The sequence below is a fragment of the Kitasatospora sp. NPDC054939 genome, from assembly GCF_053610105.1.
In genome coordinates this window covers 57672-112626 of sequence record NZ_JBSGXP010000004.1, presented here as the reverse complement: position 1 = coordinate 112626, position 54955 = coordinate 57672, and the positions used below count along the sequence as shown (strand labels likewise).

53 protein-coding genes and 1 pseudogene (2 of these 54 only partly in view) are annotated in these 54955 nt (G+C 73.8%); 26 read left to right on the top strand and 28 right to left on the bottom strand.

The annotated features are described in order from the left end of the window. Nucleotides 1-824: the 5' portion of a hypothetical protein gene (locus tag ACWGB8_RS02720; protein WP_452209538.1), read on the bottom strand. It extends 184 nt beyond the left edge of the window; the window shows 824 of its 1008 coding nt (coding positions 1-824); the start codon lies at nucleotides 822-824; the stop codon falls past the left edge of the window. 425 nt (nucleotides 825-1249) lie between these two features. Between ACWGB8_RS02720 and ACWGB8_RS02715 the strand changes: the two genes are divergently transcribed. Together ACWGB8_RS02715 and ACWGB8_RS02710 are read left to right on the top strand one after the other, a co-directional pair. Continuing rightward, the gene (locus ACWGB8_RS02715; RefSeq protein WP_452209536.1) at nucleotides 1250-3643 is read left to right on the top strand and encodes a collagenase; all 2394 of its coding nucleotides are present in this window, start codon (nucleotides 1250-1252) and stop codon (nucleotides 3641-3643) included. A gap of 178 nt (nucleotides 3644-3821) precedes the next feature. Then, nucleotides 3822-6149, top strand: coding sequence for a collagenase (locus tag ACWGB8_RS02710; RefSeq protein ID WP_452209534.1), 2328 nt, complete (start codon nucleotides 3822-3824; stop codon nucleotides 6147-6149). Nucleotides 6150-6229: 80 nt separating this feature from the next. Here ACWGB8_RS02710 and ACWGB8_RS02705 read toward each other — a convergent pair whose 3' ends face one another. Genes ACWGB8_RS02705 through ACWGB8_RS02695 form a run of 3 tightly spaced genes read right to left on the bottom strand, consistent with a single transcriptional unit; the run spans nucleotide 6230 to nucleotide 7157 of the window. Beyond that, the gene (locus ACWGB8_RS02705) at nucleotides 6230-6532 is read right to left on the bottom strand and encodes a hypothetical protein (RefSeq protein ID WP_452209533.1); all 303 of its coding nucleotides are present in this window, start codon (nucleotides 6530-6532) and stop codon (nucleotides 6230-6232) included. Beyond that, nucleotides 6529-6735, bottom strand: a complete 207-nt coding sequence (locus ACWGB8_RS02700; RefSeq protein ID WP_452209532.1) for a hypothetical protein — start codon at nucleotides 6733-6735, stop codon at nucleotides 6529-6531. The genes ACWGB8_RS02705 and ACWGB8_RS02700 overlap by 4 nt, the downstream gene beginning before the upstream one ends. Before the next feature lie 20 nt (nucleotides 6736-6755). After that, nucleotides 6756-7157, bottom strand: coding sequence for a hypothetical protein (locus tag ACWGB8_RS02695; RefSeq protein ID WP_452209530.1), 402 nt, complete (start codon nucleotides 7155-7157; stop codon nucleotides 6756-6758). Between the two features lie 125 nt (nucleotides 7158-7282). On the opposite strand from ACWGB8_RS02695, the gene ACWGB8_RS02690 reads away from it, so the two are divergent. From ACWGB8_RS02690 to ACWGB8_RS02665, 6 genes and pseudogenes are all read left to right on the top strand, one after another. Next, a complete protein-coding gene (locus ACWGB8_RS02690; RefSeq protein WP_452209528.1) occupies nucleotides 7283-8125 on the top strand; it encodes a helix-turn-helix domain-containing protein in 843 nt (280 codons plus the stop codon). Then, complete coding sequence (locus ACWGB8_RS02685) at nucleotides 8115-8321, top strand: DUF397 domain-containing protein (protein WP_452209527.1); 207 nt, start codon at nucleotides 8115-8117, stop codon at nucleotides 8319-8321. The genes ACWGB8_RS02690 and ACWGB8_RS02685 overlap by 11 nt, the downstream gene beginning before the upstream one ends. 37 nt (nucleotides 8322-8358) lie before the next feature. Continuing rightward, nucleotides 8359-8442 (top strand): annotated as a pseudogene (locus ACWGB8_RS02680) (DUF397 domain-containing protein); the annotation flags it as partial. Nucleotides 8443-8601: 159 nt separating this feature from the next. Further along, a complete protein-coding gene (locus tag ACWGB8_RS02675) occupies nucleotides 8602-8808 on the top strand; it encodes a DUF397 domain-containing protein (RefSeq protein WP_452209569.1) in 207 nt (68 codons plus the stop codon). Between the two features lie 32 nt (nucleotides 8809-8840). Next, nucleotides 8841-9050, top strand: coding sequence for a DUF397 domain-containing protein (locus tag ACWGB8_RS02670; protein WP_452209525.1), 210 nt, complete (start codon nucleotides 8841-8843; stop codon nucleotides 9048-9050). A gap of 22 nt (nucleotides 9051-9072) precedes the next feature. Beyond that, on the top strand, nucleotides 9073-9282 hold the full coding sequence (locus ACWGB8_RS02665; protein ID WP_452209523.1) for a DUF397 domain-containing protein: 210 nt from the start codon (nucleotides 9073-9075) through the stop codon (nucleotides 9280-9282). Between the two features lie 26 nt (nucleotides 9283-9308). Here the strand turns inward: ACWGB8_RS02665 and ACWGB8_RS02660 are convergent, their stop codons facing one another. After that, nucleotides 9309-9512, bottom strand: coding sequence for a hypothetical protein (locus ACWGB8_RS02660; protein ID WP_452209521.1), 204 nt, complete (start codon nucleotides 9510-9512; stop codon nucleotides 9309-9311). A gap of 116 nt (nucleotides 9513-9628) precedes the next feature. Between ACWGB8_RS02660 and ACWGB8_RS02655 the strand changes: the two genes are divergently transcribed. Continuing rightward, on the top strand, nucleotides 9629-10393 hold the full coding sequence (locus tag ACWGB8_RS02655) for a maleylpyruvate isomerase family mycothiol-dependent enzyme (protein WP_452209519.1): 765 nt from the start codon (nucleotides 9629-9631) through the stop codon (nucleotides 10391-10393). Here ACWGB8_RS02655 and ACWGB8_RS02650 read toward each other — a convergent pair. Continuing rightward, on the bottom strand, nucleotides 10337-10669 hold the full coding sequence (locus ACWGB8_RS02650) for a hypothetical protein (RefSeq protein ID WP_452209518.1): 333 nt from the start codon (nucleotides 10667-10669) through the stop codon (nucleotides 10337-10339). The two genes, ACWGB8_RS02655 and ACWGB8_RS02650, sit on opposite strands and share 57 nt — an antisense overlap. 39 nt (nucleotides 10670-10708) lie before the next feature. Between ACWGB8_RS02650 and ACWGB8_RS02645 the strand changes: the two genes are divergently transcribed. Both ACWGB8_RS02645 and ACWGB8_RS02640 read left to right on the top strand, forming a co-directional pair. Beyond that, nucleotides 10709-11260: a DUF6245 family protein gene (locus ACWGB8_RS02645; RefSeq protein WP_452209516.1), complete on the top strand. Its 552-nt coding sequence runs from the start codon at nucleotides 10709-10711 to the stop codon at nucleotides 11258-11260. Nucleotides 11261-11443: 183 nt separating this feature from the next. Next, nucleotides 11444-12274, top strand: coding sequence for an isocitrate lyase/PEP mutase family protein (locus tag ACWGB8_RS02640; RefSeq protein WP_452209515.1), 831 nt, complete (start codon nucleotides 11444-11446; stop codon nucleotides 12272-12274). 44 nt (nucleotides 12275-12318) lie between these two features. Here ACWGB8_RS02640 and ACWGB8_RS02635 read toward each other — a convergent pair whose 3' ends face one another. Then, a complete protein-coding gene (locus tag ACWGB8_RS02635; protein ID WP_452209513.1) occupies nucleotides 12319-12525 on the bottom strand; it encodes a hypothetical protein in 207 nt (68 codons plus the stop codon). Nucleotides 12526-12738: 213 nt separating this feature from the next. Here ACWGB8_RS02635 and ACWGB8_RS02630 point away from each other — a divergent pair, with 213 nt between their 5' ends. Continuing rightward, nucleotides 12739-14247, top strand: coding sequence for a DUF4246 domain-containing protein (locus ACWGB8_RS02630; RefSeq protein WP_452209511.1), 1509 nt, complete (start codon nucleotides 12739-12741; stop codon nucleotides 14245-14247). A 259-nt stretch (nucleotides 14248-14506) separates the two neighbouring features. On the opposite strand, the gene ACWGB8_RS02625 is transcribed toward ACWGB8_RS02630, so the two are convergent. Beyond that, the gene (locus ACWGB8_RS02625) at nucleotides 14507-15220 is read right to left on the bottom strand and encodes a winged helix-turn-helix transcriptional regulator (protein WP_452209509.1); all 714 of its coding nucleotides are present in this window, start codon (nucleotides 15218-15220) and stop codon (nucleotides 14507-14509) included. Nucleotides 15221-15307: 87 nt separating this feature from the next. Here ACWGB8_RS02625 and ACWGB8_RS02620 point away from each other — a divergent pair, with 87 nt between their 5' ends. Further along, nucleotides 15308-16213, top strand: coding sequence for an alpha/beta fold hydrolase (locus ACWGB8_RS02620; RefSeq protein ID WP_452209507.1), 906 nt, complete (start codon nucleotides 15308-15310; stop codon nucleotides 16211-16213). A 116-nt stretch (nucleotides 16214-16329) separates the two neighbouring features. Here ACWGB8_RS02620 and ACWGB8_RS02615 read toward each other — a convergent pair whose 3' ends face one another. Then, nucleotides 16330-17172, bottom strand: a complete 843-nt coding sequence (locus ACWGB8_RS02615) for an alpha/beta fold hydrolase (protein ID WP_452209505.1) — start codon at nucleotides 17170-17172, stop codon at nucleotides 16330-16332. Between the two features lie 69 nt (nucleotides 17173-17241). Between ACWGB8_RS02615 and ACWGB8_RS02610 the strand changes: the two genes are divergently transcribed. After that, nucleotides 17242-17733, top strand: a complete 492-nt coding sequence (locus ACWGB8_RS02610) for a MarR family winged helix-turn-helix transcriptional regulator (protein ID WP_452209504.1) — start codon at nucleotides 17242-17244, stop codon at nucleotides 17731-17733. A gap of 74 nt (nucleotides 17734-17807) precedes the next feature. Here ACWGB8_RS02610 and ACWGB8_RS02605 read toward each other — a convergent pair whose 3' ends face one another. After that, on the bottom strand, nucleotides 17808-18209 hold the full coding sequence (locus tag ACWGB8_RS02605) for a hypothetical protein (protein WP_452209502.1): 402 nt from the start codon (nucleotides 18207-18209) through the stop codon (nucleotides 17808-17810). A 146-nt stretch (nucleotides 18210-18355) separates the two neighbouring features. On the opposite strand from ACWGB8_RS02605, the gene ACWGB8_RS02600 reads away from it, so the two are divergent. Beyond that, on the top strand, nucleotides 18356-18676 hold the full coding sequence (locus tag ACWGB8_RS02600; protein WP_452209500.1) for a hypothetical protein: 321 nt from the start codon (nucleotides 18356-18358) through the stop codon (nucleotides 18674-18676). Nucleotides 18677-18700: 24 nt separating this feature from the next. Here the strand turns inward: ACWGB8_RS02600 and ACWGB8_RS02595 are convergent, their stop codons facing one another. Together ACWGB8_RS02595 and ACWGB8_RS02590 are read right to left on the bottom strand one after the other, a co-directional pair. After that, complete coding sequence (locus ACWGB8_RS02595) at nucleotides 18701-19924, bottom strand: styrene monooxygenase/indole monooxygenase family protein (RefSeq protein WP_452209498.1); 1224 nt, start codon at nucleotides 19922-19924, stop codon at nucleotides 18701-18703. A gap of 179 nt (nucleotides 19925-20103) precedes the next feature. Continuing rightward, the gene (locus ACWGB8_RS02590; RefSeq protein ID WP_452209496.1) at nucleotides 20104-22161 is read right to left on the bottom strand and encodes a phosphocholine-specific phospholipase C; all 2058 of its coding nucleotides are present in this window, start codon (nucleotides 22159-22161) and stop codon (nucleotides 20104-20106) included. Nucleotides 22162-22596: 435 nt separating this feature from the next. On the opposite strand from ACWGB8_RS02590, the gene ACWGB8_RS02585 reads away from it, so the two are divergent. The 3 genes from ACWGB8_RS02585 to ACWGB8_RS02575 all read left to right on the top strand — a co-directional run bounded on the left by ACWGB8_RS02585 (nucleotide 22597) and on the right by ACWGB8_RS02575 (nucleotide 26561). Continuing rightward, nucleotides 22597-24513: an FHA domain-containing protein gene (locus ACWGB8_RS02585; RefSeq protein WP_452209494.1), complete on the top strand. Its 1917-nt coding sequence runs from the start codon at nucleotides 22597-22599 to the stop codon at nucleotides 24511-24513. 399 nt (nucleotides 24514-24912) lie between these two features. Then, a complete protein-coding gene (locus tag ACWGB8_RS02580; protein WP_452209492.1) occupies nucleotides 24913-25383 on the top strand; it encodes a hypothetical protein in 471 nt (156 codons plus the stop codon). Between the two features lie 8 nt (nucleotides 25384-25391). Then, on the top strand, nucleotides 25392-26561 hold the full coding sequence (locus ACWGB8_RS02575) for an MAB_1171c family putative transporter (protein ID WP_452209491.1): 1170 nt from the start codon (nucleotides 25392-25394) through the stop codon (nucleotides 26559-26561). Between the two features lie 22 nt (nucleotides 26562-26583). Here the strand turns inward: ACWGB8_RS02575 and ACWGB8_RS02570 are convergent, their stop codons facing one another. Both ACWGB8_RS02570 and ACWGB8_RS02565 read right to left on the bottom strand, forming a co-directional pair. Then, entirely contained in the window at nucleotides 26584-27048 is a 465-nt protein-coding gene (locus tag ACWGB8_RS02570) for a helix-turn-helix domain-containing protein (RefSeq protein WP_452209489.1), read from the bottom strand. 82 nt (nucleotides 27049-27130) lie between these two features. Continuing rightward, nucleotides 27131-28540: an MATE family efflux transporter gene (locus ACWGB8_RS02565; protein ID WP_452209487.1), complete on the bottom strand. Its 1410-nt coding sequence runs from the start codon at nucleotides 28538-28540 to the stop codon at nucleotides 27131-27133. Between the two features lie 147 nt (nucleotides 28541-28687). Here ACWGB8_RS02565 and ACWGB8_RS02560 point away from each other — a divergent pair, with 147 nt between their 5' ends. After that, complete coding sequence (locus ACWGB8_RS02560) at nucleotides 28688-29254, top strand: PadR family transcriptional regulator (protein WP_452209485.1); 567 nt, start codon at nucleotides 28688-28690, stop codon at nucleotides 29252-29254. Between the two features lie 68 nt (nucleotides 29255-29322). On the opposite strand, the gene ACWGB8_RS02555 is transcribed toward ACWGB8_RS02560, so the two are convergent. From ACWGB8_RS02555 to ACWGB8_RS02520, 8 genes are all read right to left on the bottom strand, one after another. Beyond that, nucleotides 29323-30753: an amino acid permease gene (locus tag ACWGB8_RS02555; protein ID WP_452209483.1), complete on the bottom strand. Its 1431-nt coding sequence runs from the start codon at nucleotides 30751-30753 to the stop codon at nucleotides 29323-29325. Between the two features lie 46 nt (nucleotides 30754-30799). Next, nucleotides 30800-32101 carry an ATP-grasp domain-containing protein gene (locus ACWGB8_RS02550; protein ID WP_452209481.1) on the bottom strand — a complete coding sequence of 434 codons (1302 nt, stop codon included), beginning with the start codon at nucleotides 32099-32101 and terminating at the stop codon, nucleotides 30800-30802. A gap of 21 nt (nucleotides 32102-32122) precedes the next feature. Then, on the bottom strand, nucleotides 32123-33121 hold the full coding sequence (locus ACWGB8_RS02545) for a hypothetical protein (RefSeq protein ID WP_452209479.1): 999 nt from the start codon (nucleotides 33119-33121) through the stop codon (nucleotides 32123-32125). An 88-nt stretch (nucleotides 33122-33209) separates the two neighbouring features. Continuing rightward, nucleotides 33210-33512: a hypothetical protein gene (locus ACWGB8_RS02540; RefSeq protein WP_452209477.1), complete on the bottom strand. Its 303-nt coding sequence runs from the start codon at nucleotides 33510-33512 to the stop codon at nucleotides 33210-33212. After that, nucleotides 33509-35245, bottom strand: coding sequence for a carbamoyltransferase family protein (locus tag ACWGB8_RS02535; protein ID WP_452209475.1), 1737 nt, complete (start codon nucleotides 35243-35245; stop codon nucleotides 33509-33511). The genes ACWGB8_RS02540 and ACWGB8_RS02535 overlap by 4 nt, the downstream gene beginning before the upstream one ends. Before the next feature lie 65 nt (nucleotides 35246-35310). Further along, a complete protein-coding gene (locus ACWGB8_RS02530) occupies nucleotides 35311-36051 on the bottom strand; it encodes an SDR family NAD(P)-dependent oxidoreductase (protein WP_452209474.1) in 741 nt (246 codons plus the stop codon). After that, the gene (locus tag ACWGB8_RS02525; protein WP_452209472.1) at nucleotides 36048-37469 is read right to left on the bottom strand and encodes an aldehyde dehydrogenase family protein; all 1422 of its coding nucleotides are present in this window, start codon (nucleotides 37467-37469) and stop codon (nucleotides 36048-36050) included. Before ACWGB8_RS02525 ends, ACWGB8_RS02530 begins: the two co-directional genes overlap by 4 nt. 19 nt (nucleotides 37470-37488) lie before the next feature. Continuing rightward, on the bottom strand, nucleotides 37489-38154 hold the full coding sequence (locus ACWGB8_RS02520; protein WP_452209567.1) for a cyclase family protein: 666 nt from the start codon (nucleotides 38152-38154) through the stop codon (nucleotides 37489-37491). A 270-nt stretch (nucleotides 38155-38424) separates the two neighbouring features. On the opposite strand from ACWGB8_RS02520, the gene aroF reads away from it, so the two are divergent. The 3 genes from aroF to ACWGB8_RS02505 are packed head-to-tail and all read left to right on the top strand — an operon-like array spanning nucleotide 38425 to nucleotide 42119. Next, on the top strand, nucleotides 38425-39468 hold the full coding sequence (gene aroF / locus ACWGB8_RS02515; protein ID WP_452209470.1) for a 3-deoxy-7-phosphoheptulonate synthase: 1044 nt from the start codon (nucleotides 38425-38427) through the stop codon (nucleotides 39466-39468). Nucleotides 39469-39483: 15 nt separating this feature from the next. Next, nucleotides 39484-40578: a phenazine biosynthesis protein gene (locus ACWGB8_RS02510; protein WP_452209468.1), complete on the top strand. Its 1095-nt coding sequence runs from the start codon at nucleotides 39484-39486 to the stop codon at nucleotides 40576-40578. Between the two features lie 2 nt (nucleotides 40579-40580). Next, entirely contained in the window at nucleotides 40581-42119 is a 1539-nt protein-coding gene (locus ACWGB8_RS02505; RefSeq protein WP_452209466.1) for an isochorismate synthase, read from the top strand. A 66-nt stretch (nucleotides 42120-42185) separates the two neighbouring features. Here the strand turns inward: ACWGB8_RS02505 and ACWGB8_RS02500 are convergent, their stop codons facing one another. Then, nucleotides 42186-43127 carry a JmjC domain-containing protein gene (locus tag ACWGB8_RS02500; protein ID WP_452209464.1) on the bottom strand — a complete coding sequence of 314 codons (942 nt, stop codon included), beginning with the start codon at nucleotides 43125-43127 and terminating at the stop codon, nucleotides 42186-42188. 107 nt (nucleotides 43128-43234) lie between these two features. Further along, a complete protein-coding gene (locus ACWGB8_RS02495; protein ID WP_452209462.1) occupies nucleotides 43235-43489 on the bottom strand; it encodes a hypothetical protein in 255 nt (84 codons plus the stop codon). Between the two features lie 293 nt (nucleotides 43490-43782). Here ACWGB8_RS02495 and ACWGB8_RS02490 point away from each other — a divergent pair, with 293 nt between their 5' ends. Continuing rightward, nucleotides 43783-45666 carry a BTAD domain-containing putative transcriptional regulator gene (locus ACWGB8_RS02490; RefSeq protein WP_452209460.1) on the top strand — a complete coding sequence of 628 codons (1884 nt, stop codon included), beginning with the start codon at nucleotides 43783-43785 and terminating at the stop codon, nucleotides 45664-45666. A 57-nt stretch (nucleotides 45667-45723) separates the two neighbouring features. Here ACWGB8_RS02490 and ACWGB8_RS02485 read toward each other — a convergent pair whose 3' ends face one another. Genes ACWGB8_RS02485 through ACWGB8_RS02470 form a run of 4 tightly spaced genes read right to left on the bottom strand, consistent with a single transcriptional unit; the run spans nucleotide 45724 to nucleotide 50573 of the window. Continuing rightward, complete coding sequence (locus ACWGB8_RS02485; RefSeq protein WP_452209458.1) at nucleotides 45724-46407, bottom strand: GAF domain-containing protein; 684 nt, start codon at nucleotides 46405-46407, stop codon at nucleotides 45724-45726. Between the two features lie 2 nt (nucleotides 46408-46409). Continuing rightward, nucleotides 46410-47231: a S8 family serine peptidase gene (locus ACWGB8_RS02480; RefSeq protein WP_452209456.1), complete on the bottom strand. Its 822-nt coding sequence runs from the start codon at nucleotides 47229-47231 to the stop codon at nucleotides 46410-46412. Next, entirely contained in the window at nucleotides 47228-50413 is a 3186-nt protein-coding gene (locus tag ACWGB8_RS02475; protein WP_452209454.1) for an adenylate/guanylate cyclase domain-containing protein, read from the bottom strand. The genes ACWGB8_RS02480 and ACWGB8_RS02475 overlap by 4 nt, the downstream gene beginning before the upstream one ends. Before the next feature lie 13 nt (nucleotides 50414-50426). Beyond that, complete coding sequence (locus ACWGB8_RS02470; RefSeq protein WP_452209452.1) at nucleotides 50427-50573, bottom strand: hypothetical protein; 147 nt, start codon at nucleotides 50571-50573, stop codon at nucleotides 50427-50429. A gap of 249 nt (nucleotides 50574-50822) precedes the next feature. Between ACWGB8_RS02470 and ACWGB8_RS02465 the strand changes: the two genes are divergently transcribed. The 3 genes in view from ACWGB8_RS02465 to ACWGB8_RS02455 are tightly spaced (at most 12 nt apart) and all read left to right on the top strand, a layout consistent with a single transcriptional unit that may run on beyond the window. After that, on the top strand, nucleotides 50823-52007 hold the full coding sequence (locus ACWGB8_RS02465; RefSeq protein WP_452209449.1) for a radical SAM protein: 1185 nt from the start codon (nucleotides 50823-50825) through the stop codon (nucleotides 52005-52007). Nucleotides 52008-52019: 12 nt separating this feature from the next. Then, the gene (locus ACWGB8_RS02460) at nucleotides 52020-53450 is read left to right on the top strand and encodes an MFS transporter (RefSeq protein ID WP_452209447.1); all 1431 of its coding nucleotides are present in this window, start codon (nucleotides 52020-52022) and stop codon (nucleotides 53448-53450) included. After that, nucleotides 53447-54955, top strand: partial view of a prolyl oligopeptidase family serine peptidase gene (locus tag ACWGB8_RS02455; RefSeq protein WP_452209445.1) — the 5' portion only. 591 nt of this gene lie beyond the right edge of the window; 1509 of the gene's 2100 nt are visible here — the first part of the coding sequence; the start codon lies at nucleotides 53447-53449; its stop codon lies off the right edge, out of view. Before ACWGB8_RS02460 ends, ACWGB8_RS02455 begins: the two co-directional genes overlap by 4 nt.

The window sequence follows — 54955 nt, the reverse complement described above, 5'->3', positions numbered from 1 at the left end:
CGCACATGGGCCGGGTGGCCGACCGAGCGGCGGGCGGCCTCGTGCAGGGAGGCGACGACGGCCTTGGAGCGGATGTAGTCGCCGTCCTCGCCGCTGTCGAGGCTGAGCCAGTGCTCGATGTGGGCCAGGGCGACGAGTTCGCCGAGCGGGCTGCCCTCGGGGGCGGCCAGCATCGAGGCGCGGGCGAAGGCGTGCATCTCCTCGTGGGAGCCGCCCCACTTGGCGGCGAGCTGCTGCAGCCGTGCACGGTGGGTGCCGACGTGGCCGGGGCAGCGGCGCACCGCGGCCTCGAAGCGGTGGCGGGCGACGTCCGGGCCGAGCGAGAGGCCGAGGGCGGTGGTCTGCAGGAGGTGCCAGGGGGCGAGCATCCGCGGATCGAGTTCGGCGGCCCGGTAGAGGTGGTCCTCGGCGATCAGCAGCCGCTCCCGGAAGAGCTTCCACTGCTCCTCGGTGACGTACTTGGCGTACGCGCCGGTGCGGGCCTCCCAGGCCCAGTCGATGTGGCGGGCGCCGGAGAGGAGCAGCGGGAGGGCGGAGCCGGGTTCGGCGGCGATGGCCTTCGGGGTCCACTTCTCCATGCCCTCGGTGTCGCTGATCAGGTCGACCAGCCAGACCAGGTCGGCCTGGTCGGTGACGCCGGTGAGGGTGTCGCGCAGGGCGGGCCAGTCGAGTTCCTCGACCTGGGCGAGGACGAGCCGGCCGAGCGGGTCGCCGTGCGTGGGGTCGACGGTGAGGACGTCGTCCTTCCGGGAGCGGCCGAACGGCCGGCGGGCCGTGCGGGTGTCCGTGCCGCCCCCTGCGCTGCGGCGTCGGAACAGCGCCATCTCTTCGGCCCCCTCTGGTTCTTGCCCGTACTCGCCCGGTCGGCGCGGTGCCCGACTCGTTCGTGGCCGTCGTACGGTCGTGCGACGGTGATCAAGGGAGTACATATCACGGACGGCCGACAGGCTGCCGGGGGGGTTTTCCGGCGCGGGCCGCTCGGAGTCGGGGGAGGGGGCGGTCGATGTCCCGTCCGGGCACGGATGGGTAACGGGCCCTCATTCCTCTTGTGAATGCAATTTCACATTACTATGTTACATCTCACGCACTCGTCGACCGCCGGATCCCCGCCCCACGGGTGACTCCGGCACCGCGACGACGTCCGCGGCCCGACCCTCCCCCTCCCCGTCGGCCACCCCGCTCTGCCCCCACCGCTGTGCCCCACCGCCCGACCGCCTGCCCCATTCCTCCTCCCTCCACAGGAGCCCAGGTGTCAACTCCCCGTACCGCGCGCAGGGTTCTGCTCGCCGCCGTCCTGGCCGCCGGCCTCACCCTGCCCGCCCTGCAGAGCGCCCAGGCCGCCCCCGGACCGGCCGCGCCCGCCCCCACATCCCCTGCGCAGCCGACCGCCCCGGCCACCGCGGAGCTGCCCGAGCGCACCGCCTACGACGAGGTCGACCGCCTCGGCGACTCCGTCCCGCGGACCGGCACCGCCGCCCCCGCCCCCGGCGGCGGCTCGCTCGGCGACTCCCTGATCCCCGGCCTGATCGCCGACCGGGTGGGCGCCCCCGCCCCGACCGCCGATCAGATCGCCGCCGGGGCCGCCGGATCCGCGGCCGCCACCACCGCGGCCGGGGTGCCCTGCACTCTGGACGGCATGACCGGGCTGGACCCCGCGCAGCTCGTGGCCTTCCTCACCGACCCCGCGGTGACCGCCGACGGCTGCCTGAAGTCCTTCCTGTGGACCTGGGACGCCCGCTTCGCCGGCACCATGGACGACGCCCACGTCCGGGCGGTCGCCGACAAGATCGCCGCGCTCTCCCCCGGCGACGACGGCACCGGCGCCTCCCACCTCTACGAGCTGTGGACCTTCCTGCACGCCGTCGCCTACCACGACTTCAACCACGGCGAGATCGACATCACCGACGAGCCGACCCTCGCCGCCGTCCAGCGGGCCGTCGACGCGTACACCGCGGGCCCGCACGCCTTCGACCGCACCGACCTCGCCGCCGCCACCCTGCGGGAGCTGGCCATCACCGCCGGCAGCGACGGGCTGCGCCACCGCAACCTCGACGTGGCCCGCCGGATCCTCGCGGTGCTCGCCCCCGGAACGACGGTCGCCGACAACGCCCAGTGGAGCAAGGCCGTCCTCCAGGCCCTCAACCTCAACTACCTGGGCATCCGCAACGGCGACCCGGCGTTCCTGGCCGCCGTCGCCGCCGACCCGGCCTACCGGGCCGCGTTCCGGGCCTACGCCTCGTACGGGCACCTCAAGGGCACGAAGACCGCCTGGGCGGCCCGCGACGCGATGGCCGAGTACGGGCGGTTCGGGCAGGTCCCGGCGCTGCGCGACGCGGTCGTGGCCGACCTCGGGCCGCTGCTGAAGGACGTCGTGGCGGGCTTCGGCGAGTGGTCCGACCCGTGGGCCAAGGTGATCGGCTGGGCCGCCTACTTCAACGTATGCGAGCAGCTCGGCGTCTGCACGAGCCAGTTGGAGGCGCGGATCTTCCCGTACACCTACACGTACGACAACGGCGCCGTGGTGGTGCGCACCGCCCTCGACCGGGCCACCGTCGACCGGATGTACTACGCCACCAAGCAGGTCAAGGCCCAGTACTTCCGGGTGCTCGGCACCGACCGCCCGCTCGCCGGGGACCCCAACTCCACGCTGCGGGTGCACCTGTACGCCTCGCGGGCCGACTACGAGGTCTACCACCCCGTCCTGACCGGCTACGGCACCGCCAACGGCGGCGTGTACATCGAGCGCGGCGCCACCTTCTACACCTACGAGCGGCGGGTGCCGCAGGACTCCCAGCTCACCCTGGAGGAGCTGTTCCGGCACGAGTACGTGCACTACCTGAACGGCCGCTGGGCCACCCCCGGCTACTTCAACGACCCGCGCTGGTACGCGAACAACCTCACCACCGCGATGGACGAGGGCACCGCCGAGTTCTTCGACGGCGCCACCCGCGACGAGGGCATCCGGGTCCGCAAGTCGCTGGTGCGCAGGCTGGCCGCCGACGAGGCCAAGGGCATCCCGCGCCTGACGGTCGACCAGATCCTGCACGCCACCTACGAGTCCACCCCAGCCTTCCACTTCTACAACTACGCGGGCACCCTCTTCGAGTACCTCTGGCAGCAGCACCCCGCGCTGATCCGCGAGATGTACGCCCACCAGCGCGCCGACGACCCGGCCGCGTTCGACGCCTGGCGCACCCGCCTGGGCGCCGACGCCGCCCTCCAGACCGGGTACAGCGCCTTCCTGGACGCCCAGATCGCCGCCGTCGACAGCCTTTACGTCCCCAGCACGACCTTCGTCCCCAACGGCAGCCTGGACCACGCCTGGGCCTCCGGGGTGCAGACCGCGTTCGCCGCGGCCACCTCCAACACCCCGGTCTGCAAGGACAACGCGGACTGGAACAACAAGATGCGCTTCACCTGCACCGGCCGGATCACCGCCAACCTCTCCGACTCCGGCAACCCGGACCGGGTGTTCAAGGACATGTCGTCCACCGTCGACTACTTCATCCTCACCCGGACGAAGGACGTCGCCGGCGCCAACAACCTCAACGACATGAACTGCTGGTTCGGCAAGGTCGACGTCTGGAGCACGGGCACCGCCGGCACCGCCGACTACACCTGCGAGGGCCCGCTGCGGCGGTAGTCCACACCTTCGCCCCCGCGCCTCGGACCACCGCCGCCTCCCCCATCCCCCGGCCGGCGGTCCGGACGCTCCACCGGCAACGCTCCGGCCCCCGCCGCCTCCCCCCTCCCCCGGCGGACGGCCCGGCAGCCCCACCGGCACACCCCCACACCCCCACACCCGCTCCGAGGAGTACTCCTTGCGATCCACCGGAACCGTCCGCAAATCCCTGCTCTCACTGGCTCTTTCGGCCGCCCTCGCCACGCCGCTCGTCCAGAGCGCGCAGGCCGCCGCACCCGCCGCGCCCGTCCCCACGCCCGCCTCCGCTCCCGCAGGCGGCGCCCACGGGCCCGAGGGCGCAGGGTCCGCGGGTGCCGCCGGCGCCGCCGGTCCGCAGGGCTGGCCCGGCGCCGCCGCACTCCAGCCCACCACCGGCACCGCCCGGGGCGACGCCGCCGAGACCGCCCTCGCCGCCGTCGCCGCACAGACCGACCGGGACGCCGGCTGCACCGCCGACGCGTTCACCGCGCTCACCCCGGCGCAGCTCGTCGCCTTCCTCACCGACCGCAGCCACACGTACCAGGACTGCCTGCGCCCGCTGCTGGTGAATTGGAACGTTCAAACCGCCAAGGTGATGACGCCCGCGCACGTCCGCGCCGTCGCGGACAAGGTCACCGAGCTGGCGCCCCGCTTCGACAGCGCCAACAACCTCAACCAGCAGGAACTCTGGTACTACCTGCACATCGCCGTCTTCTTCGACTTCGGCCACCCCGAGATCGACATCTCCGACGCCGACACCGTCGCCGCGATCGACCGCGCCATCCGCGCCTACACCGCCAACCCGCGGGTGTTCGAACCCACCACCACCAACGGCGACACCATGGGCGAACTCCTGCAGACCGGCACCGCCCCCGGCCTGCGCCTCGGCCGCCTCCCGCTGGTCAAGCAGATCGTCCGGCTCTTCGCCCCCGGCAGCCCGATGGTCGGCGACCGCGGCTGGAACTGGGCCGTGCAGGGCGCGCTCCAGATCAACTTCCAGGGCATCGAGAACGTCGGCGAGGACCCGCAGGGCCTCTTCCGCGCCGCCGTCGCCGCCGACGCCGACTACCGCGCCGCCTTCCGCGCCTACGCCGGACACAGCCACCTCAAGGGCACCACGAGCGAGTGGGCCGTCGCCGACGCCATGCTGGAGTACGGCCGGTTCGCCTCGATCGGCGCCCTCAAGGCCGAGCTCACCGCGCAGATCGGCCCCGTCCTCCAGCAGACCACCGCCAACTTCGGCCGGATGACCCGCCCCTGGGCCAACCTGGTCGGCCCCGTCAACGACCTCGGCCTCTGCGACACCCACCGCGTCTGCCGCTCCGAGATCGACCGCGAGATCTTCCCCCACACCTACACCTACGACAACGGCACCCTGGTCGTCCGCACGGCACTCGACCGGGCCACGGCCGACCAGCTCTACTACGCCACCAAGCAGGTCAAGGCCCAGTTCTTCCGCACCATCGGCACCGACCAGCCGCTCCCCGGCGACGACCACCCCGTGCTCACCGTGCAGCTGTACGACACCAAGGCCAACTACCAGGCGCTCCAGCGCGTCCTGTTCGGCATCGGCGACGTCGCCAACGGGGGGATGTTCATGGAGGAGCAGTCCACCTTCTACACCTACCAGCGCACCACCGCCGAGTCCTACTTCAGCCTCGAAGAGCTCTTCCGCCATGAGTACGTCCACTACCTCAACGCCCGCTGGGCCATCCCCGAGACCGGCTACACCACCCGCTGGCCCGGCGCCGCCACCTTCGCCATGAACGAGGGAACCGCCGAGTACTTCGCCGGCGCCACCGGCAAGGACGGCGTCAAGGCCCGCAAGTACATGGTCCGCCAGATCGCCTGGGACGACCGCGACGGCTTCCCCCGCCTCACCGTCGACCAGATCCTGCACGCCACCTGGGAGAACCAGGGCTTCCGCGCCTACCCCTACGCGGCCGTCCTCTTCAACCTGCTCGGCGAGCGCCGCCCCGAGCAACTCGCCGAGATGTACCGGCTGCTGCGCGCCGACGACAAGACCGGCTACGACGCCTGGCGCGCCCGCCTCGGCCGCGACACCGGCCTCCAGGCCGAGTACACCGCCTACCTCGACCAGCAGGTCCCGCTCGCCGACTCGCTGTACGTCCCGGACACCAAGTACACCGCCAACGGTCAGCTCGACTACGCCTGGGCCTCCGAGGTGCAGCACGCCTTCGCCTCGGCCACGTCCAACACTCCGGTCTGCAAGGACAACGGCGACTGGAACAACACGATGCGCTTCACCTGCACCGGCCGCATCACCGCCAACCTCGGCAACGCCGCCGACCCCGGCGCCGTCCGCAAGGACATGTCCAAGACCGTCGACTACTACCTCCTCACCCGAGCAGGAACCGCCGCCGACAACCTCAACGACATGAACTGCTGGTTCGGCAAGGTCGACATCTGGCCCGACGGCCGTGCCGGCACCGCCGACTACTCCTGCGAGGGCCCCCTCCGCCGCTGACCGCACCCCGCCCATGACACCGGCCGGGCAGCCCTCACGGGGGTGGGCTGCCCGGCCGGCACCGGCGGTCCCACTGGTGCTCACGGCTCCCATGCATGGCGGGTCACCGTGACATCGGCCCACTCGTGGCAGCCGGTCGGCGAGTACTCCCAATGACCCCGCAGCTGCGCCGCGAGCCGCGCCGTGCGGAGCAGCGTCTCGCCGAAGGCGTGCAGCGGCTCGGTGTCACGGCCGACGACATCGCTCGCCGTGGCGATCAGCGACACCGCCAGCGCCTCGAACGAGTCGGCCGTCGTCCGGCCCTCCGCACGGCGCTGGGTCAGGATGTTGTGGAACCAGTAGTCGGCCGTCCAGCCGTCCCCGGTTCTGCGCTCGGCGCTCACCCCTCACCCCGCGCTCTCGCCCGCCGCCGGGCCGCACGGCGGAGGAACGGTTCGGCGGCGGGCCCGCCGGCCATCAGGCAGGCGAGGAACACCAGGAACCAGACCAGGCACCGGGTCGGCACCTGCGTCCTTCCGAGCGGGAGCACGGCGGTGGTCGCCAGGAGCGTGCTCAGGGACACCACGGCGGTGGCAACTGCGGCCACCTCGCGGTCACGGTCCGCCCTCACGACGCCGCCCGCAGATTGGCGGTGGCCGGCGGGCGGAGGAGCCAGCGGGCGTCCGTCTCCCACTCGCAGCCGCCGCGCTCCGGACGCAGGTACACGGAGTGGGAGTTCGGGATGTACTCCATGACCGTGCCGAGCCGGTCGTTCAACGAGTCCAGCACCAGCGCCCCGACGGCAGCCGCGAACGGCGCCCCCGGGCCGGGCCGGCCGGCGGACGCCCCGGACTCCGAATGCCCCGGCACGATCGCGATCTCCGCCTCCGGACGCCCGTTGCAGTCGGGGCTGTCGCAGGTACAGGGCGGGAAGTCCCGGTAGCCGAAGGACCAACCCGAGGGACGGGAGGCGGGGTTGGGGGTGGGGGTGGGGGTGGGGGTGGGGGTGGTGGGAGCGTGGTTCGTCACAGCGATCTCCATCGATTGCTCAGTGCAGTCGAGCTTTCACGTTCTGTACTCATGATGGCCGCACAGCGCGTACGATCGGTGCCAGATCAGGACATGAGTGGAACCGCACCCCAAGTTGGTGAACCATGGTCAATCGACGCGAACTTGACCCGACATCAAGTCACTGGGCCCCGTTCGGCATCCAACTCCGCAGGTCAAGGGAGGCGGCAGGGCTGACACAGGCCCAGCTCGCCAGCAAGATCGGCTACGACCCCTCCTACGTCTCCTACACCGAACTTGCATCCCGCGAGGCACCGAGCGAGAAGTTCGCCCGCCGAGTGGACGAGGTGCTGGAGACCGGCGGAACCATGCTGCTCATGTGGTTCCAGCACAAGCACACCGCACTTCTGGAGGGCTTCCCGGAGTACGCGACACTCGAAGCCAAGGCCGCCAAGATCAGGCTGTTCGATCTGGCGCTCATCCCAGGACTGATGCAGACAGCCGAGTACGCACAAGCCCTGACCACGGGCGCCGTCCGCAGGGGCAGCATTACGCAGGCACAGGCCGACCAGCGTCTTGAGTACTTGGAGTTGCGTCAGCGTCTATTGCGACGCGACTCGCCTCCGATGGTCCATGCAGTACTGGACGAGAGCTGCCTCTACCGTCCCATCGGCGGACTGGACGTCATGTCATCCCAGCTCTCGTTCCTGGAGAGCCTCGAAGGGCACCGGAACATCATCCTTCAGGTCGTTCCGCTCTCCCGCGGCGAGCACGTACCCTTCACCTTGCCCATCAACCTGGTAACCCTTCCAGACGGCACGATGCTCGGCTACACAGAATCCCATCAGCGGGGATTGCTTGAGCGCGAGCGGGACACTGTGGTTGCCTGGGACAGAGACTACGATCGGCTGCAGGTCGAGGCGCTGTCGACCGCCGACTCCGCCGCACTGATTCGCACTGCACGAAAGGAGCTGCTCAATGACCGCTGACCTCACCAGCGCCAATTGGTACAAGTCCAGTTACAGCAACAACGGCGGCACGTGCGTCGAGATCGCATCGAACGTCCCGAGCCTGGTCCCCGTCCGGGACTCCAAGGATCCCGAGGGCCCGGCGCTCGTCTTCCCCCGCGCCGCCTGGGACGCCTTCGTCGCTGCCGTCCGAGCCGAAGAGTTCGGCCGCATCTGATACGCCTTACGTGAGCAGTCACACTCGGAGGATTGCCATGTCAGTCACCGATCCCGGCGGCACCCAGTGGGTGAAGAGTCGCCACAGTGGCAACGGGGGAAACTGCGTCGAGGTGGCGCTGCACTTCCACCACGAGATCGTCCCCGTCCGGGACTCCAAGGACCCGAGGGGCCGACCCTCTGCTTCCCATCAGCCGCTTGGAACTCGTTCGTCGACGCGATCCAGACCGGCGAGTTCGGCGAACTCTGACCTATCGGGCGCTCTGCTGGAAGGAAGTCCAATGCCGTCGCACGACTTGACCAGCATCAGCTGGTTCGTCTCCAGCTACAGCAACAACGGCGGAGAATGTATCGAGGTCTCCTCGGACCTGCCCGGCCTCGTGCCCGTCCGTGATTCCAAGGACCCCGAGGGTCCCGCCCTCCTCTTCCCCACCGATGCGTGGCGCTCCTTCGTCCACGCTGTCCGAACCGACGAGTTCGGCGTCTGACCAGCCTGCCTCGCCTCTCGGAAGGTAGTCGAATGCGTTCCTCCGACCTCGTCCCCTCCGGCTGGTTCACCTCCAGCTACAGCCAGCAGGGCGGCGACTGCGTTGAAGTTGCCGCCCACAGTCGAAATGTCGTCCCGGTGCGCGACTCCAAGGACCCCGAGGGGCCCGTCCTCCTCTTCCCTGCCGATGCCTGGCGCTCGTTCATCACGGCCCTCCGCGACGACGAGATCAGCGGAGCCTGACACTCCATCCCGAGGAGAACCCGTGCACAGCGTCGATCCGCCCAACCTTCGCTGGTACAAGTCCAGTTACAGCGACAACGGCGGCGTATGCGTCGAGGTCTCGCCGAGCCTCCCCGGCGTCGTCCCCGTCCGGGACTCCAAGGATCCCGAGGGACCCACCCTCGCCTTCCCCCGCACCACGTGGGCCGTCTTCGTCGGCGCTGTCCGGAACGGCGAGTTCGGCAGCACCTGACCGCCGCCGCCCGCTCCGAACCTCTCTCAGCCTGGGTTCTGCAGGCCCATGGGAGTGTGGACGACGGCGATCACGCGGCTGACACGGTTGGTGGAGCATCGGGCCGTGCGGATGGTCTGCCGGGCGGGGTCGCGGTTGTACTGCCGGTAGCAATACAGCAGTTCATGGTGGCGGCGGCAGGGGGTGCGGACGGTTGAGCCGACACCCCAGTAGGCACGGTCGGTCAGCATCGGGCGGAGATCCCCCGGGCCACGCGGATGTGCCCCACGGGGGCTGCATGTGAGGACATCTCATGTGGGGCCTAATTCGCGAGCGGAAGTTCCGGTTCGGGTGATACAAGGTCTGCGTGACTGAGCATCTCGACTTCCCCACCCTGCTGCGCATGATTGACGAGCGGTCCGCCGCGTTCCGCGACGCCGTCGCCGCGGCCCCCAGCCTCGACGCCGACGTACCGTCCTGCCCCGGCTGGACGCTGTACGACCTGGCGAACCACCTCAGTGAGGGGGACCGCTTCTGGGCCCACATCGTGCGGAACACCTCGCCAGGCGACGAGCGGCCGAGCAAGGACGGGGTGGCGGCGCCCAGGGAGCGCGAGGCCCTCATAGCCTGGCTGGCCGATTCGACGGAGCAGCTGATCACCGCTCTGCGCGAGGCCGGCCCGGACCGGGGCTGCTGGGCCTGGTGGGAGCCGCTGGCCTCGCCGCACACGGTGGCCGCCGCGGCCCGCCGCCGGGTCCCGGAGTCGTTGATCCACACCTACGACGCCCAGCTGGCCTCCGGTAGCCCGCAGGAGCTGCCGACGACCGAGGCGGTCGACGCCATCGAGGAGTTCCTCGCCACCGTCTGCACCGTCACGGTCCCGTGGCCGGGCGAGCCCGCGACCATGGACTACCACGCAGCCGGGGCGGGCTCCTGGCGCCAGACGGTGGACGCCGCCGGTTCCCGCTTCACCCGTCTCACCGCGGCGGAGGCCGCCGAGAGCAAGCCCACCGCCGCCCTCTACGGCACGGCGAGTGAGATGGCCCTGCTCATGTACATGCGCATCTCGGCCGACTCACTGCGGGTGGAGGGCGATGCCGACCTGCTCCAGCAGCTGCAGAACTGGGGCTGAGGGAACATCCCCTCCGGAGAGTCTGCGGGTGCAGATGGTGGCTGCTGCGATGCCGGCGAAGGCGGCGAAGTGGTCGGCCTTGCGTTCGTAGCGGCGGTGGAGCCGGCGGAAGCCGCCGAGCCGGGCGGCAGCGCGGTCGATCACCCAGCAGTGCCCGCCGAGGCGCTGAGAGGACTCGACGTCTCGGCGGGCGATGCGCGCCGGGGTCCGCCGACGGCGCAGGAAGGGAGACGTCCTCTTGGACGTGCTGACGGATCGCCAGTTTCCGTTCTTCAAGGACCGGACTCCGTCAGTAGGGGCGGGTAGCGTGCCGATATGACGAACGATCAAGCACGACCGACGCCGGAGCAGATCATCGCGGCCCTCGATGCACTGGGGAGGTCCTCGGGCGAGGAGACGGCGGCCGATCGGGAGGGCGACGCCGCGATCCGCCGGATGCGGCTGCTCAGCCGCCTGTTGGGAGCGGTGCAGGTGCACGCGCTGATGGCCGACGTGACCTTGGCCGCGGCCGACGACTCCCGTATACAGCTCGGCTGGTCCGACCAGCTGAAGTTCGCGGGCGTCGCGGACGACGACGTGTTGCTGGTCGCCTTCCTCGCCTGGCAGATACGGCGGGGAGCCGCTCCGCTGGCGGTCTTCGCGGACTCCGACAACTCCGGGCAGGTCGCGGTCGCCGGTGCGCTCGCCGCCCAGGCCGCGGCCTCGATCCTGGACGTGATGGGGGCGATCTGGCAGGCGATCCCGGCGGGCGACCTGGCGAGCTTCGAGGAGCAGCACCGGGCGATGGAAGGAATCCGGGAGGTCCTCCACGAGGCCCTCGGCAACGTCGACGAGTTCCTGGCCCAGCTGGCGCCGCTGAAGGAGTAGCCCGCTCCGGCCGGAAGGGCGGCGTTCGGGATCCGGGCTGGGCCGTCGTGGCGGGCCGGAGGCTCTCCGCAGCGGCCCGGCGGCCCAGCGGCCGATGGAAGGAGCGCGCGGCTCGGCGTCGCCGGACGGTGGTGTCGCAAAGCCGCCAGCGGCGGGCCGACCCCCACTGGTCCAATAACGATCATGACTGCACAGCACGACAGCGCACGGCTGTTCCACGCACTCCACGACCCTGCCGCACCGCTGGCTCTGGCCAATGCCTGGGACGCCGCGAGCGCCCGTCTGGTCGAGGCTGCGGGGGCCCGGGCGATCGCCACCACCAGCGCCGGTGTCTCCTGGGGACTGGGCGCGGCGGACGGCAACCACCTCGACCGGGACCAGGCCATCGCGTTGATCGGCCGCGTGGTGGACGCGGTGTCCGTCCCGGTCACCGCCGACATCGAGAGCGGGTTCGGCGCCACCCCGGCCGAGGTCGCTGACACGGTCGTCCGGGTGGTGGCCGTCGGGGCGGTCGGGATCAACATCGAGGACGCGCACGCGGGCGGCGGCTTCGCGTTGCGTCCGGTCACCGAGCAGGGCGCGCGCATCACCGCCGCCCGCTCGGCAGCCGACGAAGCCGGCGTCCGGCTCTACATCAACGCCCGGGTGGACACGTTCCTCCTCGGTGTCGGCCCGGAGGAAGCCCGTCTTCAGGAGACCCTGGACCGCGCCCGCGCCTACCTCGACGCCGGGGCCACCGGCATCTTCGTGCCCGGGGTCACGGACGCCGGTACGGTCGCCGCTCTCACCGAGGGCATCCCGGCGCCGGTGAACATCCTGGCCGGCCCGGGTGCCCCGTCCGTGGCCGAGCTGTCGAAGCTGGGCGTGGCCCGGGTCAGCCTTGGTTCCGCGGTCGCCGAGGCGGCGTACGCGGTGGTCCGCCGAGTAGCCGCGGAGCTGGCCGGCAGCGGCACCTACACCTCCCTGACGGGGGCCGTCGACTACAGCGAGCTCAACGCCCTGATGCGCGGCTGAGTCGGGACGGCGCCGCCGGGCACGGGCGTCCGTGCAGCCGCCCGTCAAGGACGGTGGTCGTCTCCGGCGGGCGGCTCCTGCGCTTCCCGGATGTGGCGGACGTTGCTGGTGCCGCACGCCAGGCAGACCATCCATTCCAGCAGTCGGCCGCGCTCGTCGCGCCGGCGATCGCAGTCGACGACGTTGGACTCGTCCTCGCCGCAGAAGAAGCAGGTGCCGAAACTGGAGAAGGCGGAACCCCGTTGCCGCACCTGACGCTGGCATCCCCGACAGCAACGCCGGCTGCAGCAGGCGCGCCGAGGTGCCGCTGATCGTGGCAGGGAACCACCCGACCATCCGGCTGGATCACCCGTGGCCACCCCCAGCCCCGCGCAGTTTGGGGAGGCCCCGGGGCCGCCGCGGGGGTGTCAGCGCACCGGGCTATCCTTCCCGGCACCGCACACCGACCGTGAGGATCACCAGTAGTGACCGGCCTGTCCGCCTTCCCGCTTCCCTTCCAGAGCACCTGTTCCCCGGCGTTCACGACGCCCCGGACGTTGCGGGAGCTGCAGATGATGCAGTGCAGTGCCCACCTGCGCGCCAAGCCCGCGTGGTTCGACAAGATGAACGACCCCGACATCGCTGCCCGGTGGACCCAGGAGGCGGTGGCGCAGGGCATGACCGAAGCTCAGGTGCGCCACGTCCTCGCCGAGCTGGAGCACTACGCCGCCTTGCGCGACGCGCGCACCGGCATCGAAGTCTCCGCGGTCGACGGCGTCTGGCAGTCGGACACCCTCGTCGACGAGCAGCTCAGGACCCGGCTGCGCGAGGCGGTCCGGATCCTGGAAGAGGTCCCCGAAGCGGCGCGGGATTGGCACCCCGGGTCCGACGGCCAGGTGCTGGACCTCGTCCATCCCTCCCTGTTCTGTCTGGTGAGGGAGGCGAGCGGAGGTCCCGAGCAGGCGTGGCAGAACCCGACGAACCACTACGCGAAGTACGAGTTCTCGGAGCGGTTCCAGTGGCTGCCCACGGACGTCGACGTCAGCGAAGACGGAGCCGTCGCCTTCCGCTCGTACGTCAACAACGTGCATCCCGAAGAGCACCGCGCACTGGAGTCCGTCCTGCCGGACCTGTTCGCGCGCCTGCGCCCGCTGTTCGAGAATGTGCTCACCGATCTGCGGCACCCGCGGCCCCTACGGATCGAGGCCGACCCCTACAGCTGGTACAACCCCAAGCCAAAGTACCCGCACAGGTCGTCCTACCCCGACAACGACGCCTACATGGAGGCCCGCGCCGCCTGGGACGAGGCGTACGACGAGTGGTTCGAGAACCGCCACCCGATCGTCCCGGACGCCCCGGAGTTCAGCCCGCCCGCCCTGCCCGACGCCTCCGCCCACGTCGACCTGCGCGCCCGCCGCCTCCAGGTCATCGTCAAGCTGGCCACCGTCCACCTCGCCCCGGACCAGCCCGAGTACGCCGGCGGTTCCTGGCACGTCGAGGGCATGCTGAACGAGCGGATCGTCTCGACCGGCATCTACTACTGGGACAGCGAGAACATCACCGAGAGCCGGCTGGGATTCCGCGCCGCCCTCGACGACCCGCACTACACACAGAACGACGACACCGGGCTGCGCGAGGTATACGGGCTCGAAGACGAGGACGCCCTGAACCAGGTACTGGGCGCGGTACCGACTCCGGAGGGCCGCTGCCTGGCCTTTCCCAACGTCCTCCAGCACCGCGTGGACGCCTTCCGCCTCGCGGACCCGACCCGCCCGGGCCACCGCAAGATCCTCGCGTTCTTCCTCGTCGACCCGACGCAGCGGATCGTCTCGACCTCGGACGTACCGCCGCAGCAGCCCTGGTCCGACACCGCGACCATGACGCTGGAGGAGGCCAAGACGTACCGCGAGGAGCTCATGCAGGAAAGGAAGTTCTTCGTAGACGAGCACAATGAGCAGCTCTACGAACGCGAGTTCTCCCTCTGCGAGCACTGAACCACTACAGCACGGGCGCGATACTGAGAACCCGTCTCCCCATCTGAAGTCGACGTCGTACGCACGCTGGAGTGCAGGACCGCGACGAGGAGGCCGCAGCTGGTCTCCCGAACCTCGACCGGCTCCGCTACCACGCCCCAACCGGTTGGATGTCCGCCACATCCAACCGGTTCCGACCCCGCCACTGCCAACCCGGTGAACGTTCCCGGTCACAGCACCTGGCGCCATCCGCTCTCCCCCTCCTCCAGGCCATCACCCCTCAGGGTGCCACCGGTCGCGGGGGCAGGGCGGCGATCAGCTCGTCCAGCAGCGCGGGGTCTCCGACGATCTCAACGATGCCCGCGGCTACTGCGTCGGCGAGCGGGAGTTCCTTGATCAGCACCGACTGCAAGGTGCGGTGGTCGGTGTGGACGTCGACGTCCACGGCACCCCCGGAGTCCCCCCGAACAACGGTGATCCGCCCGTCGGCGACCTCCACCCGGTAGGTGTCGCGCTCCAGGGTGAACCGGTAGGCCGCAGTCCAGGAACGCGAAGGCGCGAAGAAGGCGCGCAGGCCCAGCAGCACGGTGTCCGCGGTGAGGTCGCCGCTGAGCGGCACGATCGGCGAGCGCATGCCCCACGTCCTGAGGGCGTCGAAGACGGGCTCCAACTCCGCCCCCCACGGCGTGAGTTCGTACACCTTGACCGAGGAGGCCGGCGGAGGCAGCGTGCGCCGCTGCAGGACGCCGACGGCTTCCAGGTCGCGCAGGCGCTGGGCGAGGACGCTCGGCCCGAGGCCGGGCAGGGCTGCCTGGAGGTCGGCGTAGCGGCGGGGGCCGAGTCGCAGTTCGCGGACGACGAGGAGGGCCCAGCGTTCGCCGACCAGGTCGAGGGCGTGCGCGATGGGGCACGCCTGCCCGTACGTCCGCTTCCCGGCTCCCGCTCCTGCCGTCACCCCGGCCCGCTCGGCCATGTCGCACCCCGTTCCACTCATCCGATCATCTACTTCGAAAACAGTAGCACGAGCTTCGAATTTCGAAGTAGAGTACGGAACAGGAGAGCCGAACGACGGAGGAGTGCCATGCCCAGCAACACCCCCTCGACCCCGGGCGCCCCAGGGGCCCCGGAGCGGATCGTGCACGTGAACGGCATCGACCTGGCCGTCCAGGCGTTCGGCGACCCGGCCGCGCCGCCCGTCCTGCTGATCGGCGGCGCCGAGGCGACGATGGACTGGTGGGACGACGAGTTCGTCGCCGCCCTCGCGGACGGCGGCCGGTACGTCGTCCGCTACGACACCCGTGACACCGGCCGCTCCACCACCTGGCCGGTCGGCGCCCCCGTCTACACGCAGGACGACCTGACCGCCGACGTGCTCGGCATCCTGGACGCCCTCGGTCTCGGCACCGCCCACCTGGTGGGCGTCTCGATGGGCGGCGGGCTCGCGCAGCGGATCGCCGTCGAGCACCCGGACCGGGTGGCCACCCTCACCCTGATCGCCACCAGCCCCGGAGGGCCCGGCGGTCCGGATCACCCCGACCTCCCGCCCATGAGCGACGCGCTGGCGAAGATGTTCGCGGAGCCGTCGGAGGGGCCGGACTGGACCGACCGGGACGCGGTGATCGCGTACTTCCTCACCGGAGAGCACGCCTTCGCGGGCACCATCCCCGTCGACGAGGACCGTCTGCGGCGCACCGCCGGACGCGCCTTCGACCGCAGCCCGGTGCCGGCCGCCGCCGGCAACCACTGGATGATCGAGGGCGGCGAGCCGGTCCGCGACCGGCTCGGCACCATCACCGCCCCCACCCTCGTCCTGCACGGCACCGCGGACCCGCTCTTCCCGTACGGGCACGGCGAGGCACTGGCCCGCGAGATCCCGGGTGCGCGGCTCGTCCCCCTCCCCGGGATGGGGCACCAGATGCCGCCGCCGGAGGTCTGGGACACGGCGCTCGGCGCGATCCTCGCTCACACCGCGCCGCGGGAAGCCTGACCGCCGCCGCCCGGCAGCGGAGGCCCACCCCGTGTCCCGCGCCGGGCCCCCGCAGGCCGGATCCGCCGATCCGGCCTGCGCGCGGTGGGCCCCCCGGGCGGGTGTTCCCGGCCCCGTCAGGCGCCGATTGCCGGGGCATCGAGGCCCCGCAGGAAGTCCACCAGGATGCGGGTGAACTCCTCGGGCTGCTCCATGGACGGGTAGTGGCCGACGCCGTCCATCAGGACCGTGCGGCCGTTCGGCACCCGGTCCATCAGGGCGGTGACGGTGTCCAGCAGGCCGGGCACGTCGAGGGCGCCGTTGATGGCGAGCACGGGCACGGTGATCCCGGCCGCGCGGGTGGCGAGGTCCTGGACCGGGACGAGGTGGTCGGGCTCGTCGGGGGTGTGCTTCATCAGGGTGCGCAGGGCCATGTCGCGGACGTGGGCGACGACGGCCGGGTCGACCTCGTCGAGGCTGCGCTTCGGGCCGGCGATCCACTCGACGAAGCCGTCGAGGTACCCGGCGATGTCGCCGGTGGCCAGCGCCGCGCCCTGTCGGCCGGCGGCGGCGGCGGACCACGGGTCGGTGAGGTCGGGCTCGCCGATGCCGCGGCCGCTGACGACCAGGGCGCGCACCAGGTCGGGGTACTCGACGGCGGTGTCGATGCCGATCATGCCGCCCATCGAGACGCCGACCAGGGCGACCTGGCGCAGTCCGAGGTGCTTGAGCAGGCCGGCCAGGTCGTCGGCCCAGCGGAACGGGCCGCTCGCGTTGTCGGACCGGCCGTGGCCGCGGGCGTCGGGGACGATCACCCGGTAGCCGAGGTCGGTGAGGCCGGGGACCAGGTTGTCGAACTTGGTGCCGTCCACGAAGCCGCTGTGCAGGAGGACCAGCACCTCGCCGTCACGGGGGCCCTCGTCGAGGAAGGCGAGGCGGCCGTCGGTGGACTGGAACGTTTCGAACGCGGTCTCTGTCATGACAACCAAGGTGTCATATGTTCGCGAGAATGGCAACCCGGTTGTCATGTGGTGTGAGACAGTGGCGTCATGCCCGAGAACACACCCGTCCCCCTCACCCCCGACGAGCTGCCGGAACGCCTCATGGAAGTCTTCGCGCTCGTCGGCCCCCTCTACCGCCGCGTGCAGCGCAGGATCGAACTCGACGCCGCCCAGGGCATCTCCGTGGGCGTGCGCGCCGTCCTGGAGCTGCTCTTCCGCAACGGCCCGATGACCGCCCCGCAGATGGGCCGGGCCCAGTCGCTGAGCCGGCAGTTCGTCCAGCGGATGGTCAACGACGCCGCCGGGCGGGGCCTCGTCGAGAGCATCCCGAACCCGGCCCACCGGCGCTCCTCGCTCATCCGGCTCACCGAGGACGGCCGGGCATCGATCACCGCCATCACGGCCCGGGAGTACGCCCTGCTGCGCCAGACCGGCGGCGACCTCACCGACGCCGACCTCACCACCTGCGTACGGGTGCTGGCGCGGATGCTGGAGCTCTTCGAGGACGTCGATCTGACCGGCTCCGAACCGCCCCGATGAGGCACTGCGATGAGGCGCCCCGGTGAGGCGCCGCGGCGGCCCGTCAGGCGTCGGCGTCGACCCGCCGCGGCCCGTCAGGCGTCGGCGTCGACCCGCTCCGGCTCGACCCGCTGCGGCTCGACGGGCCCGGGCGGGGCGGCGGCCGGCGCCGGGCCGACCCGGCGCACCTGGCTGTTTCCGCAGGCCAGGCAGACCACCAGGTCCAGCAGGTCGCCGCGTTCGCTGCGCCAGGGCTCCCCGGCGACGTTCGACCCGCCCTCGCCGCAGAACCAGCAGTGGCCCTCGGCGCCCGGCAGGGGCCGCATGGTGCGCAGTTCACCGCCCTCGTGGTGCTGGAGGCCGCGCCAGCCGCAGCGGCGGCAGGCCCACCAGAGTTCGCGCCGCCACCGGGGCGGGCCGCCGCCGTCGGGGCGCACCCGGCGGACCGGCGCGGCGGTCAGGCGGGCCTCGCAGCCCGGGCACTCCGGTGTCGCCATGCGCCCGCCCCCTCCGGCTCGGTGCGCCGCGACCGGCCGCCGTCGGCGATCTTGTGCGCGCACTACCGTGACATGTTAATGCCAGGCGAGCACCTGTCACCGCTCCGTGCGCGCACTTTCGGCGACGATCCGTCAGTCTTGTTGCCATGTACGTGATTCGCGTGCACCTGAGCGCGCCGAACAGTGACCTCCCCGCCCCGCCCGCGGCCGCGCTTCGGGAGGGCCTGGAGCAGCGGCTCCGGCGGCCGACCCGGGTGTGCCACGCGCGGTTCCGCGAGACGCCCGGGCGGCTGGACGGGGTGCTCTTCGTGATGGCCGTCGGCCTGCTCCCGGCCGAGGCCGAGCTGGCCGCGGCCCTCCGCGAACTCCTCGCCGGAGGAGGGCCGTGGGGCGGCTGGCAGCTGGTCCGCTGCGAGGCGGACGCCTGGCTGGCCCTGGGCCTGCACGAACTGCCCAGCCGCCCCTGAGCCCTGTCCGAGAACGGCGCGGCCTCAGCCCGCCGAGGCCAGGTACGCCGCGGAGCCCGCGGGGTCGAGGAACCACTCCTCCAGGTCGGCCGGGTCCGCGAAGGCGTTGGCGAAGCGGCGGGCGACGGCCGGGAGCCGCTCGGCGGCGCCGATCAGCTCCAGGACGTGCGGCGGCGCGGGGGCCAGCATGGCGTTGGTCCAGGTGGTGGCGACCCGCACCTGCGCCCAGTAGCGGTCGAAGACGCCCTGCATGAAGTCCCGGTCGAAGGGCTTGTCCCCGTGCTCCAGGATCGCGGCGAGGTGCAGATCGGCCGCCCGGGCGGCGTTGTTGGCGCCCTGGCCGGTGACCGGGTCGTTGAGGACCACGGTGTCGGCGAGGCCCAGCACCGTGCCGCCGCCCGGCAGTTCGCCGATCGGCCGGCGGACGGTCGGCGCGAAGCGGCCGGCGAGGGTCGCCCCGGCGTCGGTCAGCTCCACGCCGCCGGCCGCCCGCTCGTACTCCCAGGGGACGTGCTCGCGGGCCAGCCGCAGCGTGCGGCGCAGCAGTTCGGCCGGGTCGCGCACCCCGTCGAAGACGTCCAGCGGGCCGCCCGGGACGGTCTCCCAGAGGACGATGTCGCACGGGCCGGAGGTGGTCAGCGCGGGGATGGTGAAGAACTCCCCCGCGCCGGGCACCAGGTTGCAGCCCACCGCGGCGGCTCCCGGCCGCGGGGCGAGCCCGTGCACGTACGCGACGGCCAGGGTGCGCTGCGGGGCGGCGTACGGGGAGCGGTCGGCGTCGCGTTCGAAGAGGGCGGAGAGCTCGCCCTTGCCGGCGGCGACGAGCACCAGGTCGTGGCGGGCGGCGCGGCGGTCCAGGTCGGCGACCGTGACGGCGCCCAGCTCGACGGTGCCGCCGCGCTCGGCGAAGGTGTCGAGCCAGGCGGCGAGCTTCACCCGCTGGTCGACGGACCGGGCGGGCGCGTCGAGCCGCCCGGACCAGCGGACCGCCGGCGGGCCCTGCGGGGCGGCGACGGCGAGGTCGATGCACTCGATCGCCGGGGCCCGCCCGGCCCACAGGTCGAGGCCGAGCGCGCGTTCGGTCCGCAGCGCGGGCTCGAACATGCACTGGGTGGAGAGCACCCGGCCGCCGCGGACCTCGTCCGCGCTCCGGTCGGTCGCCACGGTGACCTCGTAGCCGTGCGACTGGAGCCCGAGGGCGAGTTGGAGTCCGGCCTGCCCGGCCCCGACGATCAGAATCCTGCGCATCCCTGCCCGCTTTCGTCGTGTGTCGCGAACGGGGACCAGCTCTACCACGGTGCGGAGCCCGCGGCGCCGGGGTGCGCACCGGAGCGCGGGGGCCGCCCCGGGCGCACGGAAGCACCCGGGGCGGCCCTACGGCGCGCGGCCAGTGGGTCAGTAGGTCAGTAGGTCAGTAGGTCAGTAGGTCAGTAGGTCAGGATCCCCGGGTCGGAGCGGCCCGGGGCGCCGGTCTCGACGTGGCCGGCCAGCCGGCGCAGGAAGTCCCCGCCCGCGGCGGAGGTGACCGTCACGTCGTACCAGCGGCCGGTGGCGGTCAGCGCCACGGTGTGGGCGACGGTCGCGCCGGGGCGGACGGCGACGGTCCGGCTCTCGCCGCCGTAGGCGTTGGTGACGGTCAGCCGGGCCTCGGCGGTGCCGGCGTTGGTGAGGGTGAGGTCGAGGTTGCCGGTGGTCGCGTTGTGGCGGGCGGTGACCTCGGGCCCGGCGGTCTTCCCGGGGTTGCGGAAGCGCCGCAGGAAGCCGTTCGGCCCGTGCACGGTGAGGTCGGTGAGGCTCTTGGAGTACTTGCTGTTCCAGGTGTCGGAGACGGTGGCGCCGGCCGCCGCGGTGTACGTCCAGGGGGCGTCGGTGCGGTTGGCGGAGGTGATGTAGAAGTGGGCGCCGGCGGCCGGTCCGCCGGAGAAGGTGAGCCGGTAGGTGCCGGCCGCAGTGTCGGCCGAGCCGTCGACGTACGGCGCGTAGCGCAGCGGGCGGGTGGGCCGGTCGCCGGGCTCCTGGCGGGGCATGGTGGCGACGGCGGGCGCGGTGGGCCGGAAGTCGGGGTGGCGCTCGCGGTCCGGCGGGTAGTACCCGGCGGTGGGCGGCAGGGCGGCCGGGGCGGTGTCGGTCCGGGCGAAGTCGAAGGCCGCGGTGAGGTCGCCGCAGACGGCCCGCCGCCAGGGCGAGATGTTGGGCTCGTGGACGCCGAAGCGGCGCTCCAGGAAGCGGATGACCGAGGTGTGGTCGAAGGTCTCGGAGCAGCTGTAGCCGCCGGTGCTCCACGGGGAGACCACCAGCATCGGCACCCGCGGGCCGAGGCCGTACGGGCCGGCGACCAGGCCGGTCCGGCCGGGGAAGCGGTCGAGCGCGGTCGGCACGGTGGACAGGCCCTCGGCGGGGCCGGCCGGCGGGTACGGCGGGACGACGTGGTCGAAGAAGCCGTCGTTCTCGTCGTAGGTGATGAACAGCGCGGTGCGGGCCCAGACGTCCGGGTCGGAGGTCAGCGCGTCGAGCACCTGGGCGATGTACCAGGCGCCGTAGTTGGACGGCCAGTTGGAGTGCTCGGAGAAGGCCTCGGGGGCGGCGATCCAGGAGACCTGCGGCAGCCGGCCGCCCTGCACGTCGGCCCGGAGCCGGTCGAACAGGCCTTCGCCGGTGCGGGCGTCGGTACCGGTGCGGGCCTTGTCGTAGAGCGGGTCGCCGGGCCGGGCGTTGCGGTAGGCGTTGAAGTACAGCAGGGAGTTGTCGCCGTAGTTGCCGCGGTAGGCGTCGTTGATCCAGCCCCAGGAGCCGGCCGCGTCCAGGCCGTTGCCGATGTCCTGGTAGATCCGCCAGGAGACGCCGGCCGCCTCCAGCCGCTCGGGGTAGGTGGTCCAGCCGTAGCCGGCCTCGGCGTTGTCGAGCACCGGGCCGCCGCCGGTGCCGTCGTTGCCGGTGTGCCCCGTCCACAGGTAGTAGCGGTTGGGGTCGGTGGAGCCGATGAACGAGCAGTGGTAGGCGTCGCAGACGGTGAAGGCGTCGGCGAGGGCGTAGTGGAACGGGATGTCCCCGCGGGTGAGGTGGGCCATCGTGGTGGCGGTCTTGGCGGGCACCCACTGGTCCCAGCGGCCCTGGTTGAACGCCTTCTGGCCGCCCGCCCAGTCGTGGTTGAGGCCCTGGAGGAACTCCATGCCCAGGTTCTCCCCGGCGGGCCGGAAGGGCAGGACGACCTTGTTGCCGTTCGCCTGGTGCCAAACCGGCTTGCCGCTGGGCAGGGTCACCGGGCGGGGGTCGCCGAAGCCCCGAACGCCCTTCAGGGCGCCGAAGTAGTGGTCGAAGGAACGATTCTCCTGCATCAGGACGACGACGTGCTCGACGTCCTGGAGGGTGCCGGTGCTGCCCTGGGCGGGGATGGCCGCCGCCCGCGCGATGCTGTCGGAGAGCGCGGTGAGCGCGGTCGCACCGCCTGCGAGCTGCAGGAACCGGCGCCGGTTGAGTTCTGCCATGGGTGGGTCGACCTCCACGAGGGTGGGTGGGGTTCGGAGCGCCCCAAGGACAGCGTCCCCGTCCGACCACCCGGCGGACACCTCGTGACCGCGCGCGGTACAGCGGACGAACGCCCGGCGGGCGCCGCCCCTGCCGCCACTGTGCGACCGCCGTGCAACTGCTCTGCAACTTCCCGCGTCACGGCCTTGCGCGGGGCGGGCCGCTGCCGACAACCTGGTGTCCACCGATCACCACCCGGTGTCACCGGCCGATTCCGCTTCCCCCGCCTCCTCCACCACCGCGTGCCAGTCCGCGCGGGGCCTCCGGCGACCCCGGACGCCCGCCCGGATCCCTTCCGAAGAACACCCGTTGGCGAGTTGTGCCCGGCGCCCCGAGGGCGGGCGCGCCGGTCGAGCGCGAGTACGAGTTCCGACAGACCCAGGAGCGGAGTGACGATGCCTGCTGCGATCATCGGACGCGAGGGGCCGCTGGCCGGCCGGCGGTTCCCGGTCGGCGGATCGCCGGTGACCTTCGGCCGCAACGGCGACGCCAGTGTGGTGATCACCAGCGGCAGCGCCTCCCGGCACCACGCCGAGGTGGTGCCGGAGAACGGGCGCTACGTGCTGTACGACCGGGGCAGCCGCAACGGGACGCTGGTGAACGGCCGGGAGGTCACCTCCCACGTCCTGGCGTCCGGCGACCTCATCAGCATCGGCGGCGAGGTGTTCCGCTTCGAGCTGTCCGACGCCCTGGAGACGATCACCGCCCGGCTCGCCCCCGAGCCGGCCGGACCGCCCGGCCGCGCCGAACCGGTCGACCCCGGCCCGGTCCTGAACGTCACCGTCTCCGGCGGCGGACCGGTCGGGCTGGCCTTCGCCCTGCTGCTGGAGCACCTGATGGGCCCGCGGGTGGCGGTCACCGTGCACGACGCCCGGTGGACCCGGGACGGCGACCGGGTGGTCTGGAAGGACGAGTCGCAGGGCAACGTCCGGCGCCAGCAGGTGGTGACGGTGCAGAGCCGGCAGTACCTCAACCTGCCCGAGGAGGCGCAGGCCCGGATGTTCCGCGGCGACTCCTTCACCGAGATGTGGCCGGCCGGACCGGACTCGATCCGCGGCTGCGGCCCGCGCAACATCCGGATCGCCTACATCGAGGACGCCCTGCTGGAGCTGGCCGGCGAGAAGCCGCACGCCATCCGGCTGGTGCCCGAGCGGCTCGACCCGGTCGAGCACCGCGAGGCGGTGGCCGCCGGCCACGTGCTGGCCATCTGCGAGGGCGGCGGCTCCCGCACCCGGGAGCACTTCCGGGACAAGTTCGGCACCCCCGACACCTCCATCTACTCGCTGGACGGCGAGCACCTCCAGGACGTCGTGCTCGGCCTGCGGGTGCGCTCCGCCCTGCCCGACCCGATGGCCGTGCTGCTGACCGTCGCCCAGAACCGCTTCCTGCTCAACTCGCTGCGCGGCGAGGGCTTCCTCAACATGCGGCTGACCGACGACGAGGCCCGCGAGGTCATCGGCGTCGACCCCGTCCGGCACGTCTTCGAGCAGTGCGTGGCGTCCCGGCCCTGCCTGATGGGGCGCAACGAGGACGGCGACTTCCGCTGCGCCACCCACGGCACGCTGTTCCTGCCCGCCCTGGTCAAGGGCTCGGCGCTGTGGAAGCGGGTGCTGGAGGGGCTGGCCCTGTTCGGCGTCCCCGAGGAGGACCTCAGCGCCGTCACCGGCTTCCGGCTGGACATGGTGCAGCGGCCCCGGTTCACCGCCCAGCTGTACCCGGCGACCCCGGCCGGCCCGGGCACCTACGGCTTCCTGCTCGGCGACGCCGCCAACGCCATCCACTTCTGGCCCGGCCGCGGGCTCAACAGCGGCCTGGCGTCGGCGATCTCGCTGGCCCGCTCGCTGAGCGGGGCGTGGCGCGGACGACCCTTCCGGGACGCCGACTTCGTGCGCCACGAGGCGGCGATGTCGATGCTCCAGTACCGGCACAAGAGCCGGGCCTGGAAGGCCATGGTGACCACCGACGAGAACGGCGTCAGCTGCGCCATCAAGGAGCGGATCGCCCAGAGCATGGCGGACGGCGACGCGCCGCCGGCCCCGGGGCGGGCCGACGAGGACCTGGAGGCCTTCCTCGGCCACCTGCGGGCGATCCGGGCGCGGTTGGCGCCGCGCCTGCCCGGTCTGCCCGACGACGCCGTGCTGCGCGCGCACCTGCGCCGGCTGAGCCCGGCGACCGTCCGCACGCTGCTCGCCAGCGGCGTCTGGGACACCCTGGTGATGGGCGGCGAGGAGGTCGACGTCGATCTGTTCTACCGTCAGGAGCGTTCCCCCGCAGCCGCGGTGGGCCGCTCCGGGCCGCCCCGCCGCAGCTGACCGCCCCCGTCGCGCAACCCCCTGCAGCCCGAACGGTACGCACCAGTGACCAACCTGGTGCCGGGCCTTGCTCTGTGAGTAGAGTGGGCCCGATGCCGCCGATCGCGGATTTGCAGGGGGAGGGGACCACAATGCCCGCCATGAACCGCCTCGCACGCGCGTGTACGACGCCGACCTCGTCATATCGGTGGGCGACCTCGGCAACGCGGAACCGGCGCCGGGTGTCCAAGAGCGGAGGGCGGTAGTGTTCCAGTGAAGGTGCACGCATTCGGTCGGGCCCTTTCCCAGCAGTACGGTTCACCTCCTCGCAACAAAACCCCGGTCGGCCACTTCAGACGCCTGCGCCGGCAGTGCGAGGCCCGCCTCTCGGCACTCCGGCTCGAACCCGGCGACCGCGACGTGCTTTCCCTGAAGGAGCGGCTGAGCGCCCTGCGCGGCAAGCCGATCCACCTGATTCCGATGGCCATTCCGGAGTATTCGCTGAACGGGATGTGGATCGCCACCCGGGCGGTCGACTTCGTGGTCTACGAGGTGCGCACCACCCGGGCCCACCAGGAACACATCATCGCGCACGAGCTGTCGCACATCCTCTGCGGCCACGAGGCCAGCACCGGTACCGACGACGCCGTCCTGGAGCGGCTGTTCCCGGACATCGACCCCGGGGTGGTCCGCCGGGTGCTGCAGCGCACCGAGTACTCCGACCGCAACGAACAGGAGGCCGAGATGACGGCCTCCATCCTGCTGGCCCCCGCCCGTCGGCCCGACGGCGCGGCCCTGCCGCCGCTCTCGCAGGACGACGAGGTCATCGCCCGCCTGAAGGAGGCCGTCTCCGCCGACCACCTCGCAGGGGTGGCCCGAAGCGGTAGCTGACCTTCCACATGTTCACACTATTGTCATGGACCTGTTTTCTCGTCACTCTGGGCGCTTTCGCATACAAGCTCCCCGCCCTGCTCAGGAGTCCCAGGAACCTCACCCTGGCCGCGCTCTGCACCTACTTCTTCTGCAATTCGCTGGCCTACTTCGTCGACCTGGAGGTGTTCCGGCAGCGCATCTCCGACCTGGTCGGAATACCGAACGCCACGATGATCATCGTGCAGTCCTCGGTGATCCTGCTGACCGCCGCCCAACAGGTGGCGGTCGCGAATCTCAGCCTGCCGCCGGCCGCCGCGAAACGGTGGATCCGGTGGCAGGTCGCGGGATTCGGCGTGGCGCTCGCCGTCCTGATCGCGCTGTTCTTCACCGTCCTGCCGGACAAACAGAGTTCCGGGCAGAAAGCCGTCTACCTGAACATCCAGGACCCCGACTTCGCCCTCTACATGGCGTACTACCTGGCGATCTGCGCGGTCGGCCGGATGCAGACCGTGCTGTTCGCCTTCCGTTACGCGCGGACCGTCCGGGAATTCTGGCTGCGTTTCGGAATGTGGTCGGTGGCCGGCGGCTCGGGACTCATCCTGGTGTACTGCGCGGTGCGCTACTGGCAGATCCTCGCGCTGCACACCGACGGGATCGTGGAGCCCTGGCGGTTCCTGTTCTGGCTCATCGCGGACATCGGCACGGTCTTCCAGATGATCGGCTGGACCGCGCCCTCCTGGGGCCCCCGGCTCGGCTCCGCCCGGCGCTGGGCCGCCGACTACCGCAGCTACCTGCGGCTCACCCCGCTCTGGCGGGCCGTCTACCGGGCCGCCCCGGACGTCGTCCTCGAACCCCCGCACCGGCTGCCCCGGTGGCTGCCGCCGCGACCCCTCGACTACCACCTCTACCGCCGGGTCATCGAGATACGGGACGCCCAACTGGTGCTCCGGCAGGCCGCGGACCCGATCGCCGTGCACCGGCTCGCCCAGGCGCACGGGCAGCCGCACGAGGCGGTCTGCGAGGCCGCCGTACTGCGCTCCGCCCTGCGCGGGCCGCGGGAACCGCACCTCCCGCAGCCCGAAGCCGTCGCCCGCACCCCCGCCGCGGCCATCAGCCTGCCGCAGGAGATCACCGTGCTCACCCGGCTCTCGCGCGCCTACCGGAAACTGGAGGCGCGCGGCGGGCGGGGCCGGTGAGCCGCGCCCGCACGGCCGCGGGTCAGCCCGCGGCGCCGGGATCGTCGTCGCTCAGCCCCTCCAGCTTGCGCAGCTGGTCGATCATGCTGGAGAGCGCGCGCCGGCTGGACTCCGACAGCCCGGTCGACCGCAGCGCGATGTTGCGGGCGTCGGTCTGCTTCAGCGCGTCCAGCAGGGCCAGCTGGTCGTCGATCCGGCGGGACTCCTCGTCGCTGAGGAAGTAGGCCGCGGAGACGCCGCAGTACTGGGCCAGCGCCTCCAGGTGGCGCATGGTCGGGTTGGTCTTGCGCCCGGTGCGCAGCTGCCACACGTAGGTGGCGCTGATCGTCTTCTCGCCGGCCGCGATGTTGATCGCGGTGGCGACCTCCTCGTTGGAGGGCGGTCGTCTCCCCGCGGGAGCCGTGACGGTGAGCAGGTGCTCCAGCTTCTCCGCGAGGCTCCGCGGCGCTGTCTGCTCCCCGTCGCCCCGGCCGTCGGCATCGGTCATGCTGCCGGCCCTCCTTTCACAACACGTCCTCCTCGGCCGTCAACTCTATCCAGCGCGCCCACAACCCGGCTACGAGCGTTCGTCACGCGGACCGCCCCGGCGCCGGCGGCGCCCCGAAGTAGCGCCGGAAGAGCAGGGACGACAGGACGAGCTGGGCCCCGGAACCGATGATCATCGACCACCATACGCCCTGCACACCGAGCGCCGGGAGGGCGCTCAGACCGTACGCCAGGGGCAGTTGGACGCACGAGCCGAGCACGGTCACCCAGAGCATCGACCGGCTGCGCCCGCCGCCCATGAACACCCCGCCGAGCCCCACCACGCCGGCCAGCAGCACCAGGTAGGGGAGCAGGTACCACATCAGGACGGCGCCCTCGTCGACGACCCCGGGCGAGTCGGCGAAGAACCCCATCAGGACCCGCCCGCCGAGGGCCAGCACCAGGCCGACCCCGGCGCCGAGCGCCATCGCCAGCAGGGCGCTCTGCCGCCCGATCACCCGGTCGGCGTTCTCCCCCGCGCCGCGGGTGCGGGCGGTGAGGATGCTGCCGGCCTGGCGGAACGCGTAGAAGGCCATGGTGACGAAGAGGATCACCTTGATGCCGATGCCGTACGCGGCGAGCGGCTCCTCGCCCGAGCGGGCGACGATGCCGACCAGGGCCATGCTGACGCCCATCCGGACCACGAAGTCCCCCGAGGCCGGCAGGCCGACGCCGAGCAGGCGGCGCAGCGCGGCCGGCAGCCGCAGCGCCGGTGCCCCGTCGGCGGGGGTGTCCGGCGCGACCGGGTCCGGCCGCAGCCGGTGGCGGAGCCGGCGCAGCAGGACGAGTGCCACCGCGAGGGCGATCGCCCGGCCCAGCAGCATGCCGAGGGCGGCGCCCTGGACGCCCATCCGGGGCAGCGGTCCGACCCCGAAGACGAAGAGTGGGTCGAGGACCAGGATCAATGCGTTGGCGAGGATCGCCATCCGCATCGGCGTACGGGTGTCGCCGGTGCCCTTGAAGATCCCGTCGACCACGTTCTGGGCGAAGAAGACGGCGATCCCGGGGAAGGAGATCGCGAAGAACTCCACGGTCAGCCGGAAGACCTCGCCCTGGCCGCCGACCAGCAGCCGGGCGATCGGCTCCCGGGCGAGGAAGCCGCCGATCGCCACCAGCGGGGTGATGACCAGCCAGAGCACGCCCACGGCCCTGATGACGACCGGGAGTTCGGCCCGGCGGCCGCCGCCGAGGGTGTCCGCGAGCAGGACGGTCACGCCGATGTTGGCCATCAGGATCACGCCGAGCAGCACGTTCTCCAGGGTGCTGGCGATGGCGACGGCGCCCACCGCCGCGTCCCCGAGCCGGGCCACCCAGACCGTGTCCACGATGCCGGCGACCACGCCGGAGAGCAGTTCGAAGTACACCGGTACGCCCAGGCCGAGCAGCGACCGGCGGACGGCCGCCGGTGCGGGGCCCGCGGCCACGGCCGGGGCCGTCCGGGTGTCGGCAGACATGCGCTTCCCCTTCGTCACACCGGTCGTGGACTCTCGTGAGGAGAGACTAGCCACAATCACGTCACTCTAATAGAGGTAGTTGAGAACATTGCCCCGAGGACACCCACCGAACGACGCGCCCCGGCGCCCCGACCACGGAGGAAGACCGTGCTGACCCTCTCGATCCTCGGCTTTCTGGCGGAGCGTCCGATGCACGCCTACGAGCTGCGCAAGCACGTCTCCGACCTCATCGGCCACAACCGCCCGGTCAGCGACGGCGCCCTCTACCCCGCCCTCAACCGGCTGCGCGGCGCCGGGCACATCGAGCGCCAGGAGGAGCCCGGCCAGAGCGCGCCGCCCCGCCAGGTCCTGCGGATCACCCCCGCCGGACGGGCCGAGCTGCTGCGCCGGCTGGCCGACCCCAAGCAGGCCGAGATCACCGACGGCGGCTCCTTCTTCACCGTGCTGGCCTTCCTCGGCCTGCTCCCGGACGGCGCCCAGCAGGCCGCGGTGCTCCGGCGCAGACTGGAGTTCCTCTCCCGGCCCACCGGCTTCTTCAGCCGCTCCGGCGCCCCGGTGCGGATCAAGGACGAGACCGACCGCTACCGCCGGGGCATGCTGGTGATGGCCCGGGCCGCCCAGCGGGCCGAACGGGCCTGGCTGGAGGAGACCCTGGCGGAACTCGGCCACCCCTGGGAGCAGCGCGGGCTGACCGAGGCCCCGCAGCAGCGCTGACGCCGACGCGGGTGTGCGGACAGCCCGGCCCGGCACTGTCCGCACACCCGCGTCGCCGGGCCGCCCGCTCACCGCCCGCCGGTCTCCTGCCGCTGCCGCCGCCGTGCGCGGACCAGCCCGGCGGCCAGCACCACCGCGGTCAATACCGCCGTGCCGACCACCTGCGGCCGGGTCTCCGGGTCGGCGGCCAGCAGCACCAGCACCACCGCCATCGCCGCCAGCGCCAGCACGGTCAGCCCCGGGAACGCCCACACCCGCAGCGCCAGCCGCTCCGGGGCGGTGCGCTCCAGCTCGGTGCGCAGCCGCAGCTGGGTGGCGGCGACCGCGATCCAGACCACCAGGGCGATCGCACCGACCGAGTTGAGCATCCAGAGGAACACGCTGTCCGGCCACTTGAAGTTCAGCAGCACCGAGACGAAGCCGAAGGCCACCGACACCAGCACCGCCGGCTGCGGCACCCCGCGGGCGGAGAGCCGGCGCAGCACGCCCGGCGCCTCGCCGCGCTCGGCCAGCGAGTACACCATCCGCGAAGCGGCGTACAGGTTGGCGTTGAGCGCGGAGAGCAGGGCGGCGAGCAGCACCACGTTCATCACCTGGGCCGCGCCGGGCACCCCGATCCGCTCCAGGACGGCCACGAAGGGGCTCTTGCCGATGGAGGCGTCGTTCCAGGGCAGGACGGTCACCGCGATCGCCACCGAGCCCAGGTAGAACAGCAGCAGCCGCCAGACGACGCTGCGCATCGCGCTGGCGAGGCCGCGCACCGGGTCCTCGGACTCGGCGGCGGCCAGCGTGACGATCTCCATCCCGCCGAAGGAGAAGACCACCACCAGCAGCCCGGAGAGCACCCCGCTCCAGCCGTTCGGCAGGAAGCCGCCGTGCTCGGTGAGGTTGCCCAGGCCGATGGCGTCCTTGCCGGGGAGCAGGCCGGTCACCGCCAGCACCCCGAGCACCAGGAAGCCGACGATCGCGGCGACCTTGAGCACGGCGAACCAGAACTCGAACTCGCCGAAGGTGCCCACCGCGGCCAGGTTGGCCACGGTGAGGGCGGTCATGAACAGCAGCACCCAGACCCAGGTGTCCACGGCCGGCACCCAGCCGTGGACGATCACCGCGGCCCCGGTGGCCTCGATGGCCAGCACCACCACGATCAGGCACCAGTACAGCCAGCCGATGGTGAACCCGGCCCAGCTGCCCCAGGCCCGGGCGGCGTGCGCCGAGAACGAGCCCGAGGACGGCAGGGCGACCGACATCTCGCCCATCATCCGCATGATCACCACGGAGAGCAGCCCGGCCAGCGCGAAGCTGACCAGGATGCCCGGTCCGGCGACGGCGATCCCGGCGCCGGAGCCCACGAACAGCCCCGCGCCGATCGCGCCGCCGAGGCCGATCATCGTCAGGTGCCGCTGCCGCAGGGCGGTCGGCAGCCCGCCGGCCGACGGCGGCGCGCCCTTCGCGGGGGGCTGTGCGGGCGCCTGGGTCTGGGGTCTGGTACTCGACATGGCTGTGTCCCGGGGGTCAGGGGGATACGGGTGGGTGGTGGCCCGGTCAGTCGGTGTAGACCGGCTTGAGGACCTTCTCGGCGCCCTCCAGCGCGGAGAGCACCTGCTCGCGGGTCTCGCCGCGGGCGAGCACCAGCGCGAAGCAGGAGACGGGGTTCTCCGGGTACTTGATGACGACGTGGTCGCCGGGCTTCGCCATCCAGCGCAGGCCGATGACGCCGGGGACGGCGGTGACCTCCTCGATGCCGTCGAAGCCGGCCAGCTCGCCGGTGCGGTCGGCCAGCAGCGGGCTGAAGCCGGCCGGCGTCGGCCGCTCCCGGCGGACGAAGTCCACCGGCTCGCCGAGCACCGCGCGCAGGTACTCGCGCGGCCCCCACACGCCGGTCGACTCGCGGATCGACTCCTGGACGAAGGCGGTGGTGCCGCCCAGCCGCCCGTTGACCTCGATGATCCGCGGCCCGCGGTCGGTCAGCCGCAGCTCCACGTGGGCGCCGCCGGTGGTCGCGCCGAGCGCCTTCAGCGCGGCCACCGCGGTGTCGACCAGCAGCTGCTGCTCGCTCTCCGGCAGGGCGGAGGGGGTGGCGTAGGCGCCCTCGATGAAGTGCGGCTCGGCGAACGGGTACGGCTTGTCGTGGATGGCCAGCAGCCGGTACTCGCCGCCGCCGTACACCAGGTCGACGGCGTACTCCTCGCCGGACACGTACTCCTGGACGAGCACGCCCTGCGCCTGCGGGTAGGCGTAGATGCGGGCCACGTTGGGCACCGCGTAGTCGCCGTCGCGGAACTCGTCCGGCCCGTACAGGCCGCTGATGTTGGTGAAGGCCGCGACCAGCTCGGCGTCGTCGGCGACCTTGGTGACGCCCTGGCTGGAGGCGCTGGCCTGCGGCTTGAGGACCAGCGGGTAGCCGAGTTCGGCGGCCACCGCGCGGGCCCCCTCCAGGGTGGTGACCACCCGGGTCGCGGGGGTGGGCACGCCGGCCTCGTCCAGCCGCTGCCCGGTGACGAACTTGTCGCGCATGGCCCGCACGGACTCCGCCGAGTTGCCGGGCAGGCCGAGTTCGGCGCCGACCCGGGCGGCGACGTGCAGCGCGCCCTCGTGGAAGGTCGCCACCGCGTCGATCCGGCCGCCGCCGTCGAGGTGGGCGCGGACCGCCGCGAGCACGGCGTCCTCGTCCATCTCGTCGACGGCCAGGTGCACGTCGTAGACGCTGCCGTCGGCCGGCGGGGTCTTCGAGGCCAGCACCAGGGTCAGGCCCAGGTCGTGCGGGGTGCGCAGCAGATCGGGGTTCTGCGAGGAGGCGATCAGCAGCAGGGTGCGGGGTACGGACAGGTCGGACAGCTCGGACATGGGTTCTCCCGGTCGTTCTCGTCAGGGGTGCGTCGGTGCTGCGGGCCGGTGGCGCAGGCGCACCGCCCGGGGCAGCAGGTCGAGGGCGCGCCGGCAGGCGGCGGCGTCCTCGCCCACGGCGACGGCGAGCACCAGGGGGGTCCCCGGGGCGCCGCCGCCGCGGGCACGGAGAGAGCTGCCCGGCCCGGCGAGCGGCCGAACCTCCCAGATCCCACCGGGTAGTTGCAACTGGTCGACCGTCAGCTCGACCAGCACCGCACCCGGTTGCGGGACGCCGGTGGCGTGCAGCAGCCGGACGGCCGCGGCACTGCGGCGGCGCGGCGCGAGGTCCGGTTCGGCCCCGGCGGCCAGGTCCGCCCAGGCCGCGGCGAGGTCGGTGCCGGTGGCCAGCGCCCCGGCCCGCAGCAGCGGATCGCCCGCCGCCAGGCCGCGCACCCCGGCCGGCTCGTACCCGCCCGCACCGAGCCGCAGCGCGGTGGCGGTGAAGCCGGTCCCGCCGCCGAGCCGGCGGTGGGCGGCGCGGACGGCCGCGGCGGTGCGCGGATCGGCGGTCAGCCCGTCCGCCGCGTCCACGACCCGGCCGCTGTCGTCGTCGGCGCCCGGCTCCTGGTCCGGCCGGGCGGTGAACAGCGGGGCCGGCCGGCCGCCGAGCACGGCGGAGACCACCACCGCGTCCGCCCCGGCGGTGCCCGGCCCGCCGGTACGCAGGCCGCCGGTGCGCAGGCCGGCCGTGCGCAGCGGGCCCGCCGGCAGTCCGGCCCGCTCCGCGAGGGCGAGCGCGGCGGCCGCCCCCTCGGGCCGGAAGGCGCAGACGCCCACCGCCCCGGGCGGCACGGCGCCGTCGGGCACCGGGAGCAGCCGGTAGCGGCGCCCGATCGCGCGCCGAGCCCAGCCGCTCCCGGCGTCGTCGCCGTCGTCGCCGGCATCGCCGCCGGCCAGCAGCAGGACCGGACGCCGGTCGGGTGGGGGTCCGACCGGCGCGGTGCGCCGTCCCTCCGGGGTGAGCGCTCGTGGGCCCATCGGGTCCTCCTCCTTCTGCGTCCTGCCCGGTCCTGAGGTGCCTGTCGTGCCTGCCGTACTGGTGGTGCCAGCCCCGCTCCCCCGCCCGCTAGTGCACCGGGCGGGGGCCGGCCAGGGCGCGCCGCCGGTCGTCCAGGGTCCGGACCGCCACGGTGGCGGCGGTCACGGACGCCCGGACGGCGCTCAGCGCCTGCCTGGCCAGCTCGACGGGCTTCTCCCCGCCGGTGTCCCGGCGGGCCTCCTCCGCCGCCACCGCGATCAGTGCGGCGCTCTCGACGGCCGCGACGATGGCGGAGTCGAGGGCGTCGCCCTGGTCCGTCAGGTCGAGCAGTTCGGCGAGCACCCGGTCGAGCAGCTCGGCGGCGGAGGCGTCCACCTGTCGGGTGGTCATGCCAGCGGCTGCCGGCTCGGGTGCCGGCCGGGCAGCTCGCGGCCGGTCTTGGTGACCAGCAGGTCGCCGATGTAGAGGTGGTCGAGCTCGGTGTTCAGGAAGGTCCTGACCGCGTCCTCGGGGGTCTCCACGATCGGCTCGCCGGCGTCGTTGTAGGAGGTGTTGAGCACCACCGGGACCCCGGTGAGCCGGTTGAAGTGCGAGATCAGCTCGTGGTAGCGGGGGTTGACGTCGGCCTCGACGGTCTGCACCCGGGCGGTGCCGTCCACGTGGGTGATCGCGGGCACCTCGTCCCGGCGGTGCTCCAGGACGTTCGGGACGAGCAGCATGAACGGGCTGTCCCCGTGCATCTCGAACCACTTCTCGGCCTCCTCCGCCAGCACCGACGGGGCGAACGGCCGGAACACCTCGCGGTGCTTGACGACCTCGTTGAGGTAGTCGCGGACCTGCGGGTGGCGCGGGTCGGCCAGCATGCTGCGGTGCCCGAGGGCGCGCGGGCCGATCTCGGAGCCGCCCTGCACCCAGCCGACCAGGCGGTGCTCGGCGAGCAGCCCGGCGACCTCCGCCGGGGTCGCGGTGCGGTACTCGACGCGGTCGCCGACCGCCTGCACGGCGGCCTCGATCTCCTCGGCGCCGTAGCTGCGCCCGGTGGCGCCGGAGCGCAGGTGGTGGCGCTCGGTGCCGCCGGCGATGGCGTAGTAGCCGTAGTAGGCGGCGCCGATGGCCACGCCCGCGTCGCCGGCCGGGGGCAGGATGTAGACCTCGTCGAACGGGCCCTCCGCGGCGATCCGCTGGTTGGCGACCGAGTTCAGCGCGACGCCGCCGGTGATGCAGAGGTTGCGGCGGCCGGTCTTCTCGTGGGCGTAGCGGGCGAGTTCGAGGATGGCCTCCTCGGTCTCCTGCTGGACCTTGTACGCGACGTCCTTGGCGAACTGGTGGTCCCAGGCGCCCTTGACGCTCGGGTCGTAGCCGTCGCCGTCGGCGGCGTACCAGGTGTCCCAGGCGCGCTCCAGGTCCTCGGTGCGCACCTGGACGTCGCCGTCCACGACCTTCAGCAGCCGCTCCCACTCGGGGTGCGGACGCCCGTACGGGGCCAGGCCCATGGTCTTGCCGGCCTCGGTGTAGCCGCCGCAGCCGAAGTCGCCGAAGGTCGGGTGGCCCCAGCGGGTGACGAAGCCGAGCTTGGCGGTGAAGAAGCTGTAGAAGAGGCCGAGCCCGACCTCGCTCCAGTCGGTCGGGAAGGTCGCCGAGTGCACGGCCTTCAGCGAGGTGCCCTGCCCGTCCAGGATGGTGTGCTTCTCGATCCGGTCGGTGCCGGGGAGCCGGCTGCCGACCCCGTCGACGACCAGTACGGCGGCCTCCTCGAACGGCGAGGCCAGGTAGCCCGCGTAGCCGTGCGCGAGGTGGTGGGAGGGCATCGGCAGGCTGTGCACCTTGCTCTTGTCGCGGATCGGCAGCTCGCGCAGGATGAGGTCGCGGGCGCCGTCGCCGAGCGGGCGGTTGCCGACCACCAGGTCCACGTCGTCGAGGCCGATGCCGGCCGCGTCGAGGCAGTAGGTGATGGCCTTCATCGGCAGCACCTTGGACAGCTTCTCGAAGTGGCCGTGGATGATGAAGCCCTCGGAGTGCTTGAGCCGGTCGAGCCGCTCCTCCTCGACGGCGACCACGATGCGCCCGTCCTGGACCAGGCAGGCGGCGCGGTCGTGGCTCAGGTTGATGCCCAGTACGTACATGTCACGGTCTCCGTATCGTTGTGCGTTCGCGGGCTGGTGCGGTGGTGGGTCGGTGGGCCGGGGGCTCACAGGAAGTGCCGGCCCCCGTCGACGACCAGGGTCTGGCCGGTGACGGCGGTGCCGGGGCCGAGCAGGAAGGCGGCGGCGTCCGCGATCTCGACCGGGTCGACCAGGCGCCGCAGCGCCGTGGTGCGGACGATCGCGTCGAGCACGGGCCCGTCCAGGGAGGAGGTCATCGCCGAGTCGACCGGGCCCGGGGCGAGGGCGTTGACCCGGATGCCGTGCACGCCGAGGTCGCGGGCTGCACTGCGGGTGAGGCCGAACAGCCCGGCCTTGCCCGCCGCGTACTGCGGGCCGAAGGCGCCCCCGGTCAGGGCGGCGACGCTGGAGATGTTGACCACCGCGCCGCCCTTGTCGCGCAGGGCCGGCAGCAGCAGCTGGGTCAGCCGGAACGGTGCTGTGAGGTTGAGCCGCAGGGCGTCCTCCCACTCCTGCGGGGTGATCTCGTCGAAGGCCCGGGCGCGGGCGCCGCCGGCGTTGTTGACCAGGCCGTCCACGGTCGGCCAGCGCTCCAGGACGGCCCCGGCCAGCCGCTCCGGGCCGTCGGCCAGCGCCAGGTCGGCGGCGACCGGGAGCAGTTCGCGGCCGGCCCGCTCGGCCTCGGCCCGCAGCGGGGCGAGGGCGGCGGCGTTGCTGCGGTACTGGAGGGCGAGGTCGGCGCCGAGTTCCAGGAACCGGCGGGCCATCGCCCGGCCGAGGTCGCCGGACGCGCCGGTGACCACGATGCGCCTGCCCTGCAGGGTCATGCCTCCTCCTTCCGGTGGGTGGGGTCTGCGGAGGCCCGGTCGCCGGCCGGGCGGGCCACGTGGCCGCGCACCTCGCGCAGGAACTGCCCGAGGTGGCCCTCGTGCGGCAGGTACGGATCCCGCCACCAGCCGGGCACGACGCCGTGCACCAGGGTGCGGACGGTCGGCTCGGCCAGGGCCGCGGCGACCAGCTCCTGGTCCTCGGTGAGCAGGGTCAGCGCGAGCGAGTCGGCCAGCGGCGCGAGGCCCTCGGCGGGCCGCCAGGGCGCCACCCAGACGCAGGGGAACGGGAGTTCCGTCCGCAGCCCCGGGTGGTCGGAGCGGTCCACGGCGAGCACGGCCGGCCGCAGCGCGGCCGCGTCGCCCGCGACCACCGGCGTCGGGTCGTCCACGCCGTGCGCCGCGGTGAGGTCCACGGCACCCTGCGCCGCCGCGGCGAGCGCCTCGCGCAGCGCCCTGGCCTCCTTCAGCGGCCGGACCGGCAGCACCGCGTCCGGCGCGGTGACGTGCCGGACGGGCAGCGCGGCCAGCCGGCCGGCCAGCGCGTCGGCCAGCTCCCGGTGGTCGCCCGAGGTGAGGACGGCGGTGGTGTTGGTGCAGCGGACCCCGCCGTCCTCGGCGATCTCGGCCACCAGGTGGTCGAGCAGCGCGTCGTCCACCGGGCGGTCGACCAGGATCTTGCTGCGGCCGGGGCCGTGCACGCTGATCCGGCGCTCGCCCCGCAGCCGCTCCACGGTCGACTCGCCGCCGTAGACCAGCGCCAGGTCGGCGGCGGCCACCAGGGCGTCCGCCGCGGTGTGCGGGCCCGGCAGCACGCTGATCAGGTGCGGCGGGAGTCCGGCCGCCAGCAGCGCGCGGGCCAGCCGCAGCGGGGTGAGCGGGTCGCGGGCCCCGGGCCGGACGGCGACGCCGTAGCCGAGGGCCAGCGCCTTCAGCCAGCCGAACTGGGTGGCCGGGTGGTTGCTGGGGGCGACCACGCCGAGCACCGAGCCGCGCCGGGCCCAGCGGGCCGGGGTGCCGGGACCGGTGCCGGCCGGCCGCTGCACGGCGACCACCTCGGGCAGCAGGCCCGCCTCGGCGGCCAGCCGGGCGGCGGTGCGCCGGGCCGCACCGATCGGGACCCCGGAGGCCAGGGCCTGGTGCCGGGCGTACTCCTCGGGGCTCTGCCCGCCGAGGTCGGCCCCGGCGAACAGCCGGCCGGCCTCGGCCAGTACGGCGGCCAGGGCCACCGGATCGGGCTCGTCGGCGGGGCCGCCCGCGGCCCGGCGGGCCTCCCGCATCGCCCGGACGGTCAGCCGGGTGACCAGCGGCGGCGCCTGGTGGACGGTCGCCAGCGGCTCGCCCGCCACGTCGGTCAGGACGCGGGTCTCCCGCGAGGGGCTCTCGACCCCCAGCCGGAGCAGCGGCAGTGACAGCATGTCGGACCAGCCTCTCCGGTCAGTTCGGCCAGCCCTCGAAGACCACGGCCCGGACCGGGGCGGCCTCGACACCGGCGATCTTCACGGGCAGGGCGAACAGGTGGGCGACGGGCGCATCGATCTGGTCCAGGTTCTGGATGTTCTCCAGGATCGGGATGCCGGCCTCCAGCAGGCGGCGGTGCACCTGGCCGCTGCGGTCGTCCGGCCGCTCGGTGATGCAGTCCATGCCGACCAGCACGGCGCCGTTGTCGATCGCCCAGTCCGCGGCGGACACCGTGGTGTACGGCGGGCGGTCCCAGTAGTCCTCGCGCCCCAGGTAGCGGTTGGGGTGGTCGGTGCGGATCAGCAGCCGGTCGCCGGGCTGCCAGACCTCGTGCAGCGCCTTCTCCAGGTCCTCGCCGGTGACCGGGTCGAGGTCCCGCTTGTACGACAGGTCGGCGATGCAGACCCGGCCGACGAAGGTCTCCAGCGGGACTTCGTCGATCTTCTCGCGGTCCTCGAAGAAGTGGTAGCCGGACTCCACGTGGGAGCCGTTGTGCGGGAAGATCTGCAGGTCGGAGAAGGTGCGACCGCCCTTCGCCGGGTCGGTGGCGGGGGTCATCGCCCGGCGCACGCCGAACTTCGGGTACCAGGGCGCGTCGTACGAGGGCATTCCCTCGTACCACCCCTGGCTGATGTCGATCATCTTCACGGCACACCTCCACGCTCATGCGGAACTCGGCCGCCCCGTCCGGTCCGGGGCGGTCCGGAGGGGCACAGCGATTTGAGCATCATTAACGTGAGCTGACAACCCTCATTGACATGCTTGCCGCCGCCGGGGAGGATCGCACCGATCGCAAGAGCTCCGTCGAGGCGCGCCGCGACCGTCCGCCCGCCACCACCGCTCGCTGCCGCGAGCAGGCCGGGACCCCGCGCGCGACGGCCCCCCATGGGAAGGGCACGCATGATCGTCGTAATGAGCCCCACGGCAACGCGCGAACAGACCGACGCGGTCGGCCGGCTGCTGAAGGACACCGGACTGACACCCGTGTCCGGCACGGCGGACGGGGTTGCGGTGCTGGTCACCGAGGGCGCCGGCACGCCGGAGACGGCCGAGTCCGCCGAGCGCTCGCCCGGCGTCGACCGGGTCGTCCTCGTCCCCGGCGCCCAGCGCCTGACCAGCCGCAGCTTCCGCCCGCAGGACACCCGGGTCGCCGTCGGCGGCGTGGACGGACCGGTGGTCGGCGGCGACGGCTTCCTGGTGATCGCCGGCCCGTGCGCCGTGGAGACCCCACAGCAGATGACAACTGTCGTGGACGTCGTCGCGGCCGGCGGCGCCGGGATGCTGCGCGGCGGCGCGTTCAAGCCCCGCACCTCCCCCTACAGCTTCCAGGGCCTCGGCATGGCCGGCCTCGCCCTCCTCGCCGAACAGCGCGGACGCACCGGACTGCCCGTCGTCACCGAGGTCGTCACCCCGGAGGACGTCGAACGGGTCGCCGAGGAGAGCGACATGCTCCAGATCGGCACCCGCAACATGCAGAACTTCGCCCTGCTGCGCGAGGCCGGCCTCTCCGGCCGACCCGTCCTGCTCAAGCGCGGCATGGCCGCCACCGTCGAGGAATGGCTGCTCGCCGCCGAGTACGTCCTCCACCTGGGCAACGGCGGCGTCGTCCTGTGCGAGCGCGGCATCCGCACCTACGAGCGCGCCACCCGCTTCACCCTCGACCTCAGCGCGGTCGCCGAGGCCAAGCGGCTCACCCACCTCCCGGTGGTCGTCGACCCCAGCCACAGCACCGGCCGCCCCCACCTGGTCGGCCCGATGTCGCTGGCCGCCGCCGCCTGCGGGGCCGACGGCCTGCTGGTGGACGTCCACACCGACGCCGGCACCGCCCTCTGCGACGGGGCGCAGGCCCTGGACGCCGCACAGTTCACCGACCTGATGGAACGGCTGGAACCCGTCGTCAAGGCGGTCGGCCGCACGCTGGTCCGCCCGCGCTCCCGCTTCCTCACCCAGGTCTGACCCCCGGAGGCAGAGATGACCAAGGACACCCCCGCACCCTTCGACCCCTCGCTCTCCCCCGAGGACTTCGTCCGCGCCGCGATGGAGTGGCACTTCTCCCCCGCCACCGGCTCGCCGTTCTGGGTCAAGCGCGCCGCCGAACTCCCCTTCGACCCGCTGCGCGACATCCGCAGCTGGGCCGACCTCGACCTCTTCCCCGACGTCAGCGAGGAGTGGCGGGACGTCTCCGTCGACGAACTCGTGCCCGCCGGGATCGACCGCACCGACTGGGACTTCCAGGTCTTCGACAGCGGCGGCACCACCGGACGCCCCAAGCGCATCGTCGAATCCCGCTCCCGGCGCGCCGGCGTCTCCTGGGTCAGCGAGGTGCTCGCCGAGCACGGCGTCCCCGGCGAGGGCGCCGGCCACTGGCTGCACATCGGCCCCACCGGCCCGCACATCGTCGGCCGCTCCGTCGGCCTGCTCGCCCAACTGCGCCGCACCTTCTGCCACTACCTCGACTTCGACCCCCGTTGGGTGAAGCGGGCCGCCAAGCAGCGGCAGACCGACGAGGTCGCCCGGTACGTCGGACACCTGCTCGACCAGGCCCTCGACGTGCTGCGCAGCCAGCCGGTCTCGGTGCTCTTCGCCACCCCGCCGGTACTGGAGGCCATCGCCGCCCGCGACGACGTGCTCGACCTGGTCCGGCAGAAGGTGCGCGGCATCATCTGGGCCGGCACCAGCATCGGCACCGAGACCCTGCGCGCCCTGGAGACCGAGGTGTTCCCGGACGCCGCACTGGTCGGCCTCTACGGCAACACCATGATGGGCATCGCCCCGCAGCGCCCGCGCACCCCCGAGGACACCGAGGACTGCGTCTTCGTCCCCTACCACCCCTACAGCCGACTCCGGCTGGTGGACCCGGCCGACCCCACCCGCGAGGTCGGCTACGGCGAGCGCGGGCAGGCCCGGATCAGCCTGCTCTCCCGCGACCTGCTGCTGCCGTGGACGCTGGAGCGGGACGTCGCGCTGCGCATCCCGCCCACCGCGGCGTACCCGCAGGACGGCGTGGCCGACGTCCGACCGCCGGAGAGCGCCGGCCCGTCCGCCGTGGTCGAAGGGGTGTACTGACCGTGCGCCCCGACACCGCCGCACCGGACCTCGCACCCGCCGCCTCCGCCCAAGCGCCCTTACCTGCACCGGCCCCGGCCCCCGAGCCCTGGCTCGGGCCCGCGGCCCGCGGGGAACTGCTCGACCTCGCCCGGCGCGCCGTGGCCGCCGCCCGGGCACGGCAGCGGCCGGTGCTCGCCGGCTGGGCGGCGCCCCTGGCGGGAGCGCTCGACCCGGCCGAACTCTGGTGCCGCGGACGGGAACTGACCGGCCGCTCGCTGCTCTGGGAGTCCGCCTGGGACGGCACCCGGCTGACCGCCTTCGGCACCGCGCACGACCTCACCGGCCGCGGCGAGGGGCGGATCGCCGCCGTCCGGGAGTCCTGGCGGCAGCTGGCCGCCGACGCGGTGACCGGCGGGCCGGCCGCCGGGGGCCCGCTGCTGGTGGGCGGGTTCTCCTTCGCCGCCGACAGCCCGGGCGCCGACACGCCCGGACCCCTGCCCGAGGCCCTGCTCTGGGTGCCCGCCCTGCAGCTGCGCGCCGGCCGGCCCGACGCCCCGGGCAGCGCCGAACTGCGGCTCAACGCCCTGGTCCTGCCCACCGACGACCCCGGGCAGCTCGCCAAGCAGCTCACCCACCTCGCCGAGCAGTACCAGTCCGCCGGGCCCGCCCCGCGGACGGCCCCGCCCGCCCGCACCGAGCACCGCGAACTCCCCTCCGCGGACGCCTGGCAGCAGTTGGTCCGGGAGGCGGTCGAGCGGATCGGCGAGGGCGCCTTCACCAAGGTGGTGCTCGCCCGCGAGCTGCGGGTCACCGCCGACACCCCCTTCGACGTCCCGGCCGCCGTCCGGCGGCTGAGCGCGGCCTACCCCGGGGCCACCGTCTTCGCGGTCGAGGAGAACGGGCACGCCTTCATCGGCGCCACCCCCGAGTACCTCGCCCGGGTCGCCGGCGGCACCGTGCACACCCTGGCCCTGGCCGGCACCGCCCCGCGCGGCGCCGACCCCGAGCAGGACGCCGCGCTCGCCCGGGAACTGGCCGACAGCCCGAAGATCCGCCACGAGCACGACGTCGTGGTGCGGATGCTCCGGGACGCCCTCGCCGACTCCTGCACCGCGCTGTCCGTCCCGGACACCCCCGCCGTCCTGCGGCTGGCCAACGTCCAGCACCTGGCCACCCCGGTGGAGGGCCGGCTCGCCCGGTCGGCCGCCGGCGTCCTGGAGTTCGTCGACCGGCTGCACCCCACCCCCGCGCTCGGCGGCCACCCGCGGGCCGAGGCGCTGGACTGGCTCACCCGCCACGAGGGCCTGGCCCGCGGCTGGTACGCCGGCGCGGTCGGCTGGACGGACCCGGCGGGCGCGGGCGAATTCGCCGTCGCGATCCGCTCCGCGCTGATCCGCACCGCGGCGCCCGCGGACGGCCGCACGACCGCGACCGGCGCGCCGTACGCCGCCTCGCTGTACGCCGGGTGCGGCCTCGTGGCCGGCTCCGACCCGGCCGAGGAGTACGCGGAGACCCGCGCCAAGCTCCGGCCGATGCTCCACGCGCTCGGCCTCGACTGAGGCCCGGCAGCAGGCGGGGCCCGGGGGCGACGGCACCCGGGCCCCGCCGCTGCGCCCGGACGGCCGCTACGGGCGGTCGGCCGCCGGGGGGTCGGCCGCCGGGCGGTCGACGGCGGCGGCCAGCGTGCCGTGCACCCGCGAGGCCGTGGGCTGGCGGGCCCGGAGCGGGGCGAGCGGCAGCTGCGCGAAGTCGACGCCGGCCAGGTGGCGGGCGAGGAGTTCGGCGCGCTCGCGGTAGAGCGCGGCCCGGTCGAGGTCCGAGAAGGCCGGCGGCAGCATCTCGCGGAGCTCCTCGTGCTCCTCGACGGCCGCCGACAGCAGGCTGCGCAGCACCCGTTCCCAGGTGAGGCCGCGCAGGCCGATCGACAGGTGCAGCGAGGGCTCGTCGGTGGTGTCGCCGACGTGGACGAAGCCGCGCGGCAGATAGAGGCACTCACCCTCCTTCAGCACCACGTCGAGCACCGGGTCGTCCGCCGCCGAGGGGTCGACCGGCACGGCCCGGCTCGGCAGCCGGTGCACCGGCCGGCCGACCCGCCAGCGCTTGGAGCCGTACAGCTGGCGCAGGAAGATCCCCAGCAGATCGAAGTGCGGCGCGGCGCCGCGGGCCCGGGGCGGAGTCAGGAAGGCCGTGCAGTCGGCCTCGTAGCCGGTCTCCCGGGCGATGTCGGCGGCGAACCGGGCCACCTCGGGGCAGTGGTTCTGCAGTTCCTCCAGGGTCAGCGTGGCGCCCCGGCCCACGCAGTCCGCGATCTTCGTGCCGTCGGCGAACTTCTCCCGGCTGCGCGGGTTGCTCCCCCGGTTGCGCAGGATCCGCTCCGCGGGCAGCTGCGTGCCGTCGTCGAAGAGCCGGACCGCGGTCATCGGCAGGCTGCTGTGGATCAGGCGCTCGGCGATCTCCAGCGAGAAGACGTCGTCGAAGCCGCCCAGGCCGGTGCTGACGAAGGGCTCGCGCTCCCAGGAGGTTTCGAGCACCTGGAGGTCGTCGACGAGCCGGAGCAGACTTTCCACGGGCCTCTCCCAGGGTGGTCGGTGCGGAATAGCGGAAAACACGCCCGGCCCGCCCACCGCCGGGCCGCTGGGCACCGGTGGTGGACGGGTGTGCGTGGAGCCCGCGGCTAGCTGGCGTTGAACTGGACGCCGCAGCCCGCGAGGTCCTCGTCGTCGTCGCCCGCGCTGTGCGCCTGGACGTCGCTCTCGTCGAAGCTGGCGTTGAACTGCACGCCGCAGCCCGCCAGGTCCTCGTCGTCGTCCCCGGCGGAGTGGGCCTGCACGTCGCCCTCGTCGAAGCTGGCGTTGAACTGCACGCCGCAGCCCGCCAGGTCCTCGTCGTCGTCCCCGGCGGAGTGGGCCTGGACGTCAGGGTTCGTCATTCGGGATCTCCTCTCGGTGGTGCTCGGACGTCCTCCGACGTCACACTGCGACGCTAGGGCGGTGCGGTTGAAGTCCGGTATGCGGCTGGCTTTCTGACAGCTTGTCGACCGGTCGGGGGCCCGGCCGGCCCCGGCGCAGGGGGCCTGCGGATCCGTGTTCACCAATCGCTCACCGCGTCCTTGCCAGGCATCCTCGCGTCGGCGAAGCTTCTCGACGGAGTACGGACAACCGCTCGGCCCCGATCGGGCCGGGCCTTGTCGTGCGCTCGGGCGCACTCTGGGGGAGGGGCCACATGACCGGTGACAACGGTGCGACAGAAACCCTGAGACAGTCCCTGCACGTCACCCTGTTCGGGCCGCTGGAGGTGCGTTCGGGCGACACCCCGCTCGAACTCGGCCCGTACAAGCAGCGGTTGCTACTGGCCGCGCTGCTCTGCCGGGCCAACACCGTGCTGTCCGTAGACCAGCTGATCGACGCGCTCTGGGACGGCGACCAGCCGCGGACCGCGCGCAAGAACCTCCAGGTCTACGTGTCCGCGCTGCGCAAGATCCTGGGCGACCGGATCCGCCACGTCCCGTACGGCTACACGCTCGCCGTCACCGCCGAGGAGTGCGACCTGCTGCGCTTCGACCGGCTGGCCGCCGCCGGGCGGCAGGCCCAGCGTGCGGGCGACCCGGCCGCGGCCGCGGCGCTGCTCGGCGAGGCCGTCCGGCTCTGGCGGGACCAGCCGCTGGTCGACCTGCTGGGCAGCCCCTTCGTGGTGCGCGAGTCGCAGCGGCTCACCGACCGCTTCCTCGCCGGGTACGAGGACTGGGCCGAGCTGGAGGTGGAGGCCGGCCGGGCCCTCGGACTGCTGGACCGGCTGGGCGAGTTGAGCTCCCGGCACCCGTTCCGGGAGCGGCTGACCGCACTGCACATGACGGCGCTGGACCAGGTCGGCGGCCGGCGGCAGGCGCTCGCCTGCTTCGAGGCGCACCGGCAGTTCATCGCCCGGGAGCTGGGCCTCGACCCGAGCCCGGTGCTGCGGGAGCTCTACCGCTCGATCCTGGCCGGCGACCGCGCCGGCGACCGGTCCGCCGGGCCCGGCCGCGACCGCCGCGGGGAGCGCGCCAAGCCCTGCCAACTCCCGCGGGACCTCCCGGACTTCGTCGGCCGCACCCGGGAGGTCGAGGAGGTGGTGGCGGTGCTGACCGGCGACGGGCGATGTACCGACCTGGCCGCCGTCTCCGGCCCGCCCGGGGTCGGCAAGACGGCGTTCGCCGTCCACGTCGGCCACCTGGTCGCCGACCGCTTCGCCGACGGCCAGGTCTTCGTGCCGCTGGCCCACCCCGACGGGGCGCCGCGGGACTGGCACGAGGTGCTGACCGGCCTGCTGCGCAGCACCGGGCTGGACGTGCCGCCGCCGCGCGAGGAGACCGCGGCCCTGGCGCTGTGGCGCTCGTGGATCGCCGAACGGCAGTTCCTCTTCGTGCTGGACGGCGCGACCGGCGAGGCGCAGGTCCGCCGGCTGCTGCCGGGGCGCGGGCCGAGCCGCACCCTGGTCACCACCGCGCGCCGGCTGTCCGGCCTGGAGTGCGGGTACCGCCTCGAACTGGAGGAGTTCACCCCGGCCGAGGCCCTCGAACTGCTGGCCGCGGTGCTCGGCGCGGACCGCCTCGGGCGCGACGACCGCCCGCTTCACCGGCTGCGCGAGCTGTACGGGCTGTCGCCGCTGGTGGTCCGGACCCTGGCGGCCAAACTGGCGGCCCTGCGCCATCTGTCGCTGCGCGAGTACGCCGAGCAGCTGGTCCTGCGGCCCGCCAGCCTGGACGAGCTGTCGGTGGGGGACGCCTCGGTGCACGACGGCTACCGGCGGTTCCACCGCGGGCTGGCGCCCCGGCAGGCGGCGGCGTTCGGGGCGCTGGGGGCGCTGCCGCCGTCCTTCGACCAGGGCGTCCTGCTGGCGGCCCTGGACGGACTGCCCGAGCCCGCCGAGCGGATCGTCGAGGAGCTGATCGAGGCCCACGTGGTCGTCCCGGCCGGCCGCGGGGAGGACACCGCGGAGGCCGTGGACGAGGTGGTCGCGCACGCCGCGGACGAGGTGGTCGCGCACGCCGTCCGGTACCGGATGCCGCGGCTGGGCCACCGCTACGCCGCCGCCCTGCACCGCAGCGCGGCCGCCCCGGGCGGGGCGTGACGCCGGGCAGGGCGTGACCCTGGGTGTCGGCGGCCCGCCGGCCGCAGGCGGGTCGGCTCAGCGGGCCATCGCGGTCAGCACCTCGTGCAGCGAGTCGACCAGCCGCAGGCCGGTGGCCCGCTGCTCCGGCGCCAGCTCCCCGAGCACCCGGACGATCCCGGCGAGCCGTTCGAACTCGGCGCCGCCCAGGGTCAGCGCCCGCCGGGCCTCCCGGCTGCGGACGAGGCCGTGCAGGGCCAGCCCGGCCTGTACGGCGAAGGCCGCCAGCAGGTCGAGGTCGGCGATGCTGGTGCGCGACTGCGGGTGCGGGTCGAGCACCTGGATGACGCCGAGCACCTCGTCGCGGTGGACCACCGGGGCCGCCATGATCGCGTCCGGCACGTAGCGGGTCTTCTCCGCGAGGTCCTGGGCGAAGAGCGCGCTGCCCGCGACGTTGTCGACGGTCATCGGCTCCCCGGTGTCGGCGACCCAGCCGGCGATCCCGCGGTGGGCCGGGAATCTCGTCCCGACCAGGAACTCCTCCCCCTCGCCGGAGACCGCCTCGAAGACCAACTGGTCGTGCTCGCGGTCGAAGAGGAAGATCGAGCTGGCCGCCGCCCCGAAGATCTCGCGCGCCACCCGCACGATGGAGCCCAGCAGTTCGCGGTCGTCCGGGCCGGGGTCGGCCAGGGCTCCGGAGATCGCCGCGATCATCGCCGTGGAGTCCGCAGAGTCCGTGGCGCGGTCCGTCGCGTGGTCCATGGTCAGGCTCCTCGCACATTGGCTGCGGTCAGGTAGAGGATCGTCTTCAGCTCGAAGGTGGTCAGGCGGGGGTGCTTGCCGAGGATCAACGCGCTCAGTCCGGTGATGTGCGGCGCCGCGAAGCTGTTGCCGGTGTTGCGGGTGGTGCTGCCGTTCAGGCCCGCCACCGGCACGGCCTGGCCTCGGGCGAAGAACTCCACCGGCGGGGAGGGGTTGTAGAGCACCAGGCCGGAGTCGTCCTCGGCGTGGCTGCCGACCGAGATCACCGAGGAGAACCGCCACGGGAAGCTCTCGATCCGCGAGTTGTGCGCGGACGCGACGATCACCGAGCGGCTGAAGTAGGCGTCGTCGGCCAGCTCCCGCAGCACCTGGTTGAACTGCGGGCGGGCGGTCGACAGGCTCAGGTTGATCACGTCGTAGCGCTGCCCGATGGCCCAGCTCAGCCCGGTGAGCAGGGCGTCCCCCGAACCCGCGCCGCGCTCCCCGAGGATCCGGACGCTGTGCAGCTCGCAGCCGGGCGCCACCCGCCGGACGACGCTGGCGCAGGCCGTGCCGTGGCCGCAGGTGTCCGAGGGCTCCACCTCCCGCACCTCCGGGCCGGCCGCACCCGCCACCACCGCGTACGAGCCGGCGACCTCGCCGACCATCGGGTGCCCGGACTCCACCCCGCTGTCGACGATGCAGACCCGCACCCCGGTGCCGTCGGCGCCGCCGTACGCCCACGCGGGGGTCACCGGGCCCGCGCCGGAGGCGGCGACCGGGATGTCGCCGGGGCCGCGGTCGAGCAGGTTCCAGGTCAGTGCGGCGGTCCTGGTCGTGGTCATCGGCCACCCCGTCCTTCCGTCCGGCCGGTGCTCTCCGGCGGCCGCGCCGGGCCCAGCTCCCCCAGCAGCCGCTCGGTGCGGGCCACCCCGACCGCGTGCCCCTTGGCCGCGTAGCGCCGGCGGGCCGCCAGCACCGCCGTCCGGGCCCGGTGCGGCAGGCCGAGCAGGGCCGCGGTGTGCGCCAGGTCGAGGCAGGCGGTGGCGCGGTCGGCCGGGGAGTCCGTCCGGTGGGCGGTCAGCACCGCCTGGCGGGCGAGCCGCAGCGCCTCGGCCGTCCGGCCCTCGTGGGCGCGGATCCGGGCCTGCACCCCGGCCCGGTTGGCCAGCACCACCGGGTGGCCGGCGGGCACCACCAGCTCGTCGACCAGGCCGGCGGCCCGCTGCCAGCGGCCGGCCGCGAGTTCGGCCCGGGCGAGTTCCAGGGCGGCGGTGCGGACCAGCCCGCCGGCCCGCAGCGACCGGGCCGCGGCCAGCGCCTCGCGGAGCGCGGGCCGGGCCTGCCCGGGGTGGTCCGCGAGGGCGGCGAGCGTGCCGTACAGCAGCGGGCCGAACACCGCGCCCTCCCCGTAGGCGAGCGCCGCCATGGCCCGCTGGGCCGCGGCCAGGCAGTCCGCGGCCCGGTCGGCGCGGCCCTGGACGGCGTGCAGCACGGTGAGCGGGAAGCCCAGGGTGACCTGGACGGACAGCCGGTCGGTGCCGTGCGCGGCGAGCAGGGCCTCGCAGCGCTCGGCGGCGGCCGGGGCCGGTTCCGGGCCGTGCCAGAGCGAGAGGCCGATCGCGCCGAGGGTGTTGGCGAGTTCCCGGTCGGCCGCGGCGGCCAGCGAGTGGCCGAGCGCGTGACCCAGGGCCTCGGTGGCCCGGCCGTGCCAGCCGCGGCGCTGGCAGGAGCCCGCGAGCACCAGCCGGCTGCGGGCCAGGCCGAGTTCGTCGCCGCAGGCCCGGAAGACCTCCAGCGCCTCGACGGCGGACTGCTCCAGCGCGGTGTCGTCCTGCGCCAGGGCCGCCAGGTGCAGCCGGGCGTGGGCGGCCGTGCCCGCTGCCGTACCCGACGCCGGGCCCGCGCCGCCGGCCGCGGCGGCCTGTGCCTCGGCGACGGCGTGCTGCAGCACCTCGCGCGCCTCGCCGGCCCGGCCGAGCGCCAGCAGCACCTCGCCCAGCCCCTGCAGCACCTCGGGCCGGCCGGGGTCGCCCGGTTCGGCGAGGTCGGCGGCCCGCTGGAAGAGGGTGAGCGCCCAGGGCAGGTCGACCCGGCCGAGCGCGCCGGCCCCGGCCCGGGCGAGGTGGCGCAGCGCCCGCCGGCGCAGCACCAGGTGCTGTTCGGTGCGGCGGCCGACCGCGCTGCGGTAGCGGTAGGCCTGCTCCAGGTGCGTGCCGACCAGGGCGTCCGGGCAGCCGGCCCGCTCCAGGTATGCGGCGTAGTGCTCGTGGAGTTCGCCGCGCCGGGACTTGGTCAGCCCCTCGTAGGCGACCCGCTGGGTGACGCCGTTGACGAAGCAGTAGGCGGCGCCGGCGCCGAACGGGCGGCGCATCGGTTTGACCAGCCCGCGCCGGGTCAGGGTGCGCAGCACCGCCGGGTCGCCGGGCGGCCCCGCGGCGGGTCCGCCGGCCAGCGCGTCCAGGTCGTCGACGTCGAACTCCCGCCCCACCACGGCCGCGTGGCGCAGCGCGGTGCGGGCCGTCTCGTCCAGCCGGTCGATCCGGGCGGCCAGCAGCGCGTGCAGGTCGGGCGGCAGCCCCTCGGCGCCGCCGGACTCCTCGACGGCCGCGGCGAGCTGTTCGAGGTAGAGCGGGTTGCCGTCGGCCTGGGCGACGATCTGCTCGGTGGCCGCGGCGTCGTGCAGGGCGAGGTCGACCAGATGGGCGGCGAGGGCGGCGGAGTCGGCCGGGGCGAGGCCGGTGACGGTGACGGTGGTGGAGTTCGCCCGGCCGCTGCCCCAGCCGGGGCAGGAGTCCATCAGCTCGGGGCGGGCCAGGCAGAGCACCAGGATGGGCAGTCGGCGCAGGTCCTCCACCAGGCGGTCGAGCAGGGCGACGAAGGGCTCGTCGGCCCAGTGCAGGTCGTCCAGGACGAGCAGCATCGGGCCCTCGCCGGTGCGGACGGTCAGCAGGTGGGCGACGGCCGCGCAGGTGTCGTCCGCGGAGGGGGCGGGGGTGCCGTCGAACAGCAGTCCGGTGCGCAGCAGGGCGAGGGCGGCGGCGGTGGCGGGCCCGTCGGGGGGCTCCCCAGCCGGGGCGGGGTCGGCGGCGGGAGCGCCGCCCTCGACCAGCGGGGCCAGGCACTCGGCGAGGGCGTGCAGCGAACCCCCGGTCCCCGCCGCCCGGCAGCGCCCGGTGCCGACCCGGCCGAGCTGCGCGGCCGAGCGGCGCAGCCATTCGTCGACCAGCCGGGTCTTCCCGATCCCCGCCTCGCCGAGCAGCGTCAGCACGTGGACGTCCCGCTCCTCCACCACCCGCCGCCAGGCCAGGTCGAGTTCGCTGAGGTAGCGTTCGCGGCCGACGAACGGCACGTCGAGCCGCGGGGTGCGCCCCGCGTCGGAGAGGCCGAGCAGGCGGAGTGCCTCGACCGGGCCGGCCACCCCCTTGAGGGTGAGCGGGCCGGCGTCGTCGACGACCGGCCCCGGCCCGGCGGCCCGCCAGGTCTGCGCGCTGAGCAGCACCTCGCCGGTGCCGGCCGCGGCCTCCAGGCGGGCGGCGATGTTCACCACCTCGCCGGAGACCAGGGCCTGCCGCCGGGCGGGGTCGGCGGTGGTGACCACCTCGCCGGTGTGCACGCCGATCCGGGCGCCGAGCCTGATCCGGTGGTCGCGCTCCAGCTGGGTGTTGAGTCCGTCGAGCGCGGCCAGCATGTCGAGGGCGGTCTCCAGGGCGCGCCGGGCGTCGTCCTCCCGGGTCGCGGTGAGGCCGAACACCGCCATCACCGCGTCGCCGATGAACTTCTCGACGACGCCGCCGTGTTCCTCGATCCGGCGCTCCATCAGCCCGTAGTAGCGCAGCAGCACCGAGCGCAGCACCTCGACGTCGAGGCGGCCGGAGAGCTCGGTCGATCCGGCCAGGTCGCAGAAGAGGACGGTGACGACCCGGCGCTCCTCGGCGGCGGGTGCGCGGTCCGCGACCGGCGCGCCGCAGTGGGCGCAGAAGCGGGCGCCGTCGGGGAGTTCCGCGGCGCAGGTCTGGCAGCTCATGGTCGGCCTCCGGTCAGTACGCCGACATGTCGCCGATGCACCAGGGCGTTTCGCCGTCGTCGCCGTCCGCGGAGTGCAGGACGATGTCCGGTTCCTCGGCCGGGTCCGGCTGCGGGACCTCCGGCTCGGCGGGCAGGTCCGAGGGGGTCGGCTCGGGCATGACGGTCTGCCCCCTTCCATGGCGTGTCGGCGGGCGAACGGAGCGTCAGAGCAAGGCTAGAGCGGCCGAGTTGGGGTTCGGTTTGCGTCCGGTATGGGCGCCGTCGGCCGGGGCGGGCGGCGCCGGGCGGGCCGAAGCTGCCCGCCAACCTGCCGCATACCGGCGGCAAACCGGCGCTGCCTAGCCTCGCGCTTGTGTGCTGTCAGGCCGGCCGACGGCGGCCGAGCCCGCCGACCGAGGGAGAGCGAATTGATCGGCACCCGGCTGGACGAGGTGGACGCCCCGCGCCTGATCAGGAGCGACCGGGGCTGGTGGTTCATCGGCAACCGGACCTGGACCCTGCTCAAACCGGAGCACGTCGCCGCGGACGGCACCGTGCGGCCCGACGTGGAGCGCTGGCTGCGCGGCGCGGGCGCGTTCCGCGAGCGGACCCACAAGACCTTCGCCCTGACGGTGCTGACCAGCACGGCCTGCAACCTCGGCTGCGGCTACTGCTTCCAGAACACCGGCCCCGACCTCAAGGGCGGCCACCGCCCGCCGCGGATCGACCGGCGGCGGCTCGACTCCCGCACGATCGACCGGATCGTCGACTTCACCGCCGGCCGGATGTCCGATGCGGGCCTGGAGAAGCTCTACCTGCTGCTGTTCGGCGGCGAGCCGCTGCTCAACCCGCGCGGCTGCGTCGAACTGCTGGAGCGCTGCGGCCCGTTGGGCCTCGGCCCGGCGGCGATGACCACCAACGGGGTGCTGCTGAACCCGCGGCGGGCCGGCCAGCTGCACCGGGCCGGGCTGCGCGCCGTGCAGATCACCTTCGACGGCAGCCGGGCCGACCACGACGGCACCCGGGTCACCCACGCGGGCGGCGGGACCTTCGACGCCATCCTCGCCAACATCGAGGCGGCCACCGCGGCGACCGGCCTGCTGTGGAACTTCCGGGTCAACGTCTCGCACCACAACGTGGACCGGATCGGCGAGCTCTTCGCCCAGTTGGACGGCCGCACCGACCCGCGCCGCTGCACCTTCACCTTCGCCTGGGTCGGCGACTCCGGCATCGGCTACCGCAACGACCTCTCCCGGGCCCGGCAGGTCGAGGACCGCTTCGTCGAGTGGGCCGTCGAATCCCTGGAGCGGGGCTACAACTTCGCCCGCCCCAGCATGCGCACGACCTGCCAGATCTGCACGGAGCCGGGCGGCCGGCACGGCGCGGTGGTCAACGCCGACGGCACGCTGTTCAGCAGCTGGCAGTCGGCCGGCAAGGCGGGCATGGAGGTCGGGCACGTCGACCACGGCTACCTGGACTCCGACGGCGTACCGGAGCGCTGGGTGACCTGCGGCTACGAGTACGAGCAGGCCGAGACCGCGGTCATGGAGCGGTTCCAGGACAACGTGGACGGCCGGATCCTCGACCACCTGCACGCCACCGGCCGGTTGTAGGAGGGCGGGGCCGTGCTCGCCGACGTGCTGCGCAGCAACCGCGACTTCCGCCGCTCGTTCCTCGCCGACCTCGCCTCCACCCTGGGCTCGGCGATGTCGACGATCGCCTACCCGCTGCTGGTGCTCGGCCTCGGCGGCAGCGCCGCGCAGGCCGGCGCGGTCGCCACGGTCACCCTGGTGACCCGGCTGGGCTTCCGCCTCCCGGCGGGCAGCCTGGTCGACCGGTGGAACCGGCGCACGGTCATGCTGACCACCGACCTGGTGCGGATGCTGGCGGTGGCGAGCATCCCGCTGACCGCCCTGTCCGGCCCGCCCGCCTACCCGCACCTGCTGCTGGTGGCCGCGGTCGAGGGCATGGCGACGGCGCTGTTCGGACCGGCCAACACCGTCCTCACGCGGGACATCGTCGCCAAGGAGCACCTGGCCGACGCGCTCGGCATCGGCCAGGCCCTGCAGTCGGTGGTGAGCCTGGCCGGCCCGGCGCTCGGCGGCGTGCTGTACGCGGCCGACCCGATGCTGCCGTTCACGGTGGACGCGGTGTCGTACGGCGTCTCGGCGCTGCTGCTGTGGCGCATCGGGGTGCGGCCAGGACCCACCGAGCGGCGCGGCGAGGACCGGGGGGTGCTGGCGGGCATCCGCTGGCTGTTCGGGCAGCGGGCGCTGTTCGTGATCCTGGTGTACGCCGCCGTCGTCAACCTGGTCGCGGCGGCCATCGACGTGGTGGTGATCCTGGAGCTGCAGGGCGACGGGGAGCCCGGCTGGGTGATCGGCCTGGTGCTGTCCTGCGCGGGCGTCGGCGGGGTGGCCGGCTCGCTGCTGGCGCCGTGGTTCGTCCGGCACCTGAGCGTGCCGACGATCCTGCTGGGGATCGGGGCGGGCTGGACGGTGCTGCTGGCGGTCTTCACGGTGACCTTCCGGCCGCCGGTGGTCGCCGCGCTGCTGACGCTGCTGATGATGCTCTCCCCGGCGGCCGGGGTGGTGGTCGGGCAGGCGGTGTTCGGGCAGAGCCCGCGGCACCTGATCGGCCGGGTCAGCGCCGCCACCGGGCTGCTGCTCGGCGGGCTGGCCGCGCTCGGGCCGGTGACGGCGGGCACCCTGCTCGACGCGCTCGGCGGGCCCGGCACCTGGGCGGTGCTCGCGGTGCTGACCGGCGCGGTGACGGCGGGCGGCTGGCTGCCGCTGCAGGCGGCCCGCCGGCTCGGCGGGGCTCCGGCGAAGCCCGGGCCCGCCCCCGAGCCCGTCCCCGCCCCCGGGCCCGGACCGGCTCACGGGGAGGCGGCCGAGGACCCCCTGCTGGCCGTGGTCACCCACGCCGCCGACCCCGCCGAACCGGTCGCACCCGCCGGCCCCGCGCCGACCCCGCCCGCCGCCGCCCCGGAGCCGGAGCCGGACCCCGGCCCCCGGCGACCCCGACGACCCCGACCCCCGGAGGACCGCGGATGACCGGCCCCGCCCTGCCGCCCGACCCGTACCGCTGGCTGGAGGACGCCGACGACCCGGCCGTCCGGGAGTGGACGGAGAAGCAGGACGCGCACTACCGCTCGGCCGCCGACGGCTGGACGGCGCGCGCCTCCGCCGAGGCCCGGCTGGCCGAGCTGTCCGAACGGCTCGCCGCCCGCTCCGCCCCGCGCCCGGCCGGCGGCCGGCTCTTCCTCACCCGTGCACTGCCCGGCGCCGAGCACCCCGAGCTGGTCGTCGTGGAGCCGTCCGGCGAGGTCCGGGTGCTGGTCGACCCGGCACGGCTGGACCCGACCGGCGGCACCACCCTGGAACGCTGGGAGCCCTCCTGGGACGGCCGCCGGCTCGCCTACCAGCTGGCGGCCGGGGGCACCGAGGACTCCTCGCTGTTCGTCCTGGACGTCTCCTCCGGGCGCCTGCTCGACGGCCCGGTCGACCGGGTCCGCCGCACCACGGTCGCCTGGCTGCCGGACGGCAGCGGCTTCTACTACGTCCGCCGGCTGCACCCCTCGCTCAACCCCGGCGAGGGCCGCTACCACCGGCGGGTGCGGCTGCACCGGATCGGCACCGACCCCGAGCAGGACCCGGTGGTCTTCGGGGAGGGCCGGGGGAAGACCCAGCACTACGCCGTGCGGATCTCCCCCGACGGCCGCTGGCTGGCCGTCAGCGCCACCGCCGGGGCCGCGCCCCGCAAGGACCTCTGGCTCGCCGACCTGCTCGGCGCCGACCCCGCGCGGCCGCCGCTGCGGACCGTGCAGGAGGGCCTCGACGCGCGCTCGACGCCGCACCTGCGCCCCGGCACCGCGCCGGACGGCCGCCTCTACCTGACCACCGATCTGGACGCCCCGCGCGGCCGGGTGGTGGTCACCACCCCGGGCGACCCCTCCCCCGGCACCTGGACCGACCTGGTCCCGGAGGACCCGCAGGCCGTCCTGGAGGACTTCGCCGTCCTGGACGGCCCCGGGCTCGACCGGCCGCTCGCGCTGGTCGTGCGCACCCGGCACGCGGTGGGCGAGGTCGCCGTGCACGACCTGGCCGACGGCCGGCTGCTCGCCGCGGTGCCCGTCCCGCCGTGCGGCACGGTCGGCCCGCTGCGGGTGGACGCCGCCGGGGGGCACGAGGCCTGGTTCGTCCACACCGACTTCACCACCCCGCCGACCGTGCTGCGCTACGACGCCCGCACCGGCGAACTGGACGCCCCGGCCGTCCCCGGCCTCCCCGCCCCGCAGTCCCTCGGGCCCGCCGGGGCCGCCGGGGCCGCGGTGGCGCAGACCCGGCAGGTGGTCTTCACCTCGCGCGACGGCACCGCCGTACGGATGTTCGTGATCGCCCCGCCCGGCGCGCTCGGCGCCGACGGCCGGCCGGACCGCCCGCGCCCGGCGATCCTCACCGGCTACGGCGGCTTCGGCCAGTCGCTGACCCCCGGCTGCTCGCCGGAGATCATCGCCTGGGTCGCGGCCGGCGGGGTGTACGCGGTCGCCAACCTGCGC

Bases quoted from the DNA above. Each gene is read 5' to 3' on its own strand.
- ACWGB8_RS02570 (WP_452209489.1), bottom strand. From the start codon at position 27,048: ATGACCGATGCCGACGGCCGGGGCGACGGGGAGCAGACAGCGCCGCGG.
- ACWGB8_RS02690 (WP_452209528.1), top strand. From the start codon at position 7,283: ATGGTCAATCGACGCGAACTTGACCCGACATCAAGTCACTGGGCCCCG.
- ACWGB8_RS02475 (WP_452209454.1), bottom strand. From the start codon at position 50,413: ATGAGCTGCCAGACCTGCGCCGCGGAACTCCCCGACGGCGCCCGCTTC.
- ACWGB8_RS02685 (WP_452209527.1), top strand. From the start codon at position 8,115: ATGACCGCTGACCTCACCAGCGCCAATTGGTACAAGTCCAGTTACAGC.
- ACWGB8_RS02545 (WP_452209479.1), bottom strand. From the start codon at position 33,121: ATGGGCCCACGAGCGCTCACCCCGGAGGGACGGCGCACCGCGCCGGTC.
- ACWGB8_RS02470 (WP_452209452.1), bottom strand. From the start codon at position 50,573: ATGCCCGAGCCGACCCCCTCGGACCTGCCCGCCGAGCCGGAGGTCCCG.
- ACWGB8_RS02530 (WP_452209474.1), bottom strand. From the start codon at position 36,051: ATGACCCTGCAGGGCAGGCGCATCGTGGTCACCGGCGCGTCCGGCGAC.
- ACWGB8_RS02555 (WP_452209483.1), bottom strand. From the start codon at position 30,753: ATGTCGAGTACCAGACCCCAGACCCAGGCGCCCGCACAGCCCCCCGCG.
- ACWGB8_RS02490 (WP_452209460.1), top strand. From the start codon at position 43,783: ATGACCGGTGACAACGGTGCGACAGAAACCCTGAGACAGTCCCTGCAC.
- ACWGB8_RS02575 (WP_452209491.1), top strand. From the start codon at position 25,392: ATGTTCACACTATTGTCATGGACCTGTTTTCTCGTCACTCTGGGCGCT.
- ACWGB8_RS02485 (WP_452209458.1), bottom strand. From the start codon at position 46,407: ATGGACCACGCGACGGACCGCGCCACGGACTCTGCGGACTCCACGGCG.
- ACWGB8_RS02660 (WP_452209521.1), bottom strand. From the start codon at position 9,512: ATGCTGACCGACCGTGCCTACTGGGGTGTCGGCTCAACCGTCCGCACC.
- aroF (WP_452209470.1), top strand. From the start codon at position 38,425: ATGAGCCCCACGGCAACGCGCGAACAGACCGACGCGGTCGGCCGGCTG.
- ACWGB8_RS02600 (WP_452209500.1), top strand. From the start codon at position 18,356: ATGTACGTGATTCGCGTGCACCTGAGCGCGCCGAACAGTGACCTCCCC.
- ACWGB8_RS02495 (WP_452209462.1), bottom strand. From the start codon at position 43,489: ATGACGAACCCTGACGTCCAGGCCCACTCCGCCGGGGACGACGACGAG.
- ACWGB8_RS02510 (WP_452209468.1), top strand. From the start codon at position 39,484: ATGACCAAGGACACCCCCGCACCCTTCGACCCCTCGCTCTCCCCCGAG.
- ACWGB8_RS02625 (WP_452209509.1), bottom strand. From the start codon at position 15,220: ATGAGTGGAACGGGGTGCGACATGGCCGAGCGGGCCGGGGTGACGGCA.
- ACWGB8_RS02520 (WP_452209567.1), bottom strand. From the start codon at position 38,154: ATGATCGACATCAGCCAGGGGTGGTACGAGGGAATGCCCTCGTACGAC.
- ACWGB8_RS02670 (WP_452209525.1), top strand. From the start codon at position 8,841: ATGCGTTCCTCCGACCTCGTCCCCTCCGGCTGGTTCACCTCCAGCTAC.
- ACWGB8_RS02610 (WP_452209504.1), top strand. From the start codon at position 17,242: ATGCCCGAGAACACACCCGTCCCCCTCACCCCCGACGAGCTGCCGGAA.
- ACWGB8_RS02535 (WP_452209475.1), bottom strand. From the start codon at position 35,245: ATGTACGTACTGGGCATCAACCTGAGCCACGACCGCGCCGCCTGCCTG.
- ACWGB8_RS02605 (WP_452209502.1), bottom strand. From the start codon at position 18,209: ATGGCGACACCGGAGTGCCCGGGCTGCGAGGCCCGCCTGACCGCCGCG.
- ACWGB8_RS02525 (WP_452209472.1), bottom strand. From the start codon at position 37,469: ATGCTGTCACTGCCGCTGCTCCGGCTGGGGGTCGAGAGCCCCTCGCGG.
- ACWGB8_RS02675 (WP_452209569.1), top strand. From the start codon at position 8,602: ATGCCGTCGCACGACTTGACCAGCATCAGCTGGTTCGTCTCCAGCTAC.
- ACWGB8_RS02645 (WP_452209516.1), top strand. From the start codon at position 10,709: ATGACGAACGATCAAGCACGACCGACGCCGGAGCAGATCATCGCGGCC.
- ACWGB8_RS02540 (WP_452209477.1), bottom strand. From the start codon at position 33,512: ATGACCACCCGACAGGTGGACGCCTCCGCCGCCGAGCTGCTCGACCGG.
- ACWGB8_RS02550 (WP_452209481.1), bottom strand. From the start codon at position 32,101: ATGTCCGAGCTGTCCGACCTGTCCGTACCCCGCACCCTGCTGCTGATC.
- ACWGB8_RS02590 (WP_452209496.1), bottom strand. From the start codon at position 22,161: ATGGCAGAACTCAACCGGCGCCGGTTCCTGCAGCTCGCAGGCGGTGCG.
- ACWGB8_RS02640 (WP_452209515.1), top strand. From the start codon at position 11,444: ATGACTGCACAGCACGACAGCGCACGGCTGTTCCACGCACTCCACGAC.
- ACWGB8_RS02480 (WP_452209456.1), bottom strand. From the start codon at position 47,231: ATGACCACGACCAGGACCGCCGCACTGACCTGGAACCTGCTCGACCGC.
- ACWGB8_RS02565 (WP_452209487.1), bottom strand. From the start codon at position 28,540: ATGTCTGCCGACACCCGGACGGCCCCGGCCGTGGCCGCGGGCCCCGCA.
- ACWGB8_RS02615 (WP_452209505.1), bottom strand. From the start codon at position 17,172: ATGACAGAGACCGCGTTCGAAACGTTCCAGTCCACCGACGGCCGCCTC.
- ACWGB8_RS02620 (WP_452209507.1), top strand. From the start codon at position 15,308: ATGCCCAGCAACACCCCCTCGACCCCGGGCGCCCCAGGGGCCCCGGAG.
- ACWGB8_RS02595 (WP_452209498.1), bottom strand. From the start codon at position 19,924: ATGCGCAGGATTCTGATCGTCGGGGCCGGGCAGGCCGGACTCCAACTC.
- ACWGB8_RS02585 (WP_452209494.1), top strand. From the start codon at position 22,597: ATGCCTGCTGCGATCATCGGACGCGAGGGGCCGCTGGCCGGCCGGCGG.